At 66.5% G+C, this 57,671-nt stretch carries 50 protein-coding genes, 1 tRNA gene and 1 pseudogene (1 of these 52 running past the window's edge); 26 read left to right on the top strand and 26 right to left on the bottom strand.

Annotated elements, in window-relative coordinates; all coding sequences use genetic code 11:
* The 4 genes from EAH84_RS13395 to EAH84_RS13380 all read left to right on the top strand — a co-directional run.
* Positions 1-313 carry the 3' portion of a TolC family protein gene (locus EAH84_RS13395; RefSeq protein ID WP_140872518.1) on the top strand. 1,085 nt of this gene lie to the left of the window's left edge, so 313 of the gene's 1,398 nt are visible here — the last part of the coding sequence; its start codon lies beyond the left edge, outside the window; it ends in the stop codon at positions 311-313.
* Positions 314-493: 180 nt separating this feature from the next.
* Complete coding sequence (locus EAH84_RS13390; RefSeq protein WP_140872517.1) at positions 494-2,044, top strand: L,D-transpeptidase family protein; 1,551 nt, start codon at positions 494-496, stop codon at positions 2,042-2,044.
* 150 nt (positions 2,045-2,194) lie between these two features.
* Positions 2,195-2,506 carry an autotransporter domain-containing protein gene (locus EAH84_RS13385; RefSeq protein ID WP_206663970.1) on the top strand — a complete coding sequence of 104 codons (312 nt, stop codon included), beginning with the start codon at positions 2,195-2,197 and terminating at the stop codon, positions 2,504-2,506.
* The gene (locus EAH84_RS13380; RefSeq protein ID WP_140872515.1) at positions 2,466-2,678 is read left to right on the top strand and encodes a hypothetical protein; all 213 of its coding nucleotides are present in this window, start codon (positions 2,466-2,468) and stop codon (positions 2,676-2,678) included. Before EAH84_RS13385 ends, EAH84_RS13380 begins: the two co-directional genes overlap by 41 nt.
* 51 nt (positions 2,679-2,729) lie before the next feature.
* Here the strand turns inward: EAH84_RS13380 and EAH84_RS13375 are convergent, their stop codons facing one another.
* The 3 genes from EAH84_RS13375 to EAH84_RS13365 form a co-directional block, all read right to left on the bottom strand.
* A complete protein-coding gene (locus tag EAH84_RS13375; RefSeq protein ID WP_140872514.1) occupies positions 2,730-2,981 on the bottom strand; it encodes a hypothetical protein in 252 nt (83 codons plus the stop codon).
* 93 nt (positions 2,982-3,074) lie between these two features.
* A complete protein-coding gene (gene dapF, locus EAH84_RS13370; protein WP_140872513.1) occupies positions 3,075-4,028 on the bottom strand; it encodes a diaminopimelate epimerase in 954 nt (317 codons plus the stop codon).
* Positions 4,029-4,057: 29 nt separating this feature from the next.
* Positions 4,058-4,492 carry a DUF6456 domain-containing protein gene (locus EAH84_RS13365; RefSeq protein WP_140872512.1) on the bottom strand — a complete coding sequence of 145 codons (435 nt, stop codon included), beginning with the start codon at positions 4,490-4,492 and terminating at the stop codon, positions 4,058-4,060.
* 84 nt (positions 4,493-4,576) lie between these two features.
* Between EAH84_RS13365 and EAH84_RS13360 the strand changes: the two genes are divergently transcribed.
* The gene (locus EAH84_RS13360; RefSeq protein ID WP_140872511.1) at positions 4,577-5,143 is read left to right on the top strand and encodes a helix-turn-helix domain-containing protein; all 567 of its coding nucleotides are present in this window, start codon (positions 4,577-4,579) and stop codon (positions 5,141-5,143) included.
* 3 nt (positions 5,144-5,146) lie between these two features.
* Here the strand turns inward: EAH84_RS13360 and EAH84_RS13355 are convergent.
* From EAH84_RS13355 to EAH84_RS13320, 7 genes are all read right to left on the bottom strand, one after another.
* Positions 5,147-5,222, bottom strand: a tRNA-Val gene (locus tag EAH84_RS13355).
* 75 nt (positions 5,223-5,297) lie between these two features.
* Positions 5,298-6,236, bottom strand: a complete 939-nt coding sequence (locus EAH84_RS13350; RefSeq protein WP_140872510.1) for a hypothetical protein — start codon at positions 6,234-6,236, stop codon at positions 5,298-5,300.
* A 133-nt stretch (positions 6,237-6,369) separates the two neighbouring features.
* The gene (locus tag EAH84_RS13345) at positions 6,370-7,830 is read right to left on the bottom strand and encodes an NAD(P)(+) transhydrogenase (Re/Si-specific) subunit beta (RefSeq protein ID WP_140872509.1); all 1,461 of its coding nucleotides are present in this window, start codon (positions 7,828-7,830) and stop codon (positions 6,370-6,372) included.
* Positions 7,831-7,926: 96 nt separating this feature from the next.
* Entirely contained in the window at positions 7,927-8,238 is a 312-nt protein-coding gene (locus EAH84_RS13340; RefSeq protein WP_140872508.1) for a proton-translocating transhydrogenase family protein, read from the bottom strand.
* Between the two features lie 11 nt (positions 8,239-8,249).
* Positions 8,250-8,465, bottom strand: a complete 216-nt coding sequence (locus tag EAH84_RS13335) for a type II toxin-antitoxin system HicB family antitoxin (RefSeq protein ID WP_140872507.1) — start codon at positions 8,463-8,465, stop codon at positions 8,250-8,252.
* A gap of 245 nt (positions 8,466-8,710) precedes the next feature.
* A complete protein-coding gene (locus EAH84_RS13325; protein WP_140872505.1) occupies positions 8,711-9,847 on the bottom strand; it encodes an NAD(P) transhydrogenase subunit alpha in 1,137 nt (378 codons plus the stop codon).
* Positions 9,848-9,851: 4 nt separating this feature from the next.
* Entirely contained in the window at positions 9,852-9,980 is a 129-nt protein-coding gene (locus EAH84_RS13320) for an aa3-type cytochrome c oxidase subunit IV (protein WP_241656605.1), read from the bottom strand.
* Positions 9,981-10,136: 156 nt separating this feature from the next.
* Here EAH84_RS13320 and EAH84_RS13315 point away from each other — a divergent pair, with 156 nt between their 5' ends.
* Positions 10,137-11,549, top strand: coding sequence for a sigma-54-dependent transcriptional regulator (locus EAH84_RS13315; protein ID WP_140872504.1), 1,413 nt, complete (start codon positions 10,137-10,139; stop codon positions 11,547-11,549).
* A gap of 14 nt (positions 11,550-11,563) precedes the next feature.
* On the opposite strand, the gene EAH84_RS13310 is transcribed toward EAH84_RS13315, so the two are convergent.
* Positions 11,564-13,003 carry a Mur ligase family protein gene (locus EAH84_RS13310; RefSeq protein ID WP_140872503.1) on the bottom strand — a complete coding sequence of 480 codons (1,440 nt, stop codon included), beginning with the start codon at positions 13,001-13,003 and terminating at the stop codon, positions 11,564-11,566.
* A gap of 52 nt (positions 13,004-13,055) precedes the next feature.
* Here EAH84_RS13310 and EAH84_RS13305 point away from each other — a divergent pair, with 52 nt between their 5' ends.
* The 4 genes from EAH84_RS13305 (at position 13,056) to EAH84_RS13290 (ending at position 19,856) form a co-directional block, all read left to right on the top strand.
* The gene (locus EAH84_RS13305) at positions 13,056-13,871 is read left to right on the top strand and encodes an LD-carboxypeptidase (RefSeq protein WP_140872502.1); all 816 of its coding nucleotides are present in this window, start codon (positions 13,056-13,058) and stop codon (positions 13,869-13,871) included.
* A 249-nt stretch (positions 13,872-14,120) separates the two neighbouring features.
* Positions 14,121-16,130 carry a threonine--tRNA ligase gene (thrS, locus tag EAH84_RS13300; RefSeq protein ID WP_140872501.1) on the top strand — a complete coding sequence of 670 codons (2,010 nt, stop codon included), beginning with the start codon at positions 14,121-14,123 and terminating at the stop codon, positions 16,128-16,130.
* Positions 16,131-16,270: 140 nt separating this feature from the next.
* The gene (gene infC / locus EAH84_RS13295) at positions 16,271-16,801 is read left to right on the top strand and encodes a translation initiation factor IF-3 (protein ID WP_140872500.1); all 531 of its coding nucleotides are present in this window, start codon (positions 16,271-16,273) and stop codon (positions 16,799-16,801) included.
* 253 nt (positions 16,802-17,054) lie between these two features.
* Positions 17,055-19,856: a TonB-dependent receptor gene (locus EAH84_RS13290; protein WP_140872499.1), complete on the top strand. Its 2,802-nt coding sequence runs from the start codon at positions 17,055-17,057 to the stop codon at positions 19,854-19,856.
* A gap of 60 nt (positions 19,857-19,916) precedes the next feature.
* Here the strand turns inward: EAH84_RS13290 and EAH84_RS13285 are convergent, their stop codons facing one another.
* Positions 19,917-20,300: a VOC family protein gene (locus tag EAH84_RS13285; protein WP_140872498.1), complete on the bottom strand. Its 384-nt coding sequence runs from the start codon at positions 20,298-20,300 to the stop codon at positions 19,917-19,919.
* 71 nt (positions 20,301-20,371) lie between these two features.
* Between EAH84_RS13285 and EAH84_RS13280 the strand changes: the two genes are divergently transcribed.
* On the top strand, positions 20,372-22,210 hold the full coding sequence (locus EAH84_RS13280) for a cation:proton antiporter (protein ID WP_425326463.1): 1,839 nt from the start codon (positions 20,372-20,374) through the stop codon (positions 22,208-22,210).
* 3 nt (positions 22,211-22,213) lie between these two features.
* Here EAH84_RS13280 and EAH84_RS13275 read toward each other — a convergent pair whose 3' ends face one another.
* From EAH84_RS13275 to rpoB, 4 genes are all read right to left on the bottom strand, one after another.
* On the bottom strand, positions 22,214-24,970 hold the full coding sequence (locus EAH84_RS13275; protein WP_140872496.1) for a [protein-PII] uridylyltransferase: 2,757 nt from the start codon (positions 24,968-24,970) through the stop codon (positions 22,214-22,216).
* 242 nt (positions 24,971-25,212) lie between these two features.
* Positions 25,213-25,890: a hypothetical protein gene (locus tag EAH84_RS13270; RefSeq protein ID WP_140872495.1), complete on the bottom strand. Its 678-nt coding sequence runs from the start codon at positions 25,888-25,890 to the stop codon at positions 25,213-25,215.
* Between the two features lie 129 nt (positions 25,891-26,019).
* Complete coding sequence (gene rpoC, locus EAH84_RS13265; RefSeq protein WP_140872494.1) at positions 26,020-30,339, bottom strand: DNA-directed RNA polymerase subunit beta'; 4,320 nt, start codon at positions 30,337-30,339, stop codon at positions 26,020-26,022.
* A 155-nt stretch (positions 30,340-30,494) separates the two neighbouring features.
* Positions 30,495-34,649 (bottom strand): DNA-directed RNA polymerase subunit beta, encoded by a 4,155-nt coding sequence (gene rpoB / locus EAH84_RS13260; protein ID WP_140872493.1) that lies wholly within the window; start codon positions 34,647-34,649, stop codon positions 30,495-30,497.
* A 319-nt stretch (positions 34,650-34,968) separates the two neighbouring features.
* Here rpoB and EAH84_RS13255 point away from each other — a divergent pair, with 319 nt between their 5' ends.
* Both EAH84_RS13255 and EAH84_RS13250 read left to right on the top strand, forming a co-directional pair.
* Positions 34,969-36,330: a hypothetical protein gene (locus EAH84_RS13255; protein ID WP_140872492.1), complete on the top strand. Its 1,362-nt coding sequence runs from the start codon at positions 34,969-34,971 to the stop codon at positions 36,328-36,330.
* Between the two features lie 158 nt (positions 36,331-36,488).
* Positions 36,489-37,697, top strand: a complete 1,209-nt coding sequence (locus EAH84_RS13250) for a hypothetical protein (RefSeq protein ID WP_140872491.1) — start codon at positions 36,489-36,491, stop codon at positions 37,695-37,697.
* 49 nt (positions 37,698-37,746) lie between these two features.
* On the opposite strand, the gene EAH84_RS13245 is transcribed toward EAH84_RS13250, so the two are convergent.
* Positions 37,747-38,364: a glutathione S-transferase family protein gene (locus EAH84_RS13245; protein WP_140872490.1), complete on the bottom strand. Its 618-nt coding sequence runs from the start codon at positions 38,362-38,364 to the stop codon at positions 37,747-37,749.
* 4 nt (positions 38,365-38,368) lie between these two features.
* On the bottom strand, positions 38,369-39,265 hold the full coding sequence (gene yghU, locus EAH84_RS13240; protein WP_140872489.1) for a glutathione-dependent disulfide-bond oxidoreductase: 897 nt from the start codon (positions 39,263-39,265) through the stop codon (positions 38,369-38,371).
* A gap of 102 nt (positions 39,266-39,367) precedes the next feature.
* On the opposite strand from yghU, the gene rutB reads away from it, so the two are divergent.
* The 11 genes from rutB (at position 39,368) to EAH84_RS13185 (ending at position 48,870) form a co-directional block, all read left to right on the top strand.
* Positions 39,368-40,111 carry a pyrimidine utilization protein B gene (rutB, locus tag EAH84_RS13235; RefSeq protein ID WP_140872488.1) on the top strand — a complete coding sequence of 248 codons (744 nt, stop codon included), beginning with the start codon at positions 39,368-39,370 and terminating at the stop codon, positions 40,109-40,111.
* Positions 40,111-40,491, top strand: a complete 381-nt coding sequence (gene rutC / locus EAH84_RS13230) for a pyrimidine utilization protein C (RefSeq protein ID WP_140872487.1) — start codon at positions 40,111-40,113, stop codon at positions 40,489-40,491. Before rutB ends, rutC begins: the two co-directional genes overlap by 1 nt.
* A gap of 148 nt (positions 40,492-40,639) precedes the next feature.
* Positions 40,640-41,437 (top strand): pyrimidine utilization protein D, encoded by a 798-nt coding sequence (rutD, locus tag EAH84_RS13225; protein ID WP_140872486.1) that lies wholly within the window; start codon positions 40,640-40,642, stop codon positions 41,435-41,437.
* Position 41,438: 1 nt separating this feature from the next.
* The gene (gene rutA, locus EAH84_RS13220) at positions 41,439-42,506 is read left to right on the top strand and encodes a pyrimidine utilization protein A (RefSeq protein ID WP_140872485.1); all 1,068 of its coding nucleotides are present in this window, start codon (positions 41,439-41,441) and stop codon (positions 42,504-42,506) included.
* Between the two features lie 88 nt (positions 42,507-42,594).
* Positions 42,595-43,347: a DUF1223 domain-containing protein gene (locus tag EAH84_RS13215; protein WP_140872484.1), complete on the top strand. Its 753-nt coding sequence runs from the start codon at positions 42,595-42,597 to the stop codon at positions 43,345-43,347.
* A gap of 74 nt (positions 43,348-43,421) precedes the next feature.
* The gene (locus EAH84_RS13210) at positions 43,422-43,688 is read left to right on the top strand and encodes a hypothetical protein (protein ID WP_140872483.1); all 267 of its coding nucleotides are present in this window, start codon (positions 43,422-43,424) and stop codon (positions 43,686-43,688) included.
* A 274-nt stretch (positions 43,689-43,962) separates the two neighbouring features.
* Positions 43,963-44,499 (top strand): sigma-70 family RNA polymerase sigma factor, encoded by a 537-nt coding sequence (locus EAH84_RS13205; RefSeq protein WP_140872482.1) that lies wholly within the window; start codon positions 43,963-43,965, stop codon positions 44,497-44,499.
* Entirely contained in the window at positions 44,496-45,143 is a 648-nt protein-coding gene (locus EAH84_RS13200; protein ID WP_140872481.1) for a DUF1109 domain-containing protein, read from the top strand. The genes EAH84_RS13205 and EAH84_RS13200 overlap by 4 nt, the downstream gene beginning before the upstream one ends.
* 35 nt (positions 45,144-45,178) lie before the next feature.
* Positions 45,179-46,288: a glycosidase gene (locus EAH84_RS13195; RefSeq protein ID WP_140872480.1), complete on the top strand. Its 1,110-nt coding sequence runs from the start codon at positions 45,179-45,181 to the stop codon at positions 46,286-46,288.
* Positions 46,285-47,850, top strand: a complete 1,566-nt coding sequence (locus tag EAH84_RS13190) for an alpha-amylase family glycosyl hydrolase (protein WP_140872479.1) — start codon at positions 46,285-46,287, stop codon at positions 47,848-47,850. Before EAH84_RS13195 ends, EAH84_RS13190 begins: the two co-directional genes overlap by 4 nt.
* Positions 47,851-47,859: 9 nt before the next feature.
* Positions 47,860-48,870: a glycosyltransferase family 4 protein gene (locus EAH84_RS13185; RefSeq protein ID WP_140872478.1), complete on the top strand. Its 1,011-nt coding sequence runs from the start codon at positions 47,860-47,862 to the stop codon at positions 48,868-48,870.
* A 41-nt stretch (positions 48,871-48,911) separates the two neighbouring features.
* Here EAH84_RS13185 and EAH84_RS13180 read toward each other — a convergent pair whose 3' ends face one another.
* The 4 genes from EAH84_RS13180 to EAH84_RS13165 form a co-directional block, all read right to left on the bottom strand.
* Positions 48,912-50,531, bottom strand: coding sequence for a choline dehydrogenase (locus EAH84_RS13180; RefSeq protein WP_140872477.1), 1,620 nt, complete (start codon positions 50,529-50,531; stop codon positions 48,912-48,914).
* 10 nt (positions 50,532-50,541) lie between these two features.
* Entirely contained in the window at positions 50,542-51,510 is a 969-nt protein-coding gene (locus tag EAH84_RS13175; protein WP_140872476.1) for an NADPH:quinone oxidoreductase family protein, read from the bottom strand.
* Entirely contained in the window at positions 51,507-52,076 is a 570-nt protein-coding gene (locus EAH84_RS13170; protein WP_241656603.1) for a TetR/AcrR family transcriptional regulator, read from the bottom strand. Before EAH84_RS13170 ends, EAH84_RS13175 begins: the two co-directional genes overlap by 4 nt.
* 178 nt (positions 52,077-52,254) lie before the next feature.
* On the bottom strand, positions 52,255-53,868 hold the full coding sequence (locus EAH84_RS13165; protein ID WP_140872474.1) for an alpha-D-glucose phosphate-specific phosphoglucomutase: 1,614 nt from the start codon (positions 53,866-53,868) through the stop codon (positions 52,255-52,257).
* 136 nt (positions 53,869-54,004) lie between these two features.
* Between EAH84_RS13165 and EAH84_RS13160 the strand changes: the two genes are divergently transcribed.
* Entirely contained in the window at positions 54,005-54,364 is a 360-nt protein-coding gene (locus EAH84_RS13160; RefSeq protein ID WP_140872473.1) for a PilZ domain-containing protein, read from the top strand.
* A 15-nt stretch (positions 54,365-54,379) separates the two neighbouring features.
* Here EAH84_RS13160 and EAH84_RS13155 read toward each other — a convergent pair whose 3' ends face one another.
* The gene (locus tag EAH84_RS13155; RefSeq protein WP_140872472.1) at positions 54,380-55,009 is read right to left on the bottom strand and encodes a DNA-3-methyladenine glycosylase family protein; all 630 of its coding nucleotides are present in this window, start codon (positions 55,007-55,009) and stop codon (positions 54,380-54,382) included.
* Positions 55,010-55,066: 57 nt separating this feature from the next.
* Here EAH84_RS13155 and EAH84_RS13150 point away from each other — a divergent pair, with 57 nt between their 5' ends.
* Entirely contained in the window at positions 55,067-55,384 is a 318-nt protein-coding gene (locus tag EAH84_RS13150) for a 2Fe-2S iron-sulfur cluster-binding protein (protein ID WP_140872471.1), read from the top strand.
* Between the two features lie 499 nt (positions 55,385-55,883).
* On the opposite strand, the gene EAH84_RS13145 is transcribed toward EAH84_RS13150, so the two are convergent.
* The 3 genes and pseudogenes from EAH84_RS13145 to EAH84_RS16635 all read right to left on the bottom strand — a co-directional run.
* Positions 55,884-56,144, bottom strand: a complete 261-nt coding sequence (locus tag EAH84_RS13145; RefSeq protein WP_241656602.1) for a transposase — start codon at positions 56,142-56,144, stop codon at positions 55,884-55,886.
* 31 nt (positions 56,145-56,175) lie between these two features.
* Positions 56,176-56,739, bottom strand: a complete 564-nt coding sequence (locus EAH84_RS13140) for a transposase (protein WP_425326462.1) — start codon at positions 56,737-56,739, stop codon at positions 56,176-56,178.
* A 736-nt stretch (positions 56,740-57,475) separates the two neighbouring features.
* Positions 57,476-57,671: pseudogene (locus tag EAH84_RS16635) on the bottom strand (transposase); the annotation flags it as partial.

Raw genomic sequence — 57,671 nt, 5'->3', positions numbered from 1 at the left:
GCAATTGTACCGTCAGGCGATCCTCCAGTCGTTCGTCGAGGTCGAGAACGCGCGATCCGCGGTCGATCATGCCCAAGCGCGCGCAGTGTTGCTCGATCGGATGGTCGCTACTGCGGAGCGCACCGTGCGGCTCGATCGCCAACGGTATCTGGAGGGCGATGCCGACCTGCGGGATCTGCTCATCACCCAGGACGAAATCATCGCGGCGCAGGACGCCCGATTGATCAATCTACAAGAGCGGATCGAAGCCCAGATCGACCTCTACCGAGCAAGCGGCTCCTATCAGCGCGATCGATCGGATGCTTTGCGCTGAGCGCGAACCGGGCGATGAGCATCCGCGACATCGGGCGCGAACGCGTGCGCAGCCTTCTCGATGCGGGTGAAGCGCGAAGTGGGTTGACGAGGCCGCAGATTCAGCAGCATTGATAGCAGGTTAGTGCGCGCCTACCTGTAGCCTCCCGCACGTCCCGTTCCCGTCGCAAGGCTGCTTTTCATGAAAATCCGATATTCGAGCGCCTTTGTGGTGCTGATCGCGCTGGCGGGGTGCGCGAAGCAGGCGCCGTCGAACGAGGCGCAGCCCGATCCACAGACCACCGCCGCGGACGAGACAACGCTCGATGCGACGCCGCCGTCGATCGCCGCGGATGCGCTCAAGGCGGCGGCGTCGGATTCGGCGGTCAAGGATTTCTACGCCAAGGTCGGGTGGCACGGTCTGTGGTCCGATGCCGCCACCGCCGCGCTCGACCAGACGATCGGTTCGCGCGTGCTCAACGGGCTCGACCGGATCGATTTCGGCAAGGTCGATGCCTCGATGAGCCCCGCGCAGCGCGATGTGGCGCGGACCAAGGCGGCGCTGGGCTACGCCTCGGCGCTGGCGGGCGGCGCGGTCGATCCGACCACGCTCCATGAGGTATATACGATCCGCGCCGCCAAGACCGACGTGGCGGCTGGTCTTCAGCAGGCGCTGCAACAGAACCAAGTAGCACAGTATTTCGCGGGTCTCGCGCCACAGGATGACGATTATCGGCGGCTGGCGAAGGCGTATGTCGGCTACAGCCGCGCCGCCGCGCAGGCCAAGACGCCGACGATCGCCGACCAGGATACCATCCACGTCGGCGACCATGATTCACGGGTCGACGAGATCGCGACCCAGCTTGCCGCCAACGGCTATCTCGCCCGCGATGCGGTTCCCGCCGCCGGCGATGGCCAAGCGCCGCCATATACGCCCGTGCTGGCGGCAACGGTGAAGCGGTTGCAGGCGGATTATGGCATCAAGACCGATGGCGTGATCGGCGGCGACACGCTGGCGGTGATCAACATCGGCCCGGCGGACAAGGCGCGCGCGCTCGCGGTCGCGCTCGAGCGGCGGCGGTGGTTGTCGCGGACCCCGCCGGCGACGCGGATCGACGTCAACGCCGCGGCGGCGACGCTCGATTATTATCGCGACGGCAAGCTCGTCGATCAGCGTAGGGTCATCGTCGGTCAGCCGGGGCGCGAGACCCCGCCGCTCCAGGCGCCGCTGTACCGGCTGGTTGCGAACCCGACCTGGACGATCCCGAAGTCCATCCCGGTCTCCTCGTCCACGGTGCGCGCGAAGAACATGCATCGGGTCAATGGTTTCTGGGTCCAGCCATCGGGGCCGGATAACGCGCTCGGGCTCGTCAAGTTCGACATGCAGGACGACCAGGCGATCTACCTCCACGATACCAGCAATCGATCGCTGTTCGATCAAACCCAGCGCGACCTCAGCCACGGCTGCATCCGCGTCCAAGACGCGCTGGGGTTCGCCAAGATGATCGCGCAGCAGGAAGGGGTGGAGAGCGAATGGCAGCAGGCGCGCCAGGCGGGCGACCAGAGCTTCGTCCCGCTGCCGCAGCCGATCGCGGTGCGGTTGCTCTATCGTAACGCCTTCGTCGACGCGAAGGGCCAAGTGGCCTTCCGCACCGATCCTTATGGTTGGAACGGTGCGGTCGCCAAGCAATTGGGCTTCGGCAGCGGTTCTTCGCGCAAGGCCAACGCCAAAGACATCGATCTGGGGCCATGACCGCCCGCGCGATCAATAGGCCAGGAGGCTTCGGACACGCTGCGTAATCTGTCCTCCAAATACACCGATGCAATCCGCGTGCCGCTGTCGAACGCCAGCGGCGATTGACGCGCCGGGCGGGATCGCGACAAGGTGGCGGCTGGACGGGGGGTGACGGCATGGAGTTGCAGGATTTCGCCCGCGCCGCGAATCGGCGGGATCGACCGGCAGGGCGGGGCGATCGAGACATCGGCCTATGGGCGGATCGACTATCTCGCCGCGCGGCTCGATCGCTATACCGAAGTGGGGGGCGATATCTATGGGCTCACCTTCGGGCTGCGCGACCTGCAATCGGTGGCTAGCGTGCTCGGGGCGCGGTTTGCCTTCCCGATGGCGGGGTGGACCCCGCGGGTGCGCGGCGAATGGCGGCACGAGTTCGGCGATGCAGACGCCCAGTTGGTCGACCTATGCCGATATCGCTGATCTCCGCTATACCACGCGGGGTGATTACTGGCTGCGCGACACGTTCACAGCCGACCTGGGCGCCGATATCGAGTTGGGGCGTGGTTGGAAATTCGGGGCCGATATTGGTGGCGGCGTGGGATCGGGCGCCAGATTCGGGACGGGCAAGCTGTCGATCCGCAAGGAGTTCTGAACGGCTGGCCGGAAGCGCGCCGAACCGGCGGTAGGCCGGCGTCCTAGAAGTCTAATGCCGTCGCGGCAGCAGTCCCAATATCCGGGCCATCCACGTCGCGCGCACTGGCCCCGCGCCCGCCTCGGCAATGCGCGGCGCGACGGGCGGCTCGACCCGCGCCAGATCGAGCATCAACCCCGTCGCTACCGGATCCAGGCTGTCGTGGTTGTCCGCGTCATAGGTCGCTCGCAACGCCCGACCGACCGTAAACAGCCGGGGGTCCTGCCGCGTCGCCAATTCGTCCTCGGGGGTCTCGCCGGTCATGTTCCACCTCGCAGGGCTCAACGAGCGGGACCGGCGCTGGTTCATCCGGCGATGCGTTTCAGCGTTCCGCCGTCGCGCAAAGGTCACACAAGGTCACGCCACGCGCGCCGCCTCCGCCACTGCCGCCCATGCCGCGATCTCGTCGTTGAAATGCCGCGTCACCGTCAGCGCGCCCGCGATTTCGCGCGCCAGGTCGACCTCGATCGATCCCTGCCATTCCCAGGTCGCGTTGCCGACGATCGTCACCATCGCTTCCGCGCTCGCCGATGCCTTCACCAGTCCGCCACGGTTCAGCACCATCAGCTCGTCGCCGAAGGCCATGCGACCGGACAGGCACGCCGCATAGGTCGACGCCGCCATCGCGCTGCCGCAACTGTCGGTCAGCCCGACCCCGCGCTCGAACGTCCGCACGAACAACCGCCCGGATCCCAGCACCCGGACGAACGACACGTTGGCGCGGCGCGGCAGCCAGGGGGGTGCGGCTTCGCACCGTTCGCCCAGCGCGACCAGTTCGTGCTCGTCGATCGCGTCGACGAACGTCACCAGATGCGGGTTGGGCATCGCCACCGCGGTGAACCGCCGGTCGCTGTGCATCGCCGGAATCACCGCGTCGATCACGGGTGCGTCGGTGCCCAGGTCGGCGGGCCACGCAGCGCTGTCGAGCGACGCCGGCCCCGCGGTCTCGCGCACGCCATAAACACCCGCGGCGACATCGTCGGCGCGCTCGACCCGCGCGATCGATGTCTTCAGCGTGACTACGGCCGCCGCGACCCCGGTCGCCGCGAATCCCATCCGCGCGACGCAGCGCAGCCCGTTGAGGCACGTCTCCGCTTCGGATCCATCGCTGTTGCGCATCGACATCGCGAAGGCCGCGTCGTCGCTACCCGGCAGCAACAGCAACAGGCCATCGCCGCCGACCGGCCCGCGGCGATCGGCGAGCGCGCGCGCGACCGCGGCCCACTCATCGTCGCTCAGCACGATCCCGCGGGCATCGATCAGCGGGAAGTCGTTTCCCGACCCGTGGCATTTTACGATCTCGAACCGCATGACATATCCTCTGGCCGCGATGCCGCTTCCTACCGCAACCGGTAATGATCCGCGAGCCGGTCGAGCGCCAGCGTCAACACCAGCCGCCCCGACCGCGTCGGCCAGCCCAGCCCCTTCTCCGCGACGGGAAGGGCTTCGCCCGCGCACACCACCCGCCATGAAATATCCGACAGCCCCGGCCCGACCGCGGCGATCGCGGCATCGAATCGCCGTTTTGCCGCGATCTGCGCGAGGCCGGGATCGAGCCCGTCACCCCCGCCGCCGTCGACCCGGACGACATCCCAGCGCATCGTCGTTCCCGGCGCGATCTGCGCGGTTTCGTAATCGCCGCGCAGCCGTTCGCCCGCCTCGACCTGCCGCGGGTCGACCAGCCCGCGGGCGGCGAGCCAGCCGAGCGGCGATTCGCGCAGGTTTACCGTCACGCTGCGTCCCAGGCCGACCTGCCGTTCCACCAGTTCGCGCATCGCCTTCTCCTTACCCCGTCGCGGACGTACTTGCCAGGAGCGGATCGTTGTAGGACAGAGAAATAACCAGATAGGAGAATCCGGATGATCACCGCGATCCGCGAAGTCCGCCGCGCCAAGGGGCTGACGCTGGAGCATGTCGCGCGCGCCTGCGATCCGCCGACGACCGCGCAGACCATCGGTCGGCTCGAAACCGGCACCCGCACCGTGTCGGTCGCGTGGCTCAACCGGATCGCGGCGGCGCTCGGGGTCGCGGCGGGCGATCTCGTCACACTGCCCGATCGCACGACGCTGCCCGTCGCGGCGCTGCTCGACGGCGACGGCGCGCACGCCCCCCGCAGCCCGCTTCATGCGACGCCGCCGGTTGCGGCTCCCGGCGCGGTAGCGGTCACCGTCGTCGCGAGTGTCGGCGATTACCGCACGGACGACCGGATCTGGTGCGCGATGCTCGCCCCCGACGCGTTTGCGCGCGCGCTTAACCGTGACGTGCTGGTGCCGCGCCCCGGCGGGCGGTTCGTGTTCGGTCGCCTGATCGGGCGCGAAGCGGGCGACCGGCTCCACCTGTTGCCCCCCGGTCCCGGCGCGCGCCAATTGGTCGTCGCCGATCCGCCCTGGATCGCGGTCGCGACGATGCTGGTCCGCACGCTGTAGAAATGGTGGGCGCTGACGGGTTCGAACCGCCGACCTACTCGGTGTAAACGAGCCGCTCTACCAGCTGAGCTAAGCGCCCGACCCGCCGCGTTGCTCCGCGACGGTCGATGGGATGCCAATGCCCGCAGCGCATGGTTTCTGCAAGCCCGCCGCGTCACCCCAGCTTGAGATCGGCGCGTTGCAATGCGCGCCAATAGCCACGCATCGCTTCGCTCACCGACGGCGCCAGCGTCATGAAGGCCCGGCGGCGATCGACGGTGTCGGCGTGCCGCACCAGCAGGCCGCTGTCGGTCAGCTTGGAAATCCACCGCAGCGCAGTCGTCGGCGCGACCGCGGAGGCGATGCACAGGCTCGACACCGATACCTGGGAGCCCTCGAGTTCGGCGGCATAGAGGTCGAGCAGCATGTCCCACGCCGGGTCTTCGAACAGTCCCTCGCCGAAGAACTGATCGCGCAATCGCCGGCCGCGGATCGCGCGCCGAACATCTTGCGCGGCGATATCACCCGCGTCGATCGGCCCCGCATCGTACCCGCGCCGTCGATCCTCGATGTCGGCCTTGAACGGCTGGTCGATTCGCGTCAGCTGGGTGAGGATTTCCGCGATCCGCGCGACCTCATCATGCAGCCGCCGGAGCCGCGCGGTCTCGGTTTCGCGCCAGCTGTCGTGGAGGACGGTGCCGTGGCTGGCCTCGATCGCAATCGTCAGCGCGACGATGCGATCGGCGACCGTCGGTTCACACAGCATCTGCGCCCGCCCGCCCATGAGATGCGCGGTGACCAAGTCGATTTGCGATGTCGCCAGCGCCACGACGATTTGGAGGTCGAGTGCCTGGACGGACGCGGCGATGGCGGGGAGCGCCGCCTCGACGATGTGGTCGGGCGTGCCCTCGATCTCGAGCAGCAGCACCGGGCGCGCCGCGTGCCGCCCGATCGATCGCGGCGCATCCACCCAGTCGATCCGCTCGAGCAGCCGCGCCCCGACCATGCGGATCGCCGCGATCGGGTCAGCCGCGGTCGCCGCGTCGCCAACCAGCACGACGGGCGGCGCCGCGGTGTCGGCGTAGCTCGTCATCGGGTCCGGTTCGCGCGTCATGACTGCCCCCCATCGAACGATCGCGATGCGCCACCGCCGATCGACGGACGTGCGCAATCAAAATCGATCTACCCGGGTCGCGCGGATAGTCGTCCTACGCCATTATTCCATCATGACGCGGTCGCTGTCCAGTCTAGTCGAGCGACTTGACGATCTCTTCGACCATCTTCTTGGCATCGGAGAGCAGCATCATCGTGTTGTCCATATAGAACACATCATTGTCGACTCCGGCGTAACCGACACCGCCCATGCTGCGTTTGATGAACAGGACGGTCTTCGCCTTTTCGACATCCAGGACGGGCATGCCGTAGATCGGCGAGGTCTTGTCGGTCTTCGCCGCCGGATTGGTGACATCGTTGGCGCCGATGACGAACGCGACGTCGGTCTGCGCGAATTCCGAATTGATGTCCTCCAGTTCGAACACGTCGTCATACGGCACGTTGGCCTCTGCGAGCAGCACGTTCATGTGCCCCGGCATCCGCCCCGCGACCGGGTGGATCGCGTATTTGATGCGGACGCCATGTTCTTTCAGCTTGTCTCCCATTTCGCGCAGCACATGTTGCGCCTGCGCCACCGCCATGCCGTAGCCGGGGACGATGATGACCTGTTCGGCCTGGCTGAGCAGGAATGCCGCATCTTCGGCGGAGCCGCGCTTCCACGGCCGGTCGGTCGCCGCCGCGGCACCGCCGCCGCCGGTATCGGCACCAAAGCCACCCGCGATGACGCTGATGAAGCTGCGGTTCATCGCGCGGCACATGATGTACGACAGGATCGCGCCCGACGATCCGACCAGCGCGCCGGTGATGATCATCGCGCTGTTGTGGAGCGTGAACCCCATCGCGGCGGCCGCCCAGCCCGAATAGCTGTTGAGCATCGAGACGACGACCGGCATATCCGCGCCGCCGATCGGGATGATCAGCAGGAACCCGATCGCGAAACTGAGCGCGGTGATCGTCCAGAATACCCAGGCGCTCTGGTCGGTTGTGAAATAGGCGATCAGCCCTAGGATTCCGGCGAGCACCGCGAGGTTGATGACGTGGCGCCCGGGCAGCATGATCGGCTTGCCGCCCATGTTGCCGTTGAGTTTCAGGAACGCGATTACGCTGCCCGAAAAGGTAATCGCGCCGATCGCGACGCCGAGGCCCATTTCGACGCGGCTAACCTGGTGGATCACCGCGAACGGCTGCCCGATCATCGGGATCACCATGTCGGCGATCCCGAACGCCTGCGGGTTGAGATAGGCGGCGGCGGCGACCAGCACCGCGGCGAGCCCGACCAAGCTGTGGAACGCGGCGACGAGCTGCGGCATGTCGGTCATCGCGATCCGCCGCGCGGTGACGAGACCGATCGCCGCGCCGATGCCGATCGCGGCGAGGATTTCGGCGACGGTGACCCAATCGATCCCCGCGCGGAACGTCGGCACATGCGTCACCAGCGTCGTCACGACCGCGATCGTCATGCCGATAATGCCGAAGCGGTTGCCGCGCTGGCTCGACGCCGGGCTCGACAGCCCGCGCAGCGCGAGGATGAAGCACACCCCCGCGACCAGATACGCGAGCGACGCCCAGGGATTCACCGAAATCGCGTGTTCCATTCCACTCCCCTTGTCGTCACCCCGGCGAAGGCCGGGGCCCATCTTTCCACCAATACCGCAGGCACGATGGATCCCGGTCTGCGCCGGGATGACGAACTATTTGGATACGACCGCCGGTCGTTCCTTTTTCTTGTACATCGCGAGCATCCGCGCGGTAACCGCGAAGCCGCCGAAGATGTTGACGCTCGCCAGCGCGACCGCGACCAGCCCGAGGCCCTTCGACACCGCGCCGCTGCCGCCGAGCCCGACCGCCGCCGCGGCGATCAGCGCGCCGACGATGATGACGCTGGAGATCGCGTTGGTCACCGCCATCAGCGGGGTGTGGAGCGCGGGCGTCACCGCCCAGACGACGAAATAGCCGACGAAACACGCCAGCACAAAAATCGACAGGATCGAGATGAAGTCCATGAATTCCCCTTTCAAGCCGCGGCGCGGCGCGGCGATGGCACGGCCCGACCGAGTTCCTCGGCACCTTCGATCCAGCAGGCGATCGCATCATAGGCGTTGGTGAGCGCCTCGTGCGGGGTCGCGCCGTCGGACCGGCAACCGGGAAGGTCGGGCACGGTCGCGACGAATCCGCCGCCGTCCTTCTCCGCGAGCGGCCGGATATCGACCTCATAGTCCTGCGGGTTCATGCGCTTTGCTCCCGAACGGCATCGACGAACGCGACGAGATCGCGAACATAGACCGGTTTGATCGGACGATGCGCGGGGATCGTCAGGATCATCGGCATCGTTCCATGCGATACCTTGTAATGTGACCCCTTGCGCGGTGGGCTGCAAGTGACGCCAAACGCGTCGCAAAGACGCTTGATATCGCCGATCCGCCAGTCGCGCGGATTCGCGCGCATCGCCTCGAGAAGCTTGTCGGCACCTGCCAACTAACTCAGCAACCGTGGGTTCACGATCTTGCCACCCTGCGTCAGCCGCACCGCGTCGCCGATTTCCTCGTCGAGGACGGGTCGCCCCGCGTCCTTGTCCCAGAAGGTCGACAGGAAATTGAAGAGGTTGCGCGCGAATAGTGCGGAGGTGTCGGCGGCGAGGCGGCTGGGTACGTTGCGGTGGCCGACGATCTTGACGCCGTGGACCGTGATGACCTCGCCCGCGACCGCGCCCTCGACATTGCCGCCCGCTTCGACCGCGAGATCGACGATCACGCTGCCGGCCCGCATCGTCGCGATCTGCGCATCGCTGATGAGGCGCGGGGCGGGGCGGCCGGGGATCAGCGCGGTGGTGATGACGATATCCTGCTTGGCGATATGCGACGACACCAGCTTGGCCTGCGCGGCCTTGTATTCGTCGCTCATCTCGCCGGCGTAGCCGCCCGAGCCTTCGCCCTCGATCCCTGCGACATTCTCGACGAAGATCGGCTTCGCGCCGAGGCTCTGGATCTGTTCCTTGGTCGCCGAGCGGACGTCGGTGGCGGAAACCTGCGCGCCGAGCCGCCGCGCGGTCGCGATCGCCTGGAGCCCGGCCACCCCGACCCCCATCACGAACACCTTGGCGGCGCTGACCGTCCCCGCCGCGGTCATCATCATCGGGAAGGCGCGGCCATATTCGGCCGCGGCGTCGAGCACCGCCTTGTAGCCCGACAGGTTCGACTGCGACGACAATATGTCCATCGACTGCGCGCGGGTGATCCGCGGCATGAATTCCATCGCGAGCGCTTCGTAGCCCGCGTTGGCATAGGCATCGATCGTCGCGCGACCGCCGCCCGGACCGGTACCGAACGGGTTCATCGCCGCGACGATCCACGCCCCCGATGCCGCGCCGCGCAGGTTGGCAGGATCGGGTGCCTGGACCCCCAGCACGATGCCCGCATCCGCGAGCGTCGCCGCGCGATCCGCCACCGTCGCGCCTGCCGCCGCATAGGCCGCATCGTCGATCGACGCGGTCAGCCCCGCGCCGCCCTCGACCCCGATCTCAGCGCCGAGCGCGATGAATTTCTTGACGGTTTCGGGGGTCGCGGCGACGCGCTGTTCGCCGTCCACCTGCTCCTTGAGGACGGCGATCTTCAACGATTTACGCGATCAGCCAGATGACGATCGCTGCAATGAATGCGCAGCCGACCGTACCCCATTTCAGCATCGCCATGACGCGGTCATAGGTCGAGGCATGCGCCTTGATGTTCATGTCGCCGTGTGCAGCCATCGAGATCGATCCCTGAATTGAACGTTTGCGGCGACGATCCTTAACGCTCGCAACCGTCAGCCTCAAGCCCCGCCGCGCGCGGCCGCCGCCGGTTCGCTTAATCCCGCCTTTACCGGCGCGCGCTACATCAGGTCCCGAACCGGGACGGGATGAATAATGACGCGCAACGGACAGCGCCTGCTTCTGTTGATCGACGACGAGCCCGCCCAGCGCCGCCTGGTTGCGGCGCTCGCCGCGCGGGGTGGGTGGCGTTCGATCTTCGCGTCGGACGCCGAAATGGGCATCGCGACGCTGGGGACGCAGGACGGGATGCAGCTCGATGCGATCCTGATCGATCATTGGTCACCGCAGGAGGACGCCACCCGGCTGATCGCGGAATTGCGCGAGCGCCGCCCCGCGCTCCCCATCCTGGTGCTCACCGCCAACGGTTCGGTCGCGCAGGCGGTCGAGGCCATGCGCGCGGGTGCGACCGATTTCCTGGTCAAGCCGCTCGCCCCCGAACGGCTGCTCGCCGCGCTCGATGCGGCGGTGTCGGGCGAGGACCATGGCGAATTGCGCCCGCTGACCGAGAAAATTCCCGCGCTGCTCGCGTTCGACGAGATCGTCGGTTCGTCGCCCGATTTCCGCGCCGCGCTCGCCATCGCAGCCAAGGCCGCGCGCGCGCGCGTGCCGGTGCTGATCGAGGGCGAGAGCGGGGTCGGCAAGGAAGTCGTCGCCGAAGCGATCCTCGCCGCCTCGCCGCGCGCGAAGAAGCCGATGATCACGCTCAACTGCGGTGCGATCCCCGCCAACCTCGTCGAAAGCGAGCTGTTTGGCCACGAGAAGGGCGCATTCACCGGCGCGTTCGAACGCAAGATCGGGAAGTTCCAGGACGCCGACGGCGGCACGCTGTTTCTCGACGAGGTCGGCGAGATGCCGCTCGACGCGCAGGTCAAGCTGCTCCGGGTCCTCCAGTCGGGCGAGGTCCAGCCAATCGGTGCGCGGCATCCCCGCCACGTCGATGTCCGCGTCATCGCGGCGACCAACAAACGCCTGCTCGACGAGGTCGAGGCGGGCAATTTCCGCGAAGACCTCTATTATCGGCTCAACGTCGTCCAGGTGACGATCCCGCCGCTGCGCGAACGCACCGGGGATGTCCCCGCGCTTGCGCGCCATTTGCTCGCGCGGATCGCGCAGCAGCCGGGGCTCACCTCGCTGGGAATCACCGACGACGCGCTCGCGTTGCTCGTAGAATATGACTGGCCGGGCAATGTCCGCCAGCTCCAGAATGCGCTGTTTCGCGCCGCGGTGCTGTGCGAAGGCGCCGCGCTGACCCGCGCCGACTTCCCCCAGATCGCTGCGCTCGGCCATCGCCGCACCGGGCCAGCGGCCAGCGTCAATGGCGGCGGGGTCACGCTGTTCCGCGCCGACGGCAATCTGCGCCCGCTCGAGGATATCGAGGCCGACGTCATCCGCCTCGCGATCGGCCATTACCGCGGGCGCATGACCGAGGTGGCGCGACGGCTGGGGATCGGGCGCTCGACGCTCTACCGCAAGCTCGGCGAACTCGGGATCGACAACGCCGCCTGACGCGAAGCGCTCGATCAACCGGGGGAGGGGAACCGTTCGCCGAGTGCCGTCACCATGTCGGCGGCGAGCAGGCTGAGCGTGTCGTCGCGCGCGCCCATCACGACGATGCGGTCACCGCCACGCGCTTCGGCAATCAGCGTCGCGGCGGCGGCAGACCGGTCGGCGATATGGCGCGCATCATGGCCAAGTGCGGCGATGTCGCCGATCAGGTCCGCGCTCGTCACCTCGCGCGCGACGGTGCCACCGAAATAGGCGGGATCGGCGAGGATCAGTACGTCGCCGGCGCGCATCCGCGCGGCGAAGGCGTCGACGAGTTCGCGGCGCATCTGCTTCAGCGGACCGAACCCGTGCGGCTGGAACAGCATCAGCAACCGGCCCGGAAACGCATGGAGGGTGTCGAGCGTCGCGGCGATCTTGTCGGGGTTGTGCGCGAAATCGTCGATCACCGCGATCGGTTCCGCGCCCTCGCCGACGAGACCGACGAGGTCGAAGCGGCGGCGCAATCCCGTAAAGCCTGCGATGGCGGCGACCGCATCGGCGAGCGACACGCCTGCCGCGACGCTTGCCGCGATCGCCGCCAAGGCATTCGCCACATTATGCCGCCCCGGCACCTGGAGCCTGACGGCAACGCGATTGCCCCCGACGCACAGCGTGAAGCCGCTACTGAACGGCGCTTCCTCGATATCGCGCGCGGCGAAATCGGCGTCGCGGTCGAGCGCGAAGCCATGAACGCGTTCGGGCGGCAACGCGGCGGCGAGCGCGGCGGCCTCGACATTGTCGAGATTGACGATCGCGGTCTCGGCTTTGCCGATGAAACCGGCGAACAGCGTGCGGAGTTCGTCGATCGATTTGTGATCGAGGCTGAGGTTGTTGAGCACCGCGATCCGCGGGACATAGCGCGCGATCGATCCGTCGCTTTCGTCGACCTCGCTGACGAACGCCGCGCCCTGACCGACCAACGAGCTCGCAAACGGCGAATCGGCGCGCGCAAAATTCTTCATGACCGCACCGTTCATGACCGTGGGATCGCGCCCGCAGGTATGGAGGATCCAGCCGATCATCCCGGTCACGGTCGATTTGCCGCTCGTCCCCGCGACGCCGATCGGCAGCGATGCGTCGTTGAACAGGTCGCTCAACATCTCGGCGCGGGTCGCGCGCGGGCATCCGAGGCGGTTCGCTGCGACGATGTCCGCGACCGTCTCCTCGACCGCGGCCGAGGCGATGACGAGCTGGTCGGCGGAGTGGATGCCGCTGCCGTCCTGCTTGAACAGCGCAACGCCCTTGGCGCGAAGATCGTCGAACTTGGCGGGGACGCGGCCCTGGTCGAGGCTGCGATCGGAGCCCGCGACGTGCGCGCCGCGGCCCGCGAGGATCATCGCGAGCGGCATCATCCCCGACCCGCCGATACCAACGAAGAAACAGGAATCGGGGAAACAGGATTTGCCGTGTCGCATCGCGGCGGGCTATCGGCGGTTTGATGGATCGGGGCAAGCGGGGAGACGCGCTATGAAAATCGGCGTTCTCGCGCCCGCAAGTCGCGCGAACGATACCGCGGTGGCGCCGATCACCGCCTATTGCGCGGCGGCGTTTCCCGAGGTCGAGCTGGTGTTTCACCCGCAATGTTTCACCACCGACGGGCATTTTGCCGGATCCGATTTCGCGCGCGCCGCGGCGCTGGTCGAATATGCCAACGATCCCGCGATCGATGCGATCTGGTTCTATCGCGGCGGCTACGGGTCGAACCGCCTTCTCAAGCTTGCGATGCCCGAACTGAAGGAGCCCGCGCGGCGCAAGAAATATTGCGGCTATTCCGACATGGGGTTCCTGCTGGGCGCGCTTTATGCGCGGCGGATCGGGCATCCCGTCCACGGCCCGATGGTCAGCGACATCAATCGCACCGACGGCGACCAGAGCGTCGCGCGCGCGCTGGGCTGGCTGGCGCGCGGTGACCGGGCGGGGTTCGAACCGGGGCTGGACGGCCAGCCGTCGGTGGCGTTCAACCTGGCGATCCTGGGGTCGCTGATCGGCACGCCGTGGATGCCCGACCTGACCGATCATGTGCTGATCGTCGAGGAGGTGTCGGAGCCGATGTACAATATCGATCGGCTGCTGTTCACGCTTGCCAACGCGACGCAACTGAAGGGGATCGCGGGGCTGCGGCTGGGCGCGGTGACCGATGTCCAGGAAAACACGCCCCCTTGGGGCGAGACGCTGGATTATATGATGATCCGGTGGAGCCGCGACATGGGCGTGCCGTATCTCGGCCGCGCGCGGGTCGGGCATACGCAGGACAATCATGTGGTACCGTTCGGGGTGGTCTGAGGCGCGTCGACTGGCGCGACCCGACGTCGATCGCTATATACCGTCCGATGATGCACGCCGTAATCTTGATGACTACCACCACCTCGGTCGCCCGGGGGCTCCGCGCGCGCGTCTAGCCGACGTAGTACCGCGGCGCTCACCCGGATCGGGTGAGAATGAGCGTCCATCACCCCATCCTGCCACCACCGGACGCTCTTTTCTCGGACCGCGCGCTTGTCTAAGCGCGCGCAGACAAGCAGGAACCCGGCCATGAACATGTATTCGATCACGCTTCCCGATGGTTCGGTGCGCGACGTCGCGCCGGGCTCGACTCCAGCGGATGTCGCCGCGGCGATCGGCCCCGGCCTCGCCAAAGCCGCGATCGCCGCGCGGGTCGATGGCGAATTGCGCGACATTATGCGCCCGTTCGAGGGCGATACCCGCCTGGCGCTGGTGACCAATCGCGACGAGGCCGACGCGCTCGAACTTGCGCGCCACGATTATGCGCATGTCCTTGCCGAGGCGGTGCAGAACCTGTTCCCGGGGACGCAGATAACCTTTGGCCCGTCGACCGACGACGGTTTCTACTATGACTTCGCGCCGAGCGCCGACCACGGTCCCTTCACCGAGGAGGACCTGCCCGCGATCGAGGCGGAGATGCGCAAGGTGATCGCCGCCGACCAGCCGCTGATCCGCGAGGTCTGGACGCGCGAACGGTTGATCGAACGGTGGCGCGCGAAGGGTGAGACGTTCAAGGCCGAATGGGCCGCCGAACTCCCCGACGACGAGGAACTGACGGTCTACAAGGCGGGTACGGGGGAGGGCGCATGGCTCGACATGTGTCGCGGGCCACACTTGGCCTCGACGGGCAAACTCGACCCGCAGGCGTTCAAGCTGACGCGGGTGTCGGGCGCCTATTGGCGCGGCGATCAGCAGAATGCGATGCTCAGCCGGATCTACGGGACGGGTTGGCTCAACAAGAAGCAGCTCGACGCGCATCTGTTGATGCTCGAGGAAGCGGGCAAGCGCGACCATCGCAAGATCGGCCAGGAGATGGACCTGTTCCACCTCCAGCCCGAAGCGCAGGGGTCGGTATTCTGGCATCCCAAGGGCTATATTCTGTGGCGGCAGCTCGAGGCGTATATGCGCCGCCGCCTCGACGCGGCTGGCTATGAAGAGGTAAAGACGCCCCAGCTGATGGACGCGCGCCAATGGGAGCAATCGGGCCATTGGGGCAAGTATCGCGAGAACATGTTCGTCGTCCCCGACGAGATTCCCAATGCCGAGGACGAAGGCGAAATATTCTCGGGCACCGCCGATCTGATGGCGCTAAAGCCGATGAACTGCCCCGCGCACGTGCTGATTTTCCGTCAGGGGATCAAATCCTATCGTGACCTGCCGATCCGGATGGCCGAATTCGGCTGCTGCCATCGCAACGAGCCGCATGGCGCGCTCCACGGGATCATGCGCGTGCGCCAGTTCACGCAGGACGACGCACATATCTTCGTGCGCGAGGATCAGTTGACCGACGAAATCAAGGGGTTCTGCGACCTGCTCGACAGCGTCTATCGCGACCTCGGCTTCGAGAGTTACGCAATCAAGCTCGCGTTGCGCCCCGATAAGCGCTTCGGCGACGATGCGATGTGGGACAAGGCCGAACAGACGTTGCGCGACGGGGTGATCGCGAGCGGTCGGGCAACGCCCGAATACGGCTGGGAGGAATTGCCGGGTGAGGGCGCGTTCTACGCTCCCAAGCTTGAATTCCATCTGACCGACGCGATCGGGCGGACGTGGCAGGTCGGCACGATCCAGGCTGATACGGTGCTCCCCGAGCGGCTCGATGCGAGCTATGTCGGCGAGGACGGCAATCGGCACCGCCCGATCATGCTCCACCGCGCGATCCTCGGCACGTTCGAACGCTTCATTGGCATCCTGATCGAACATCACGCGGGGCGTTTTCCGCTGTGGCTCAGCCCGGTCCAGGCGGTGGTCGCGACGATCGTCAGCGATGCCGACGATTATGCCGAACAGGTCGCCGCCGAATTGCGCAAGGCGGGGCTTCGCGTCGACACCGACCTGCGCAACGAAAAGATCAACTACAAGGTCCGCGAACACAGCCTGGCGAAGGTTCCCAACCTGCTCGTCGTCGGTAAGCGCGAGGCGGAGGAGGGCACGATCGCGCTGCGGCGGCTCGGCAGCCAGGGCCAGGACATCCTGACCCTCGCCGCCGCGATCGAGATGCTGAGCGCGGAGGCAACTCCGCCCGATCTCGTCGCGTGACGCTGCGCTGCTTGTCGCAAAGGCGGAGCACGAGGGTCGGGCGACGCACCGTCGTGCGCAACGACGCCTTTAAATCGCCGCGCAAATCGCCTACATTGGATCACTGTCAGTATTAAGGAGCAATACCCATACGTCCTCCCATGATGCGCCGGCCGATGCAGCCCGCAATGAACGGCCCGCGCTACAACGAATTCATCCAGAGCCAGAAAGTTCGCGTGATCGATCACGAGGGCGAGAATCTCGGTGTGATGTTCACCCGCGAAGCGATGGAGCAGGCGCAGGAGCTGGGCCTCGATCTGGTCGAGGTATCCCCCAACGCGGATCCGCCCGTCGCCAAGTTCCTCGATGTCGGCAAGTTCAAGTACGAGGCGCAAAAAAAGGCGAACCTCGCACGCAAGAGCCAGAAGACGCAGGAGATCAAAGAGATCAAGATGCGTCCCAACATCGACGACCACGATTATGACACCAAGATGAAGAAGGTCGTCGAGTTCATCGGCGACGGCGACAAGGTCAAGGTGACGATGCGATTCCGCGGTCGCGAGCTCAGCCACGGCCAGCTCGGCATGGCGGTACTCCAGCGCGTCGCCGAGGAAACCAACGAGGTCGCCAAGGTCGAGGCGTATCCCCGGATGGAAGGGCGCCAGATGCTGATGGTCCTCTCCCCTAAATAAGGCGATGTCGGCGCGAGACTTTCGCGCGACCCGTCGTTCGCCCTATCTGATGTGCGGCTGCGGTGATGGCGTGGACACGGCCACGCCGTAGCGTCACGCCGTTACAAGAGACATGGCCGGGTCGGCCAAGGTGTGGCGTGCGGGCGACACCGGGTTCGAAAACGCGAGTCGCGCGGATAATTTCCTAGACGCTCTCACCTAAGGGAGACTAGGCGGCGCCAAACCGCATATTCGAATCAGGAGAGAATGTCCCATGCGCACCACCGCGTATCTGCTGTCTGCCGCTGTTATCGCGATCGCCGCCCCCGCCGCGGCGCAGAACAACTCCCCTGACACCGCCGCGACCCAGCAGAGCGGTCAGACCCCGACCCCGGACACCGATGCGGCAGCGGTAACGCAAGCCCCGGCCCCCGCGGTCGACGACGGCTATGCGGGTGACATCGTCATCACCGCACAGGGCCGCGCGCAACAGCTGTCCGACGTGCCGGTCGCGGTTTCGGCGATCAGCGCCGCGACGCTCCAGAATTCGGGTGCCAACGACATCCGCCAGCTCAACCAGCTCGCGCCGTCACTGTTGGTGTCGTCGACTGGCTCGGAAGCCAACGGCTCGGCACGCATCCGCGGCATCGGTACCGTCGGCGACAATCCCGGCCTCGAAAGCTCGGTCGCGGTGTTCATCGATGGCGTCTATCGTTCGCGCTCGGGCATCGGGCTCAACGAACTCGGCGAGATCGATCGGGTCGAGGTGTTGCGCGGGCCACAGGGCACGCTCGGCGGGCGCAATTCGTCGGCCGGCCTCATCAGCATCATCAGCAAGGCCCCGAGCCTCGACCGGATCAGCGCGGGCGGCGAAGTGACCTATGGCAATTACGATTACTGGCGCCTCGCCGGGAACGTGAACGTGCCGCTAACCTCCACGATCGCGGCGCGCGTCGACGGTGTGTACGTCAAGCGCGACGGTTTCTATTATGACCCCACCAACAAGACCGACGTCAACAATCGCGATCGCTATTTCGTCCGCGGCTCGGTGCTGTTCGAACCGTCGAGCGACCTGTCGGTCCGGTTGATCGCGGATTACACCTATCGCGACGAGAATTGCTGCGGCGCCATCTACGTCGGGCGGACGACCAACCCGTCGGTCGGCAACCTCAACAACCCGGTCACCTCGGTCAACGCCGGGCTCGGCGCGGGCGACAATGGCAACAACATCGTCAACGTGCTGCGCGATCTCGGCCAGCCGCTCGGCCGCGTGACCAACCCCGGTTACGACCGTACGCTGTCGGTCAGCCCCGGGCGCAGCTACGAAGGCGTGACCAAGGATTACGGCTTCTCGGGCCAGATCGACTATAATCTGGGGGGGGTGAAGCTCACCTCGATCACCGGGTATCGCGAATACCGGTCGGACCAGGGGTCGGACACCGATTACAGCACGGTCGACATCCTGTACCGTGCAGCCGACGGCAATTCGGCGCGCCAATTCCACACCTTCACGCAGGAAGTGCGGCTGAACGGCACGTTGTTCAACGGCAAGCTGGACTGGCTGGTTGGCGGGTTCTTCGCCAACGAGGATTTGAGGGTCACCGACAATCTGCGCTTCGGCAACCAATATGGCCGGTTCGCGACGTGCCGCCTGATTTCGGGCACCGCGCTCGCCGGTCTGTACAATCCCGCGGCGGCGGGTTGCGTTGCCTCGCAGGCCGCATTTTCGGGCGCGTTCGGGCCGGTCGGGCCGACCGTTCTCGCATCGCTGCTGCGTCTCGACGGAATCAACGACAAGGGATCGACGCTCGACGTCTACAACCAGAACAGCCGCAACTATGCGATCTTCACCCACAATATCTTCCACGTCACTTCGACGGTCGATCTGACGCTGGGCGTGCGCTACACCAACGAACGCAAGAGGTTCGACGCGAGGTTTGGGAACGACAACACCGCCTGCGTCGCCAACCAGAATGCGCTCGTGCCGCTGCTGGCCAACCCCGGGCTCGCCGCGGTCGCTGGCGGACTCATCGGGTTGTCGTGCCAGGGCAATTCGACGTCGGAGCTGAACGGCGTCAGCATCAACGATCGTCGTAACGAGGATCAGTTCACCGGCACCGCGATCCTGTCCTGGAAGCCGATCGACGACCTGCTCCTCTACGGCAGCTATTCGCGTGGTTATAAGGCGGGCGGGTTCAACCTCGATCGGTCGGCGCTGAAATCTCCGATCCTGCCGTTCGCGGCGGCGGGTGGTGCGCAGGCGCTGGTGAAGGGGCTGCAGTTCACCCCGGAAACCGTGAACGCGTATGAAGTCGGCGCGAAATACGCGACCGGGCCGTTCTCGCTCAGCGCGACCGCGTTCGTCCAGGATTTCAAGAATTTCCAGCTGAACACCTTCAACGGCAGTGTCTTCCTGGTCCAGAATATCAACGGCTGTTCATCCAACTTGAACGGCGGCGATCGCGATCTGAGCGCAACGACGGGCCGCTGCCCGGCGGGCGATGTCGGCTACGGCGTCCGCGCCAAGGGTATCGAACTCGAAGCGGCGATCGTCCCGGTGCGCGATTTCCGCGTGGCGCTCGGCATGACGCTGACCGACACGCGCTATCGTGATCAGCTCGCCGGCAACCTGAACGGCGGGCCGCTCGATCCCGCGCTCCGCGTCCTGCCGGGCAGCACGCTGTCGAATTCGGCGGACATCGTCGCGACGACGTCGGTATCGTGGACTCCACAGATCGGCGACAGCGGCTATTCGGCGCTGTTCTATGTCGATAGTCGCACGACCAGCGACTATAACACCGGCTCCGATCTCTTCCCGCAAAAGGGCCAGGATGGCTACACGCTGGTTAACGCGCGGATCGGCATCCGAGCGCCGGACGACCGCTTTGCGATCGAGCTGTGGGGCCAGAACCTGACCAACCAGAATTATGCGCAGGTCGCGTTCAACTCGCCGTTCCAGGCGGGCGGCACCAGCGCGGCGTTCCAGGACCCGCAGTATCCGGGTGGTCGCCAGATCTTCTCGCAGTTCCTTTCGGAGCCGCGCACCTACGGCGTGACGCTTCGCGGCAAGTTCTGATCTAGTCGTACCGACCAGTGAGGGCCGGTCCGCGTATCGCGCGGATCGGCCCTTGCCATGTCAGGCGTCGGCGGGGGGTTCCCACAGCTCGATCGCGTTGCCGTCGGGATCGTGGAGGCGTGCGAAGCGTCCCGTCTCTGGTGAATCCCATTCCGCGCGGCGTTCGGTCGCGACGCCCTTGGTGGCGAGGCTATCGACCAGCGCGTCGAGCCCGCTGACCCGCAAATTCAGCATCCATTGCTTGTCGGCGGCGAAATAGTCGGTGTCCGCCTTGAACGGCGCGAAGACGACGGGGCCGCCCTCGGTCCGCCAGCTCCACGGGTCGCTGTCACCGCCATCGGGCGTGCAGCCAGCGCCGATGCCGAGATGATCGCGATACCAGGTACTGAGCGCGTCGGGGTCGCGCGCGCGAAAGAACAAGCCACCGATGCCGTGTACGGGCATATCCACGCTCCTTTGCGCCGCGATCATGGCGTGGAACCGCCGATCCGGCAAATGGTTGATCGCGACACGCCATCGGGGGACGGCCGCTGCTATTCGATTCGCTTATCGTCAAACTCGCGCTCATCGGCATCCTGGGAATCGGGGCGCAGTGGATCGCGTGGCGAATCAACCGGCCCGCCATCGCGTTGATGCTGATCGCGGGAATCATCGCCGGGCCGGTGACGGGGCTGATCGATCCGCAGCGCGACTTCGGGGCGCTTCAGCAGCCGATCATCAAGCTGGCGGTCGCGGTGATCCTGTTCGAAGGCGGGCTCAGCCTCAATTTTCGTGAACTGCGCCATGCGGGCGGTGCGGTGCTGCGGCTGGTGCTGGTCGGCGTGCCGATCGGCTGGGGGCTCGGCACGATGGCGGCGCATTACGCCGCGGGGCTGCCGCTCGGCATCTCTGCGCTGTTCGGCGGGATTCTGGTCGTCACCGGGCCGACCGTGATCGGGCCGATGCTGCGCACGCTGCGCGTGCCCAACACGGTGCGCGACACGCTGAAATGGGAAGGCATCGTCAACGACCCGATCGGCGCGCTGCTCGCGGTCGCGATTTTCGCGTATATTTCGTACATCGGGCCGGATCGCGATGCGGTCGCGATCGGGTTCGATGTCGCCGCCGCGACGCTGGCCGCGGGCGGGCTGGGGGCGCTGCTGGGGTTCGCGATGACCAGCGCGTTCCGGCGTGGCTATATTCCGGAATATCTCAAGGTTCCGGTCGTGCTGGTCGCCGTGATCGCGGGCTTCGTCGCGGCGGATCTGATCAAGCACGAGACCGGACTGATCACCGTCACGATCATGGGGGTCGTAATGGCGAACCGCCCGACCCAGTCGACCGCCGCACTGAAGCATTTCAAGGAGGATCTCGCGGTCCTGCTGATCTCGGGCGTCTTCATCATCCTGTCGGCGACGCTCGACTGGAGCGTGATCGAGCGGTTCCAGGCGCGGTTCGTGATCTTCCTGCTGCTCATCCTGTTCGTCGTCCGGCCCGTGACCGTGCTCGTCAGCCTGATGTTCAGCGCGATGCCGTGGCGCGAGCGGTTGTTCATCGCCTGGATCGCGCCGCGCGGGATCGTGGCGATCGCGGTGACCGGGCTGTTCGCGCTCCGGCTCGAGGATTTCGGGATGCGCGATGCCGATACGCTGGTGCCGCTGGTGTTCGCGGTCGTGATCACGACGATCTTCGCGCACGGGTTTTCGGCGACCTGGCTCGCGCGGTGGCTGGGGATCGACAAGGGCAAGGGCGATGGCGTGCTGCTGGTCGGCGCGAATTCGTTCACCACCGCGCTCGGCGTCGCGCTGCGCGACCTGGGGCTGAGCGTTACCGTCGCGGACACCGCCAAATTCGCGTTGCGCGCGGTGCGCAAGAAGGAGCTGGAGGTCCATCACGGCGATATCCTCGACGAGGCGATGCAAGACAGCATCGACATGCTTCAGTTCCAGCAGGTGATCGCGGCGACCGACAGCGATTCGTACAACGCGCTGGTGTGTGCCGACCTGGGACCGGAGATGGGGACCGACAAGCTGACCCAGACCGGGCTGGACGAGGTGCGGTTGAGCCGGGGCAGGGGCCATGTCCTGTTCAACGACGGGCCGACGATCGACGAACTACAGACCCGCGTCGCGGCGGGTTGGACCTTCGCCAAGACCAAGCTGTCCGACGTCTATGGATACGAGCAATATCGCGAGCGGCTGTCCGACGGCGGCACCCCGCTGGGCGTGCTGAAACCCGGCAACCGGCTGTTGTTGTTCTCGGTCACCTCGCGGCCCACCGCCGAGGCGGGGGACACGATCCTGAGCTTTCTGCCGCCCGAGCCCCCGCCGGTTACAGCGCCGAAGGCAGCCGACCCGGCGCCGCAACCCGCCTGACGCTCAGGCGGCGAGGTCGATCTTCTTCCCCGCCGCCGCCGCGAGCAACCGTTTCTCGAGCGCCTTGAGACGCGTCGCCGACAGGATGCGGTCGCCGGTCAGGTCGGTGAGGTAGAAGGTGTCGACCGCGCGCTCGCCATAGGTGGCGACATGCGCCGAATGGAGCATCACCTTCGACTGGAACAGCGCCTGCGCAAGCTGGTTGAGCAGCGCGGGGCGATCGCGCGCGTTGACCTCGACCACGGTGAAGCGGTTCGACGCGCGATTGTCGATCAGCACATTGGGTTCGACGGTAAAGGCGTCGGCGCGGGTCCGCGGCGCGGGTTTGTCACGGAGCCGGTCGTCGAGTTTGCCGCGGTTGGCGAGCGCATCCTCGATCGCGACGCGCAGCCGCTGGAGCTGGGCGGCCTCGTCGAAGGTCCCGCCGAACGGATCCTGGACGAGGAAATTGTCGATTGCCATGCCGTCGCGCGTGGTGTGGATGCGCGCGTCGATGATGTTGCCGCCCGCGACGTGGATCGCGCCCGCGATGCGATAGAACAGCCCCGGGTGATCGGTCGCGTAGATCGTGACCAGTGTCGCGCCGCGTTCGGGATAGACCTGCGCATCGATCGCCAGCGGCGCGTGCCCGTTGCGCGCGACGAACCGCGCGTTGTGGAGCAGCACGTCGTCAGGCTCGGCGATCCAATAGGCTTCAGGAAAACGTTGGACATAAACGACCAGCGCGGCGGGGCTCCAATCGAGCGCGTCGGCGAGCGCGGCCTGTTTGGCGGTGATCCGCTCCTCGCGCCCGCGCTCCTTGTGGCCGAGCCGCAACACTTCCTCGGCGGCTTCGTACAGGTCGGACAGCAATTGCCGCTTCCAGCCGTTCCACGTGGTCGGGCCGACCGCGCGGATGTCGACGACCGTCAGCAGCAGCAACAGGCGCAGTCGTTCGTGGCTCTGGACGATATCGGTGAAATCGAGAATCGTCTTGAAATCGCTGAGGTCGCGCTTGAACGCGGTCGCCGACATCAGCAAATGGTAACGGACCAGCCATTGCACCGTCTCGGTCTCCGCCGCGCTCAGCCCCAGCCGCGGGCACAGCTTTTTCGCGACCCCAGCGCCCAGGATCGAATGATCGCCGCCGCGGCCCTTGGCGATGTCGTGGAGCAGGACCGCGACATACAGCACCCGCCGCGACACGATCTGGTCGAAGATCGCGGTGCTGATCGGGTGATCCGCCTTCAACTCGCCGCGCTCGATCCGCGCGAGCAGCCCGATCGCGCGGATGGTGTGTTCGTCGACGGTGTAATGGTGGTACATGTCGAACTGCATCTGCGCGACGACGCGGCCGAAATCGGGAATGAAGCGCCCGAATACCCCCGCCTCGTTCATCCAGCGCAGCACCAGCGCGGGGTCGCGCGGCGAGGTCAGCACGTCGAGGAACAGCGCGTTGGCGCGCGCATCCTTGCGGTGATCGTCGATCAGCTTCGCATCGCGCGACGCGGCGCGCATCGCGAGCGGGTGGATTTCGAGCCCGTGGAGGTCGGCGAGCTGGAAAATCTCGACCAGCCGGACCGGGTCCTGCGCGAAAAAATCGTCCGACGGCAGCGCGAGGCGCCCGCGATCGAGCACGAAACCGTTGAGCTTGCCCGGTCGCCGCCGGATCCCCGTCAGCATTTGGGGCAGCCCGAAGCGGCGGCCACGCGCCGCGAACCGTTCGTCGAGATGCGCCAGGAATACGCCGGTCAGATCGCCGACCGCTTTTGCCTGGATGAAGTAGTAATGCATGAACCGTTCGACTGCGGATTTGCCGGGCCGGTCCGAAAACCGCATCCGCGCGGCGATTTCGCTCTGGACGTCGAAGGTCAGCCGGTCCTCGGCGCGCCCGGTGATCATGTGGAGATGGCAACGGACCGCGATCAGCCAGCTGTCGGCGCGGTGGAACTGGCGATATTCCTGCGGCGTGAACAGGCCGACCTCGACGAGATCGGCGGCGCGCTGGACGTTGTAGACGTATTTACCGATCCAGAAGAGCGCGTGGAGATCGCGCATCCCGCCCTTGCCCTCCTTGACATTAGGTTCGACGACGTAGCGGCTGTCGCCCATCTTGACGTGGCGCGCGTCGCGTTCAGCGAGCTTGTCGGCGATGAACTGGCGTTCGGTACCGCGCTGGACCTCGGCGGCGAAGCGGCGCCCGGCCTCGTCGTACAGATCATGATCGCCGCCGATATAGCGTGCCTCGAGCAGCGCGGTGCGGATCGTGACGTCGGCCTTCGCCTGGCGGACCATCTCGGTCAGGCTGCGGCTCGAATGGCCGACTTTCACTCCCATGTCCCACAATACGTAGAGCATCGATTCGATGACCTGTTCGGCCCAGGGCGTCTGCGGGCCGGGGGTCAGGAACCCGATGTCGACGTCGGAATAGGGCGCCATTTCGCCGCGGCCATAGCCGCCGACCGCGATCAGCGTCAGCCGTTCGCCGGTGGTGCGGTTGGCGAGCGGGTGGAGCCGATCGGTCACCGTGTCGAACGCGACGTGGATGATCTGGTCCATCAGGTACGCGCCCGCGTTCCCGGCCTCGAGCCCGCGCGAGGGATGGGCGAGCAGCCGCCGGTCGATCTCTTCGCGCCCCGCGATCAGCGCATCCTTCAACACCATGGTCAGCGCCTGGCGAAACGCGGCGTCGCGCCCGTCGAGCGCCGCGACTCGGTCGGCCAGCACGCGTCGGTCGACGATCGCGCGGCGATGGGGCAGGTGATCGAACCGCCCGATCATGCCCGCTGCGCCTCGCCGACATTGACGACATTTACACGGAATCGGGTTTTTGCGCGGCCCTCGCGCAAGCGGGGACGGCGCGCGGATTCGTGAAGGGCGAGACGGCGATTCATGCGCCCAGGTTCGCTGCGCTGTTGGGGGGTGAAACGACGGCAGTCATTCCGGGTGCATAAGCATAAACGCGGCGTGTAGGACAGCGGGGCGAAGCGTTGCCGCTGGGCTATCCCCGTTCCAGCATCGCCTCAACGCGCGGCGCAGTTGGTTCCCGCCCACATGTCGGTGATCTTCGACGCGGCCGTCGATCCGTCGATCACGCCTGAAAAGCCGCCCGCGGTAAATTCATTCCCCAACGATGTCCGGTTCACGTCGACATTGGCATATGTCGATTCGAGTTCAGCGCGCGTGGACCCCGGACCGATGCCGCTAGCGGTAGCGATCGTCCCCGCAGCGCGATGATCCAGACCCCAGCCAACGAACCGATGCTGCTGGAACACCAGGCTGAGCCCGTCGGACCAGCTGGCGTAGTCGACTGGGCCCGCCCCGCAATCCTGGTTGACGCCCTGGTCGGATGGGCCGCGGAACCGTTCGATCGCCGCGATCACCGCCGCTTGCGGACGACCGAAGGGGATCGGTGAGGCGGAGGTTGTCGTCGGGTCGAACAGCCGGAGGCCTTCGCCATCGACCGCAAGGCGCGGGGCGAGCTTGGCGAGCTGCGGCGAGGTCGAATGCTGCGGTTCCCCGGCGGGCTTCGGTACGGGCGCGCTGGCTGATGGACCCGGTTCGATTCGGTTGGTGTGCGTAGCGACGGCAATCGCGTCGCCAGAAGCCAAGTTGGTGGTCGATGATTCGCGGTTACAACCCGCCGTTGCCAAGCCAAGCGTCAGCGTCATCGCGGTCAAAACGGGGTGGCGGTGGAACATTGATCGATCCGATTACTGTCTCTGCTGGTGGGCTAACCGTCGACCGGCAGAAGAGTTGCAGAAAAGCCGCCGCCCGGCATCCCGGACGGCGGCGTTCCTGTAGCTTCGAGCGCGAGCCCGAACGAGGGCTTATTCGGCCTCGTTCAGATACTCGCCCGCGTCGGCATCGGTGCCGGTGCCCGACGGCACGACCGCAGCCAGCGCGTCGTCGCCGGTCCCTGCCGCGTCGCGCGGGGTGCGCGCGAGTTCGGCGTCGTGCTCCTCTTCCGCGCTGTCGGGGGCGACAATCACCGCCGCCGCCTTCGCCGCTTCCATCGCCGCGGTCAGCTTCTTCTGCTGCGCACGGAGCGCCGCATCCTTGCTGGTGGCCGCGACGCGCAGGCGGTTCATCCCCGCGCCGGTACCCGCCGGGATCAAGCGCCCGACGATGACGTTCTCCTTCAGGCCCATCAGCGTATCCTGCTTCCCCTCGACCGCCGCCTGCGTGAGCACGCGGGTGGTTTCCTGGAACGACGCCGCCGAGATGAAGCTGCGAGTCTGCAAGCTTGCCTTGGTGATGCCGAGCAGGACGGGCTTGCCCTGCGCATGGGTCTGCTTCTTGGTCAGCTTGGCGTTGGTCGCGTCCATCTCCTCGCGATCGACCTGTTCGCCCTTCAGCAGCGTGGTGTCGCCGCCGTCGGTGATCTCGACCTTTTGCAGCATCTGACGAACGATCGTCTCGATGTGCTTGTCGTTGATCTTCACGCCCTGGAGTCGATAGACTTCCTGGATTTCCGAGACGAGATATTCCGCGAGCGGCTCGATCCCCATCGTTTCCAAGATGTCGTGCGGATCGGGCGACCCGCCGATCAGGTTATCGCCGCGCTTGACGTAATCGCCTTCCTGGACGTCGATGACCTTCGACTTGGGCACCAGATACTCGACGACCTCGCCGCCATCCTCGGGCTGGATGCCGATCTTGCGCTTCGCCTTGTAATCCTTGCCGAACACGACCCGGCCGGAGACCTTGGCGATGATCGCCGAATCCTTGGGGATGCGTGCTTCGAACAATTCGGCGACGCGTGGCAGACCACCGGTGATGTCGCGGGTCTTGGCGCTCTCACGCGAAACACGCGCGATCACGTCGCCGCCCTGGACCTGCTGGCCGTCCTCGACCGACAGCGTCGCACCGGCCGCGAGCATGTAACGTCCCGCTTCGCCGCTGCTGTCGTCGAGCAGGGTCAGGCGCGGACGCAGATCCTCCTTCGACTTGGCCGAGGTGCGGTATTCGATGACGACGCGCTGGGCGATGCCGGTCGCTTCGTCGGTCTGTTCGACCAGCGTCTTGCCCTCGATCAAGTCCTGGAACTTGATGACGCCGGGGTTCTCGGTGATCATCGGCATGGTGAACGGGTCCCATTCGGCCATCCGATCGCCCTTGGTCAGGATATGACCGTCGTCGAACAGGACGTACGCGCCGTACGGGATCCGGTGGGTCGACAACTCACGACCGTCCATGTCGACGATCGCCATCTCGCCCGAGCGGCTGAGCGTGACCCGACGGCCACGCTGATCGGTGATCACGCGCAGGTCGCGATATTCGATTTTGCCGTCGACCGGGGCTTCCAGATTCGACTGTTCGTTGAGCTGCGCCGCGCCGCCGATGTGGAAGGTCCGCATCGTCAGCTGGGTGCCGGGCTCGCCGATCGATTGCGCCGCGATGACGCCGACCGCTTCGCCGATGTTGACCGGCGTGCCGCGGGCGAGATCGCGCCCGTAGCATTTGCCGCAGACGCCGATCTTCGATTCGCAGACCAGCGGCGAACGAATCTTCATCCCCTGCAGCCCGATCGCCTCGATCTGGACGATCATCGCCTCGTCGAGCAGCGTCCCCGACGGGATGACGACCTCACCGGTCTTCGCATCGACCACGTCCTCCGCGGTCGTGCGACCGAGGATCCGTTCGCCGAGCGAGGCGATGGTGCTGCCGCCCTGAACGATCGCCTTCATCTCAAGCGCGCGTTCGGTGCCGCAATCCTCCTCGACGATCGTGCAATCCTGGCTGACGTCGACCAGGCGCCGCGTCAGATAGCCCGAGTTTGCAGTCTTCAACGCGGTATCCGCGAGGCCCTTGCGCGCGCCGTGGGTGGAGTTGAAATATTCGAGGACGGTCAGGCCTTCCTTGAAGTTCGAGATGATCGGGGTCTCGATGATCTCGCCCGACGGCTTGGCCATCAGCCCGCGCATCCCGGCGAGCTGCTTGATCTGCGCCTGCGAACCACGCGCACCGGAGTGCGCCATCATGTAGATCGAGTTGATGTCGCGCTCGCGGCCCTTCATCGGCCCGTCTTCGTAATGACGGACCGCCTTGATCTCGTTCATCATCGAATTGGCGACCTGGTCACCGCAGCGTGACCACGCGTCGATCACCTTGTTGTACTTCTCCTGCTGCGTGATCAGGCCGTCCTGATACTGCTGCTCGAAATCCTTCACCTGATCGCGCGCCTCGTCGACCAGCTTGTCCTTGTCGGGTGCGACGAGCATGTCGTCCTTGCCGAACGAGATGCCCGCGCGAAACGCGTGACGGAAACCGAGCGTCATGATCGCGTCGGCGAACAGCACGGTCTCCTTCTGGCCGGTGTGGCGATAGACTTCGTCGATCACGTCGCCGACGTCCTTCTTGGTCAGCAGGCGGTTTACGGTGTCGAACGGCACCTTGTGGCTATGCGGCAGACATTCGCCGAGCAGCATCCGGCCGGGCGTCGTCTCGTAGCGCTTGAGGTAGCTATTACCCTGTTCGTCGGTCTGCGGCACGCGGCTGGTGATCTTGGTATGCAGCGTCACCGCCTTCGCCTCGAGCGCCTGGTGCACCTCGGCCATGTCGCCGAGCAGCATGCCCTCGCCGGGCTCCTTTTCTTTCATCATCGACAGGTAATAGAGGCCGAGCACCATGTCCTGCGACGGTACGATGATCGGCTTGCCGCTCGCGGGCGAGAGGATGTTGTTGGTCGACATCATCAGCACGCGCGCTTCGAGCTGCGCCTCGAGCGACAAGGGGACGTGGACCGCCATCTGATCGCCGTCGAAATCGGCGTTGAAGGCCGAGCAGACGAGCGGATGGAGCTGGATTGCCTTGCCCTCGATCAGAACCGGCTCGAACGCCTGGATGCCCAGACGGTGAAGCGTCGGCGCGCGGTTGAGCATCACGGGATGTTCGCGGATCACCTCGTCGAGGATGTCCCAGACTTCCTTGCGCTCCTTCTCGACCCACTTCTTCGCCTGCTTCAGCGTCATGCTGAGGCCCTTGGCGTCGAGGCGGGCGTAGATGAACGGCTTGAACAGCTCGAGCGCCATCTTCTTCGGCAGGCCGCACTGATGCAGCTTGAGTTCAGGACCGGTCACGATGACCGAACGGCCCGAATAATCGACGCGCTTGCCGAGCAGATTCTGACGGAAACGGCCCTGCTTGCCCTTGAGCATGTCGGACAGCGACTTCAGCGGACGCTTGTTGGCGCCCGTGATCGTGCGGCCGCGGCGGCCGTTGTCGAACAGTGCGTCGACCGCTTCCTGAAGCATGCGCTTTTCGTTGCGGACGATGATGTCCGGCGCGCGCAGCTCCATCAGCCGCTTGAGGCGGTTGTTGCGGTTGATCACGCGGCGATACAGGTCGTTGAGATCCGACGTCGCGAAGCGGCCGCCGTCGAGCGGCACCAGCGGGCGCAGCTCGGGCGGGATGACCGGCACGACATCGAGGATCATCCATTCGGGGCGATTGCCCGATTCGATGAAGCTTTCGACGACCTTGAGCCGCTTGATGATCTTCTTGGGCTTCAGTTCCGACTTGGTGGTCGCGAGCTCTTCCAGCAGCTGGACCTTCTCGCCTTCGAGATCGAGATCGCGCAGCATGTCCTGAACCGCTTCGGCACCGATCTTTGCGGTGAACGCGTCCTCGCCATATTCATCCTGCGCCTCGAGCAGCTCATCCTCGGTCAACAGGCCGTATTTCTCGAGCGGGGTGATGCCCGGCTCGATCACGATATACGCCTCGAAATACAGCACACGCTCGAGCTGCTTCAACTGCATGTCGAGCAGCAGGCCGATGCGGCTCGGCAGCGACTTCAGGAACCAGATGTGCGCGACCGGCGCGGCGAGCTCGATATGGCCCATCCGCTCACGGCGGACCTTCGAGACGGTGACCTCGACGCCGCACTTCTCGCAGACGATGCCCTTGTACTTCATCCGCTTGTACTTGCCGCACAGGCATTCGTAATCCTTGATCGGACCGAAGATGCGCGCGCAGAACAGGCCGTCACGCTCGGGCTTGAACGTGCGATAGTTGATGGTTTCGGGCTTCTTGATCTCGCCGAACGACCACGACCGGATCTTGTCCGGGGACGCGATGCCGATCTGGATCTGGTCGAAGGTCTCCGGCTTGGCGACGGGATTGGCGAAGGGGGTCATCTCGTTCATGAGCTGTCCTTGTAAAACTTTTGGCCTTCTCCCCTTGTGGAAGAAGGAGGGGACCCGCCCGCGTCAGCGGAAGGGGAGGATGAGGGGGACGGTTGCGACCGTCACTCCCCCCCATCCCAAACCCTTCTCCCACAAGGGGAGAAGGGCTTCAGAAGCTATTCCGCGGCGATCGCGATGCCGTCCTCGTCGACCTCGTCGGACTTCAACTCGACGTTGAGGCCCAGCGAGCGCATTTCCTTGACGAGCACGTTGAAGCTCTCGGGGATGCCGGCCTCGAAGGTGTCGTCACCCTTGACGATCGCCTCATAGACCTTGGTACGCCCGACGACGTCATCGGACTTCACCGTCAGCATCTCCTGCAGCGTATAAGCGGCGCCGTAGGCCTGGAGCGCCCAGACCTCCATTTCACCGAACCGCTGCCCGCCGAACTGCGCCTTGCCGCCCAACGGCTGTTGGGTGACCAACGAGTACGGCCCGATCGAGCGTGCGTGGATCTTGTCGTCGACCAGATGGTGGAGCTTGAGCATGTAGATGATGCCCACCGTCACCTGGCGATCGAACTTGTCGCCGGTACGCCCGTCGAACAGGTCCGACTGGCCCGACGAATCGAACCCCGCCAGTTCGAGCATGTCGGACACGTCCTTTTCGACCGCGCCGTCGAACACCGGGGTGCCCATCGGGACGCCGGGCTTCAGGTTCTGCGCCAGCTCCATGATCTCGTCGGCTGACCGCGCCTCGATCTCTGTGGCATAATGATCGCCGTAGATCGTGAGCAGCCGCTGCTTCACCGCTTCGGGCATCGTGCCCGATTTGACATCGGGATTGGCCTCGCGCCAATCCTCGAGCTGCTGCGCGATCTGCTGACCCAGCCCGCGCGCGGCCCAGCCCAGATGCGTTTCGAAGATCTGCCCGACGTTCATCCGGCTCGGCACGCCCAATGGGTTGAGCACGAGGTCGACCGGCGTCCCGTCGGCGAGGAACGGCATGTCCTCCGCTGGCAGAATGCGGCTGATCACGCCCTTGTTGCCGTGGCGCCCGGCCATCTTGTCGCCCGGCTGCAGCTTGCGCTTCACCGCGACGAACACCTTGACCATCTTGAGCACGCCCGGCGGCAGCTCGTCGCCCCGTTCCAGCTTCTCACGGCGATCGTGGAACTTGTCGGTGATCAGCTTGGCGGCATCGTCATACTGCTGCTTGACCGCTTCCAGATTGGCCTGGATCGCATCGTCGGCCACCGCGAACTTCCACCATTCGTGGCGGTCGACGCTGTCGAGCATGTCCATATCGACGGTCGCGCCCTTCTTCGGCCCGCCCTTCGGCACCGCGGTGGCGGTCTGGTCGAGCAGCATCTCGCGCAACCGGCTCCACGTCGCGCGGTTGAGGATCGAACGCTCGTCGTCGCTGTCCTTCTTCAGCCGCTCGATCTCCTCGCGCTCGATCGCCATCGCGCGCTCGTCCTTGTCGATGCCATGGCGGTTGAACACGCGCACGTCGACGACGGTGCCCGCGACGCCCGGGGGCAAGCGGAGCGAGGTGTCGCGGACGTCGGACGCCTTTTCGCCGAAGATCGCGCGGAGCAGCTTCTCTTCCGGCGTCATCGGCGATTCACCCTTGGGGGTGATCTTGCCCGCCAGGATGTCACCCGGCTCCACTTCGGCACCGATGTAGACGATCCCTGCTTCGTCGAGGTTGCGGAGCGCTTCCTCGCCGACGTTGGGGATGTCGCGGGTGATGTCCTCCGGCCCCAGCTTGGTGTCGCGGGCCATCACCTCGAACTCGTCGATATGGATCGACGTGAATACGTCGTCCTTCACGATCCGTTCGCTGATGAGGATCGAATCCTCGTAGTTGTAGCCGTTCCACGGCATGAACGCGACGAGCGCGTTGCGCCCCAGCGCCAGCTCGCCGAACTCGGTCGACGGGCCGTCGGCGATGATGTCGCCCTGGTCGACGACATCGCCCACCTTCACCAGCGGCCGCTGGTTGATGCAGGTCGACTGGTTCGAGCGCTGGAACTTCATCAGCGTGTAGATGTCGACGCCCGACTTGCCCGCATCGACTTCGCCCGTGGCACGAACCACGATGCGCGCGGCGTCGACCTGGTCGACGATCCCCGCACGCTTGGCGGAAATCGCCGCACCGGAGTCACGCGCGACGGTTTCTTCCATGCCGGTGCCGACGAACGGCGCTTCGGCCTGAACCAGCGGCACCGCCTGGCGCTGCATGTTCGAGCCCATCAGCGCGCGGTTGGCGTCATCGTTTTCCAGGAACGGAATGAGCGACGCCGCGACCGACACCAGCTGCTTGGGGCTGACGTCCATCAACGTGATCGTCTCGCGCAGCGCCATCAGGAACTCGCCGGCCTGACGCGCCGAGACCAGTTCCTCGGCGAAGCTGCCGTTCTCGGTCAGCTGCGCCGACGCCTGTGCGATCGTGTGCTTGGCCTCTTCCATCGCCGACAGATAGACGACGTCGTCGGTGACCTTGCCGTCGACGATCTTGCGATACGGGGTTTCGATGAAGCCGTATTTGTTGACCCGGCTGAAGCTCGCGAGGCTGTTGATCAGGCCGATGTTCGGGCCTTCCGGCGTCTCGATCGGGCAGATCCGGCCGTAGTGGGTCGGGTGAACGTCGCGGACTTCGAAGCCCGCGCGTTCGCGCGTCAGGCCGCCTGGCCCGAGCGCCGACACGCGACGCTTGTGCGTCACTTCGGACAGCGGATTGGTCTGATCCATGAACTGCGACAGCTGCGAGCTGCCGAAGAATTCGCGCACCGCGGCGACCGCTGGCTTGGCGTTGATCAGGTCGTTCGGCATCACCGTCGACACATCGACCGACGACATGCGCTCCTTGACCGCGCGCTCCATGCGCAACAGCCCGACGCGATACTGGTTTTCGAGCAGCTCGCCGACCGATCGAACGCGGCGGTTGCCGAGATTGTCGATATCGTCGATTTCGCCGCGGCCGTCCTTCAGGTCGACCAGCGTCTTGATCACCGCGAGGATATCCTCGGTGCGCAGCGTCGTGACGGTGTCCTCGGCATCGAGGTCGAGGCGCATGTTGAGCTTGACGCGACCGACCGCCGACAGGTCGTAGCGGTCGGGATCGAAGAACAAGCCGCTGAACAGCGATTCGGCGGTTTCGAGCGTCGGCGGTTCACCGGGGCGCATCACGCGATAGATGTCGCTCAAGGCCTGCTCGCGCTCTTCGGCCTTGTCGGCCTTCAGCGTGTTGCGGATCCACGGACCGACCGAGACATGATCGATGTCGAGCAGTTCGACGCGGTCGATCCCCGCCTTGTCGAGCAGTTCGAGATTCTCCGCGCCGATCTCGTCACCCGCCTCGATATAGATCTGGCCGGTGGTTTCGTTGATCAGGTCGTACGCCGAATAGCGGCCGTAGATTTCCTCGGTCGGGATCAGCAGGCTGGTGAGCCCGTCCTTGGCCGACTTGTTCGCGGCGCGCGGGGAAATCTTCTGCTGCGCGGCGAACACGACCTCGCCCGACTTCGCATCGACGATGTCGAACAGCGGCTTCACGCCGCGCCAGTTGGCGGGATCGAACGGGATTTCCCAGCCGCCCTGGCCGCGGACATAGGTGACGCGGTTGTAGAAGTGATTGAGGATGTCCTCGCTCGTCATGCCCAGCGCATAAAGCAGCGCGGTGACCGGCAGCTTGCGCTTGCGATCGATCCGGACGTTGACGATGTCCTTGGCGTCGAATTCGAAATCGAGCCACGACCCGCGATACGGGATGACGCGCGCGGCGAAAAGATACTTGCCCGATGCGTGGGTCTTGCCGCGATCATGGTCGAACAGCACGCCCGGGCTGCGGTGCATCTGGCTGACGATCACGCGCTCGGTGCCGTTGATGAAGAAGGTGCCGTTGCCCGTCATCAGGGGCATGTCGCCCATATAGACGTCCTGCTCCTTGATATCGATGACCGACTTGGCCTCGGTATCGGGATCGACCTCGAACGCGGTCAGGCGGAGGGTAACGCGCATCGGCGCGGCATAGGTGATCCCGCGCTGGCGGCATTCCTCGACGTCGAACTTGGGCGGTTCGAGGACGTAATCGTCGAAATCGAGATAGGCGGTCCCTGCGAAATCCTGGATCGGGAACACGCTGCGCAGCGTCTTCTCGAGCCCCGAGATATGGCCGATCGACTTGTCGGAGCGCAGGAACTGTTCGTAGCTCTCGCGCTGAACCTCGATCAGGTTCGGCATCTGCACGACTTCGTGGATGTTGCCGAACACCTTGCGGATGCGCCGCTTGGCGGTGCTGCCGGTCTCGATCGCTTTGGTTGCCATGGGTGGATTTCGCCTCAATCAGCCAGAATATTGACACGCAAACGGACGCAAAAAAGCCGATCGCAAACCTTGCGTCGGCTTTCAGCGTCCATTAAACCGCCCCGTTCCTATTCGTCCGATGCGCTGCGCGACGGCGCATCATGTCCCGGAAAAGGGGGTAGACAGCGGATATAGGAGGCCACCGCCAGCAAGTCAAACCGGCGCGATATTTCGGCTTGGCGACGCGTCGCCACGGTTCGTCCACAAATTTCGGTCGTTTCGGGTCCGAATCCACGCGTGGGATCGTTGTAGCCCCGTTATGAGAGAGGACAAATGCCCCATGAAACAGCATGATCTCCGTACGCGCGCGCTCGTCGCCTCGCTGATGGCCGCCAGCGCGGTCGTCGCGTCCCCCGCAGTGGCGCAGGACATGGCGCCCGCCCCGACGGCGCAGGCGGTCCCGGCTCAATCAGCCCCGGCGCAGACGCCGCCGGTGATCGCCGCGCCGCGCTTCCCGCAGAACGACAGCGTCGCCACCCCCGCGGCGGCTCGGTCGACGCCGCGCGGCGCGTCGGCGATCGGCGATCCCGCCAGCGCCACTCCGGTCAACCCCGCCGCGATCGCCGCCGCGCAGGAGGAGGCAGCGCAGCGCCGCGGCGTCGCCGCGCGCCCCGCGCCGCGCGCGGCGACGCCGCGGCCCGAACCCCGCCGCGCCGCACCCGTCGCGCGTCGCACGGCGGTCGCTCCACCGGCGACGGCCCGGATCGCCGCCCCAGCGCCAGCGGCGGTCGCGCCTGCGCCGACGCCGGTCGAGCCCGCGCCGGTTGCGGTGACGCCCGGACCCGCGCCGTCGGCTGCCGCGCCCGCACCCATCGCCGATCCGCCCCCCGCGGCACCGGTCGAGACCGCCAACCGCGGCGGCATCCCGACGTGGCCGCTCGCGATTCTGGCGTTACTCGTCCTCGCCGCGGGCGCGTTCTTCCTGATGCGGCGTCGCACAGTCGACGATGTGGTCTATGATGAGCCGGTCGACGCGTCTGCGTTGCCGATCGAGCCGGTCCCGGTCGATCCGGTGATCGCCCCCGCAGCGGCGGTTGCCGCGCCCGTGTTCTTCGCTGCCGCCGCCGATGACGATGCGCCTGCAGCCCCCGCGGTTCCCGACGATGTGAACCACATCGCCGTCGAGGAAGGCGAACTCGCCGCGCTGACCGCCGCCGCGCCGGTCGGCGATCGCCCGTGGCTCGAATTCGCGCTGCGTCCGGTGCGCGCGGGCAGCAACGTCGACGAGGCGCTGGTCGAGATCGACTTGACCGTCGGCAACGCCGGGCAGGTCGCCGCGCATGACGTGCGGATCGCCACCTTCATGCTCGCGACGCGCCAGGATGACGAACTGCGGCGGCTGCTCGCCGATCCGCCCACCAACGCCGAGATCGAGCCGGTCACGATCGAGCCCGGCGCAGGAACCCGGGTCGCGGCGACGCTCGCGGTGCTCAAGGCGGACCTAGCGGGGCGGTTCGATCCGATCGTCGTGGTCGACGCGCGCTACACGCTCGCCGACGGCAGCGAGGGGCGGACCAGCGCGGCTTTCACGGTCGGGGTCGTCGATCCGGCCACGGGTGCGACGGGCGCGATCGATATCGCGCGTCCCGAATTGTTCGACGATGTCGAGGCCACGCTGTATCGCGAGCCCGAGCACGCCTGACCAAGTCGCGGGATCGCGATTTCCGCGGCTGCGATCGTCGGTCCGCCATCGCCGTTTGCGGCATGGCGGGCCGATTGCGTTCGGTCCGCCGACGGGGCAGGGCGGTTCGCCGCACGCCGGTTTGCGGCGCGGCGGCGTTCACCAACGGCACCCCGGACATGACCATGACCCGTCCTTCCCCGCGCGCGATGCGCCACACCGTCGCGGCGCTGCTGTCGCTGGCGATGGCCGCCCCGGTCGCGGCGCAGAATCAGGCGACCCCGGCGTCGACGCCCACCCCCACGCCACTTCAGCGCCTCAACGGGTACAGCTTGCCGCCATCGTCGGGCGCCACGCCGAGGCCGACGCCGGGCGCGACCCCGGTGCCGGTTCCCGCACCCCCGGTCGTCGCGCTGCCAACCGTGCAGTCGACCCCGACGCCCGCGCCGACCCCGATCGCCACCCCGGTTCCTCGCGTCGCGCCGTCGCGACGCCCCGCGGTGGTCGCGACCCCGGCCCCGTCACCAACGCCCGCGCCGACCCCGGGCGCTACGGCGAATCCCGCCGTGGAACCCGCACCTGCACCCGTCGCCCCCGAAACGACGGTGGCGGCGCCGCCGACTCCTGTCGCCACGCCCGCGGCGCAGCCCGATCTCGCCGCCGCCGATCAGGGCAGCGCGTGGCGCTGGTGGCTGGCGGCGCTGATCGTCGCGGCGCTGGCGTTTGCCGCGATCATGGTGGGGCATCGTCGTCGCGCTGCGACCCGGATCGAGGCGGAGCCGCCGGTATTGGTGGAGCCTGCGCCCATGCCCGTGAACGAGCCCGCGCCGATCGCCCCCATGCCGCTGCCGCCCGCGGTCACGCCGGTCGGCCCCGCCACCCGCGCGTCCCCCGCGATCGACATGGTGTTGCGCCCCGGTCGCGCCGGGCTGAACCTGCTCAGCGCGCTCGTCGAGGGCGAGCTTGTCGTCACCAACCATGGCCCCGACGCGATCGACCAGGTCCAGATCGGGGTTGGGCTGCTGAGCGCGCACCGGGGTCAGGACGCCGATCTCGCCGCGTTCTTCGCGGCACCCCCCAGCCGTCCCGCGGTCCCCGCCTTCTCGCTGGCACCCGGCGAATCGCGCGCAGTGCGGGTCGTCGCCGCGACGTCGCGCACCGCGGTCCAGGTCATGCATGCAGGCAACCGGCCGATCTTCGTCCCGATCGTCGCGTGCCTGTGCCGCTTCGTTACGCAGGGCGATCCTTATCGCGCCGCCCGCGCGTTCGCGGTCGGGATCGAGCGCGTCGATTCCGCCAAGCTCGCGCCGATCTGGCTCGATGTGCCCGCCCGGATGTACGACACCGTCGCGGCCCGCCCCCACGCGCTGCCCGCGGGGGTCGTCTGATCAGCCTGATTGAGACGCCGCACCGCGAATGAGGGCGACGGGCGTCCGGTCAGGTTCCCGCGGTGGCGGCGGGCCGGGCACGCATCGCGTCGATCCAGCGGCCAAGATGCGCGAGATCGTCGGCGGGGGCGAACTTCACCATCCGCGCGAAATCGATTGCGGTGAACGCGATGATGTCGGCCATCGTCACGCGATCGGCGGCGATGAACGCGCTCTCGCCGAGGCGGCGATCGAGGACTTTCAAGCCACGCTCGGCGGTGGCGCGCTGGGTGGTCGCGATCTCGGGCACCTGCTTCTCCAGCGCGGCGAGCGCGGGGTGGCCATGGCGGACGGTGAGCATCAGCGGGGTCGCGACCATCATTTCCGCGCGGCGGGTCCACATTTCGATGATCGCGGTTTCGCGCGGGTCGGTGCCGAACAGATTGGGTTCGGGATAGAGGCTTTCGAGATAGCGGCAGATCGCGATCGATTCAGTGATCCCGGTGCCGTCGTCGAGTTCGAGCGCGGGGACGTTGGGGAGCCCCGCCATGCTCAGATAACCGGGCTGGCGATGATCGCCGCCGAAGATATCGACCTCGACGATCTCGATATCCTCGATGCCCTTCTCGGCCATGAACCAGCGGACCCGGCGCGGATTGGGCGCGCGCTTGCTGTCGTAGAGCTTCACCCGCTCAGGCTTCTGCGGTCGCGGGTTCGAGCTTGTCCTGCGTCTTCGTCTCGAAATCGCTCGCGTCGTGGCGCTCGTGGAGCTGGCTGGCGGGATCGCCCATGACGCGATTGACCATCCGCCCGCGCTTCACCGCGGCGCGCGCGCCGATCTGGTCGGTCCAGCGCATCACGTTTTTGTAGTCTTGGACCTGGAGGAATTCGCCCGCCTCATAGACGATGCCCTTCACCAGCGCGCCGTACCAGGGCCACACCGCCATGTCGGCGATCGTATACTCGTCGCCGCCGAGATATTCACTGTCGGCGAGGCGCCGATCGAGCACGTCGAGCTGACGCTTCACCTCCATCGCGAATCGGTCGATCGCATATTCGATCTTGGTCGGCGCATAGGCGTAGAAATGGCCGAAGCCGCCGCCGAGCATCGGGCCGGCACCCATCTGCCAGAACAGCCACGACATCGCCTCGGCGCGCTTGGCGGGGTCGGTCGGCAGGAACGCGCCGAACTTCTCGGCGAGGTAAACCAGGATCGATCCCGATTCGAACACGCGTACCGGCTTGGGGCCGCTATGATCGACGAGCGCGGGGATTTTCGAATTGGGGTTGGCGGCGACGAAGCCGCTACCGAACTGGTCACCGTCCATGATCTTGATCAGCCATGCGTCATATTCGGCGCCGGTGTGGCCCGCGGCAAGCAGTTCCTCGAGCATCACGGTCACCTTCACCCCGTTGGGGGTGGCGAGCGAATAGAGCTGGAGCGGGTGCTTGCCGACCGGCAGATCCTTGTCGTGGGTCGCGCCCGCGATCGGGCGGTTGATGCTGGCGAAGCGCCCGCCGCTCTCCTTGTCCCAGGTCCAGACCTTGGGGGGCGTGTAGTCGCCGGTGTCGGTCGCGGTGTCGGTCATGCGGGCGCTCCAGTGATAGGGACTGACCCAGAAGCTGGGCGTTCGGACCGCCGGGTGCAAGGGCGGCTTGCGCGCGTGCCGCAACTGCACAATGATGCGGCGATGACCGAGCCCGCCGTCGTCGACCATCGCCCCGAGAACGCCCCCGGCACGATCGTGCTATCCGCGCGCCCCGAACCGATCCGGGTGTCGCCGCACGACACCGCAGTGGTCGTGATCGACATGCAGAATGCGTATGCGACCGAGGGTGGCTACGTCGATCTCGCCGGGTTCGATATCGCGGGATCGGCGGGCGTGATCGGGCGGATCGGGCAGGTGCTGGAGACCGCACGCGGCGCGGGGATGCCGGTGATCTTCCTCCAGAACGGGTGGGACCCCGATTATGTCGAGGCGGGGACGCGCGCGTCGCCGAACTGGCACAAATCGAACGCGTTGAAGACGATGCGCGACCGGCCCGAGCTCGACGGACAACTGCTGGCCCGCGGCGGATGGGACTACGAACTGGTCGACGCGCTGACGCCGAAGCCCGGCGACATCCGCGTCCACAAAACGCGCTATTCGGCGTTCTTCAATTCGCAACTCGACAGCATCCTGCGCAGTCGCGGGATCCGGACGATCGTGTTCGTCGGGATCGCGAGCAACGTATGCGTCGAATCGACGCTGCGCGACGGCTTTCACCTCGAATATTTCGGGGTGATGCTCGAGGATGCGACGCATCACCTCGGCCCCGATTTCATCCAGGCGGCGACGGTCTACAATGTCGAGAAATTCTTCGGCTGGGTCTCCACCGTCGCCGATTTCTGCGGCGCGGTCGGCCAGCTGCCACACCCCGAAAAGGAAGCGTGATGCCGTTCGAACCGATCAACCCGCCGCAATTTCCGACCCCGATCGCGCCCTATTCGGCGGGCGCGAAGGCGGGGAATACGGTTTATGTCTCCGGCGTGCTGGCGCTCGGTGAGGGCGGCGCCGTACTCCATGTCGGCGATGCCGCGGCGCAGACCCGGCATGTGCTCGAGGTAATCAAGACCACACTCGCCGCGGCAGGGGCGACGATGGCGGATGTCGCGATGAACCACATTTTCCTCAAGGACCTGGGCGATTACGCCGCGTTCAACACGGTGTACGCCGAGTATTTTCCGGGCGCGAAGCCCGCGCGCTATTGCATCAAGTGCGAGCTGGTGAAGCCCGATTGCCTCGTCGAGATCGCCAGCGTGGCGCATGTTTGATGCGTTAAATCCTCCCCGGGACGGGGAGGGGGACCGCTCGCTGCAAGCGAGTGGTGGAGGGGGTGCGCCTCATCATGGACATTCGCTTGTGGAGATCCCCCTCCACCAGCTTCGCTGGTCCCCCTCCCCGTGCCGGGGAGGAATGTAGATGTCGGTCGCCGCTGGGCTCTATCACGAACTCCACGGACCGGACGGCGCGCCGCCGCTGATCCTGTCGGCGGGGCTGGGTGGATCGGCGCAGTATTGGCAGCCCAACCTGGCCGCGCTGGCCGCGCATTTCCGGGTGCTGGTCTATGATCATCGCGGCACCGGACGCAGCGACCGGGCGCTGCCCGACACCGTCACCGTCGATGATTTCGCGGACGACATGCTGGCGTTGATGGACGCGGTCGGCTGGCCGCGCGCGCGCATCGTCGGCCACGCCGCGGGGGGTGTCGCGGCGCTGGCGCTCGCGCTCAAGGCGCCCGAGCGCGTCGAGCGGCTTGTCGTCGTCAACGGCTGGGCCAAGGCCGAACCGCATTTCTTGCGCTGTTTCGCGGCGCGGCTTGCGCTGCTGCAGGCGAGCGGTGCGGAAGCCTATGTCCGCGCGCAACCGATCTTCCTCTATCCGGCCAATTGGAGTTCGGCGCACGATGCCGAGATCGAGGCCGACATCCCCGCGCAGCTTGCGCATTTTCCCGGTGCGGAGACGATGGAAAAGCGGATCGCGGCGCTCGCGGGCTTCGATATCGTCGCGCGGCTGAGCGAGATCGTCGCGCCGGTGCTGATGGTCGCGGCGAGCGACGACGTGCTGGTGCCGTCGCGCGCGTCGGAGCGGCTTGCGGCGGGCCTGCCCCACGGCGAACTCGCGCTCGCCGAGAGCGGCGGCCACGCCTACAACATCACCGAGGCGGACGATTTCAACGACTTCGTGCTCGGCTGGCTGTCCGGGGATCAGGAGAAATAACATGCAGGTCGGCGTCTTCGTCCCCATCAACAACAACGGCTGGCTGATCAGCGAAAACGCGCCGCAGTACATGCCCTCGTTCGACCTCAACAAGGCGATCGCGCAGAAGGCGGAGGCGCATGGGCTCGATTTCCTGCTGTCGATGATCAAGCTGCGCGGGTTCGGCGGCAAGACCGAATTCTGGGAATATGGCCTCGAAAGCTTCACGCTGATGGCGGGGCTCGCCGCCGTCACCGAGAAGATCAAGATCTACGCGACCTGCCCGACATTGGTGATCCCGCCCGCGTTCGCGGCGCGGATGTGCAACACGATCGATTCGATCAGCCACGGGCGGTTCGGGTTGAACCTCATCACCGGATGGCAGAAGCCCGAATACAGCCAGATGGGGCTGTGGCCGGGTGAGGAGCATTTCCGCGACCGCTACCAGATGCTCGACGAATATGCCCACATCCTGCGCGACCTGTGGGAGACGGGGCGGTCGGACCTGAAGGGCGATTACTACCAGATGGACGATTGCCGGGTCCGCCCGCAGCCGACCGGCGACATGAAGATCATCTGTGCGGGCTCGTCGGACGAGGGCCTCGCCTTCTCCGCCAAATGGGCGGATTACGCCTTCTGCCTCGGCAAGGGCGTCAATACTCCGACCGCGTTTGCGTTCAACAACGAACGGCTCGCGGTCGCGACCGAAAAATCGGGTCGCGACGTCAGCATGTTCGTCCTCGTCATGATCATCGCCGCCGACACCGACGAGGCGGCGATGGCGAAGTGGAAACACTATAACGCCGGGGTCGATGTCGACGCGATCGCGTGGCTCAAGGACCAGGGCGCCGCCGACAAGGTCAACGCGACGACCAACGTCCGCCAACTCGCCGCGCCCGAAGGCGCGGTCAACATCAATATGGGAACGCTGGTCGGCAGCTACGCAAGCGTCGCGCGGATGCTCGATGAGATGGCGGCGGTGCCCAACACGGGCGGGGTGCTGCTGACGTTCGACGATTTTCTCGAAGGGGTCGAGGCGTTCGGGACGAAGATCCAGCCGCTGATGAAAAGCCGCGCGCATATCGGGTAGCACGTAACCAATCGGCGGGGGGCAGCGAATAACCCGGTATGAAGCGTCGGCGTCATCCCCGCCGGCACGCGCCGAGGAAGCCATTGTCATGCCGATCCAATTCGCCATCCCCGCCCATCTCGCCACGCTCGCGGGCGCGATCCTGATCGCCGGATGCGGCAGTTCGCAGGCCACCAGCAGCGCCGCCGAGGCCCCCGCTGCCGCCACCGGCGCGACCGCCGCGCAGCCGACCGTGGTCGAGCTGTTCCAGAGCCAGGGCTGTTCGTCGTGCCCGCCCGCCAACGCCGCGGTCAATGCGATCACGGATCGCCCCGACGTGCTCGCGCTGTCGTTCGGAGTCACCTATTGGGATCAGCTCGGGTGGAAGGATACCTTTGCCTCGCCGCGATATACCGCGCGCCAGTGGGATTACGCGCATCACGCCGGCCGCGCGCAGGTCGCAACACCCCAGGTCATCGTCAACGGGGGCACCGCGATCGTCGGCAGCAACCGCCAGCAACTCGCGCAGACGATCGCCAGCGCGGGTTCGCCCAAGGGTGGCCCCGCGCTCGAGGCGGCGGGCGATGCGGTCAAGGTCGGCGCGCTGACCAATGCCAAGCCGTCGACGGTGTGGCTGGTCCGCTACGATCCCAAATCGCGCGAAGTGCCGATCCGCGCGGGCGAGAATGGCGGCAAGACGCTGCCGCATCGCGACATCGTGCGCCAGCTCGTCAAGCTGGGCGACTGGCGCGGCGCGGCGGTACGCTATCCGCTGCCCGCGCCGAGCGAATCGGGACTGCGCACCGCGGTGCTCGTCCAGCAAGGCACCGGCGGCGCGATCACCGCGGCCCGCCGCCTGTAATCCGGATACCGCCCGCCGAGGCGCCGCGGCGGGCGGATGTACCAACTGGCGCCGATCACCCAAGGAGAATTGCCATGCGTGTTACCACGCTCTTATCATGCTGTGCCCTGTCGTTCGCCGTTGCCGCCCCCGCGCCCGCGCAGGATGCGATGGCGTCGCACGACATGATGACGTCCAAAATGTCGGCCGCCGAGATGAAGACAATGAAGGCGTGCCACGCGATGTCGCCCGCCAAGGCCGCGAAGAACACACGCTGCAAGAAGATGATGGCGATGCATCCCGACATGATGAAGCACGACGATATGATGAAGCACGACGCCATGATGAAGAAGGGCGGCTGATGACGGCGGTGGCGGGCGCGGACATCGTGGCGCGCCCGCCGTCGCGCGGGTGCCGCGCCGCGCCGTCGTGCAGGGCCGTGACGCGCGGCGACCGAAGGGGAGTTATGCCGCCGCGCGGTGACGACAGATCCGGATGGATCGGATCACCCACGCTATTCGTGGGGCCGCAATCGGCGGTTACATCGTTGCGTCATGCTTTTTCGGATGACGCCGGGCGGTTCGTCGCGGTAACCAGCAATGCCGTCACGACGAATGACGAGCCGGGAGTGCATGGGTGCGGGCGAGCGAACAGGAACTGCGGGCGTGGATGCTCGGCGGTCTCGATGGAGACGCGGGCGCCTATCGCTGCCTGCTCGACGCGCTGGCCACGCTGTTACGGACATTTTTCGGCCGCCGCCTGCGCGGGGCCGATGCTGCGGTCGAGGATCTCGTGCAGGACAGTTTGATCGCCATCCACACGCGCCGGGCGAGCTACGACACCGAGCGGCCGTTCACCGCGTGGGCCTATGCGATCGCGCGCTACAAGCTGATCGATCATTTCCGGCGGCAGCGGATCACCGTACCCGTCGAAGGGCTCGAGGATCTGCTCGCGGTCGAGGGGTTCGAGGATGCGGTGGCGGCGAAGATGGATGTCGCCGACCTGCTCGCGACCTTGCCCCCCAAACAGGCTGCGGCGATCCATGACACCCGGATTGCGGGGCTGAGCATCGCCGAGGCAGCCGTACGCCACGGGATCAGCGAATCCGACGTCAAGATATCGGTTCACCGCGGGCTGAAGACGCTCGCGGCGCGGTTGGAGGGCGAGCGATGACCGGATCGACCGACCTGCTGATCGCCTCGCTGAGCGCCAACCCCGCGCGGGTCGGGCGGCGCGATGTGCCACGCCGCCTTGCGATCACGGTCGCGGTCGCGGGGGTCGTGACGTTCGCGATCATCGTCGCGTGGCTGGGGTTCCGCCCCGACCTGGCCGGGGCGATCCATCGCCCGACGATCTGGATGAAATGGGCCTATACCGGCTCGATCGCCGCGGTCGCGCTGATCGTGCTGAGGCAGCTCGCGCGGCCCGAGGCGGCGCGCGCGCGGGGCATCAGACTGGCGGCGGTGCCGCTGGCGCTGCTCGCCGCGGTCGCGCTCATTCAGCTGGCGCTGACGCCGCCGGGCGAGATGATGCCCACGTGGCTTGGCCATAGCTGGCGCGATTGCGGGATGCGGATCGTAGCGTTGTCGCTGCCGATCTTTGCGGGGCTGATGATCGCGTTCCGCCGGTTCGCGCCGACCCGGCCACGGCTGACCGGGGCGGTCGCGGGGCTCGCGGCGGGTGGGGTCGGGGCGACGCTGTACGGCTTCGCGTGTCCCGAAACCTCGGCGATGTTCGTCGTCACTTTCTATACGTTGGGATTGGCGATGGCGACGCTGGTCGGGCTGATCGTCGGCCCGCGGTTCCTGCGCTGGTAGGGCATCGAATCGCATCGTCGAGGGTTGGGGGAGCGATGGACCGGCTGATCTTCACCCCCGACGATGTCGACCTGACCCGGTCGCCGCTGCGCCGCGGGATCGCCGAGCCGACCTATGTGCTGGGTGCGTTCAATCCCGGCTTCACGCGGCTGGCGAACGGCAATTTGCTGCTGATGGTGCGCATCGCCGAGGCGTTGGCGGAACCGGTGCGCGGCGATGCGGTGCGCGCGATCCGCTGGACCGCCGACGGCTATGTGCTCGACGCCTACCCGTTGGCCGCGGTCGATCTGCGTGACCCGCGACAGTTCGCGATGAAGGCGCGGCACCATCGCATCCTCGCGCTCACTTCGCTGTCGTGGCTGCTGCCGGTCGAGCTCGACGCGGCGGGAGAGGCGATCGTCGCGGTGCATTACGACCATGCGATCGAGCCGGTCGCGACGTATCAGGACTATGGCGTCGAGGATGCGCGGATCAGCCGCATCGGCGACGACTGGTATATGACCACCTGCTCGGTAAGCGCGGAGCGGCACGGCACGACGCTCCACCGCTCGCGCGACGGGCTGCGGTATGAGTTGCTCGGGATCGTGCTCGATCACCAGAACAAGGACATGCTGTTGTTCGAGGGGCTGGTCGGCGGGCGGTTCATGGCGATGACGCGCCCGCTGGGCGAATGCTATTTTGCCTATCCGCCCGACAGCCCGTTCGTCGGCGGGCCGTCGATCAACTTCGCGGTGTCGCCCGATGCGCTCCACTGGCGCCCGCTCGAGGCGCTTGGGCTGAGAGCGCGGAAGGGGTCGGTGTCGGCGATGAAAATGGGGGGCGGATCGCCGCCGATCCTGACCGAGGCGGGATGGCTGACGATCTGGCACGGGGTCGAGGCGCGCAAGAGCGTCGGCATCTATCGCAGCTTCTGGGCGCTGATGGACGCGCATGACCCGACGCACTTCCTGCGGGTCGAGGACGCGGTGCCGCTGATCGAGGCGGACCCCGCGCTGACCGCGGCCATCGCGCACCAGATGTACCTGCCGACCCCGGTGGTGTTCACGACCGGGATGATCGACCTGGGCGATCATTATCTGGTCGCGAGTGGTGAGGCGGATCTGGCGTGCCGGCTGACCCGGATCGACAAGGCGCGGTTCGCATGACGACATGGTGGCAATCGGGGACGATTTATCAGGTCTATCCGCGGTCATTCCAGGACAGCGACGGCGACGGGGTCGGCGACCTCAAGGGGATCGCGGCGCGGCTCGATCATCTCGTCGCGCTGGGGGTCGATGCGGTATGGCTATCGCCGATCTTCCCATCGCCGATGGCCGATTTCGGTTATGACGTCGCCGATTATTGCGATGTCGACCCGCGGTTCGGGACGCTCGCCGATTTCGATGCGCTGCTCGCCGCGGCGCATGATCGCGGCCTCAAGCTGCTGCTCGATTTCGTGCCGAATCATTCGTCGGACCAGCACCCGTGGTTCGTCGAGAGCCGGTCGTCGCGGACCAATCCCAAGCGCGACTGGTATATCTGGCGTGACGCCAGGCCCGACGGGTCGCCGCCCAACAACTGGATCAGCGATTTCGGTGGATCGGCATGGCAATGGGAAGAAGCCACCGGTCAATATTATTACCACGCGTTCCTGAAGGAGCAGCCCGACCTCAACTGGCGCAACCCCGACGTGCGGCAGGCGATGATGGACGTGCTGCGATTCTGGCTCGATCGCGGCGTCGACGGGTTTCGGATCGATGTGCTATGGCACATGATCAAGCACGCCGATTTCCCCGACAACCCCGCGAATCCGGCGTATGCGCCTGCGATGGGCGAGATGCACCGCGTCCTCCAGCATCATTCGACCGACCAGCCCGAGGTTCACGGCATCGCCGCCGAGATGCGCGGAATTGCCGACGGCTATGCGGGCGACCGGGTGCTGATCGGCGAGATCTACCTGCCGGTCGAGCGACTGATGGATTATTACGGGCTTGGCGCGCCGGGTGTGCATTTGCCGTTCAATTTCCAACTGATCGACGCAGCGTGGGATGCGCGCAGTTTGGCGACGATGATCGCCGAGTATGAGGCGGCATTGCCAGCGGGCGGGTGGCCGAATTGGGTGCTCGGCAACCACGATCGCCCGCGGATCGCGACGCGGGTAGGGGAGGCACAGGCGCGGGTCGCAGCGGTGCTGTTGCTGACGCTGCGCGGTACGCCGACGATTTATTATGGCGACGAAATCGGGATGACCGATGGTGCGATCCCCGCGAACCGCGCGGTTGACCCGCGCGAATTGCGCGAACCGGGATTGGGGCTCGGGCGCGATCCGGTGCGGACCCCGATGCCGTGGAATGCGAGCGCGCACGCCGGGTTCTCCACCGCCGAACCGTGGTTGCCGATGGGCGAGGACTGGCCGACGCGGAATGTGGCAGCGCAGGCGGCGGACGCGGCGTCGATGCTGGCGCTGAATCGCGACCTGCTGGCGTTGCGGCGCAAACATGCGGCGCTGGCGGTGGGGAATTTCGTGCTGATCGCGACTGTAGGCGACGTGCTGGCGTATGAGCGGCGACTGGGGGACGAGCGGATCGTGGTGGCGCTCAATCTGGGGACCAGCGAGCAGCAGGTTGCGCTGCCGACCGGAGAGGTGATGCTGTCGAGCGTGGTCGGTCCTGCGTCGATCGGCACGCTGCGCGCCAACGAAGCTATCATCCTGCGTGTGACCGGCTAAGCGGTCGCCATGAAAATCGCGATGCTCGCCCCGATCGCGTGGCACACCCCGCCGCGCCACTACGGTCCCTGGGAACTGGTGACGAGCCTGCTCACCGAGGCGCTGGTCGCGCGCGGGGTCGATGTCACGCTGTTCGCGACGCTCGACAGCCACACCAGCGGGACGCTGGCAGGCGTGGTGCCCGCGCCCTATTCGGAAGACCCGTCGATCGATGCGAAGGTGTGGGAGTTTCGCCATCTGGCGCACCTGTTCGAGCGCGCAGGCGAGTTCGACCTGATCCACAACCAGGCCGATTTCCCCGCGCACGCGTTTTCGCGGCTGGTCGATACCCCGATGGTGACGACGATCCACGGCTTCTCGTCGGACCGGATCATGCCGATGTACCAGCCCTATGAGGATCGCGTGCACTATGTCGCGATCAGCGAGGCCGATCGCGCCGCGGGGCTGCGCTACGCCGCGACGATCCATCACGGCATCGTCCTCGACGATTTTCCGTTCGATGCGGGCGGCAGTGACGACCTGCTGTTCTTCGGGCGGATCCACCCCGACAAGGGCGCGGCTGAAGCGATCGCGGTGGCGCAGGCGACCGGGCGGCGGCTCCACATGGCCGGGATCGTCCAGGACCAGGGCTATCACGAGCGCGCGGTCGCGCCGCATGTCGATGGGGAACGCGTGGTCTACGACGGCGCGGTCGGCGGCGTGGCGCGGACGCGGATGCTGGGGCAGGCGGCGGCGTTGCTCCACCTGATCAATTTCGACGAGCCGTTCGGCCTGTCGGTGATCGAGGCGATGGCGTGCGGGACGCCGGTAATCGCGGTTCGCCGCGGATCGATGCCCGAGCTGATCGACGACGGCGTCACCGGCTTTCTGGTCGACAGCGTCGACGAGGCGATCGCCGCGGTCGCGCGGATCGGCGAGATCGACCGCGCCGCGTGCCGCGCGGCGGTCGCGGCGCGGTTCACGGTCGAGCGGATGGCGGACCGGTATCTGGCACTGTATCGCGGAATTCTCGGCGAATAGCGCGGACCGCAACCTCGTCCGCCGGTGCCTGCTCTGGCGGGTTACGCCGCCTTCGCCAGCGTCTTTCCCTTGATCAGGTCGGCGGCGCGTTCGGCGATCATGATCGTCGGGGCATTGGTGTTCGACGAGACCAGCGTCGGCATCACCGATGCGTCGATCACCCGCAGCCCCGCAATCCCGCGCACACGCAGATCGGGGTCGACCACCGCGCCGGGGTCGTCGGCGGTGCCCATCTTGCAGGTGCCGATCGGGTGGTAGATCGTTTCCGCGGTCGCACGGACCCAGGCGTCGATCTGGGCGTCGGTCCTGACGTCCGGCCCCGGCGCGAGCTCGGCGTCGCGATAGGGGTCGAGCGCAGCCTGCGCGGCGACGTCGCGCCCCACCTTGACGCATTCGCGCATCACCCGGCGATCCTCCGCGGTGGCGAGATAGTTCGCCTCGATCAGCGGGTCGGCGAACGGGTCCGCGCTGGCGATGCCGATCCGCCCGCGGCTTTCGGGGCGAAGCTGGCACAGGTGGAGCGAGAAGCCGTCTTCGGTCGCCGCTTCGCGGCCATGGTCGCGCATCAGCGCCAGCACCGCGTGGATCTGGATATCGGGGCGCGACAGCCCTTCGCGCGATGACACGAACGCGCCCGATTCGAGGAATTGCTGGCGACCGAGGCCGGTGCCGCGCAGCATATATTCGACGCCGACCGCCAGTTGGCGCAGTCCCTTGGTCGTCGAAAAGGCGGTGACGAGGTTCCTGGTGCGCCAGTTCATCAGCACGTCGAGGTGATCCTGGAGGTTCTCGCCGACCCCGGGGAGTGCGTGCACCGTCTTCACGCCGGCGGTGGCGAGCCGGTCGGGATCGCCGACCCCCGACAATTGCAGGATCTGCGGCGACTGGACCGCGCCCGCGCACAGCAGCACTTCGCGATCCGCGACGACGCTGGCGGGCTGCGCCTTCTTGCCGGTGACATAATCGACCCCGGTGGCGCGACCGTTGGCGATCGCGATCCGCGTCGTGCGTGCGCCGGTGACGACGGTGAGGTTCGCGCGCCCCCGCGCCATCGACAGATACGCCGCCGCGGCGCTCCAGCGCTGGCCGTTCGAGACGGTGAGGTCGTAGGGGCCGAAGCCTTCCTGGCGCTCACCGTTGAAGTCGGTCGTGACCGGATAACCCGCCTGTCGCCCCGCCTCGATCAACGCGGCGTTGAACGGGGTGTCGTTCTCGCCGGGTGAGATGTGGAGCGGACCATCGCTGCCGTGGAGGTCGCCACCGCGGTGATGGCGCTCGAGCCGCTTGAAATAGGGCAGCACGCTGTCCCACGACCAGCCGGGCAGCCCGCGCTGCGCCCAGTCGTCGTAATCGCCGGGGTTGCCGCGCGCGTAGATCATGCCGTTGATCGCCGAGCTGCCGCCGAGACCCTTGCCGCGCGGCCACCACAGGCGGCGGTTGTCGAGATGCGACTCGGGCTCGGTCCAGAACCCCCAGTTGTGGACGCTCTTTTGCTTGATGAGCGTGCCGACTCCGGCGGGCATCCGGACGAGGACGTTGTCGTTGCGCCCCCCGGCTTCGAGCAGACACACGGTGACCGATGGGTCTTCGCTCAGCCGCGCCGCCAGCGTGCACCCTGCCGATCCACCACCGACGATCACGTAATCATAAGCCTGGGTCATATTCTCTCCTTCAAGGTTCGATCACCAGTTTGCCGATCATGTCGCTCGCGGCCATTGCCACGAACGCGCTGCGCCAGTCGGCCAAGGGATAGCGTCGATCGACCCGCGGACGGATCCGGCGATCCGCCGCCAGCGCCCAGACCGCGTCGAGATTTTCTGCGCCGCGATCGGGGAATTGCCGCGCGTATTCGCCCGCGCGGACGCCGATGATCGAGAAGCCCTTGATCAGCGGGATGTTGGTTGGGATGCTTGCGATCCGCCCCGAGGTGAAGCCGACGACCAGCAACCGCCCGCCGAACGCGATGCAGCGCGTGCTTTCGTCGAATATGTCGCCGCCGACCGGATCGACGATCACGTCCGCGCCGCCGCCGGTGATGTCCTTCACCGCCTCGCGAAAGCCGGGTGCGGTCAACGTCGCGTCGAGCGCGTAGTTGTCGGCGACGACCGTGAGTTTGTCGGCCGACCGCGAGGTCGCGATGACGCGCGCGCCGAGCGTCCTGGCCAGATCGACCGCGGCGAGCCCGACCCCGCCGGTCGCGCCGTGAACGACGACCCATTCGCCGGGTTCGACCCGCGCAAGGCGGACGAGCGCGACATAGGCGGTGAGATAGGCGGTGCCGATCGACGCGGCCTCGGCGAAATCGAGATGATCGGGAATCGCGCGCGCCGCCCGCGCCTCGCACGCCACGAGCTCGGCGAAGGCACCGAGCCGCGTTCCGCACACGACGCGGTCGCCGGGTGCGAAACCGCTGTCGGAGTCGGCTTCGACGACCTCCCCGGCCATTTCCATGCCTGGCGTGAAGGGGAGGGGTGGCTTGAGCTGATACGCGCCGCGGGTCATCAGCAGGTCGGGATAGTTGAGCGAGGCGGCGCGGACCCGGACGAGGAACTGCCCCGCGCGGCGCACCGGATCGGGCCGCTCCTCGACGCCGCATCCCGACAGGTCGGTCGACAGCGCGGAGACCATCAGCGCCTTCATGCCGGGATACAGAGGATGCGGATCATATCCTCCATGAGTGTTTCGGGGTCGAGTTCGGGCGCGTGGATCTTGCTGAGTCCAAGCGAGATCAGCGCATAGCCGCGGACCATCGCATCATGGTGCGAGAAACCGACGGTCTCGAGGCAATCGGTCAGGAAGCCGAGCACGATCTCGTCGTGGCGCTCGACCGAGGCACGCGCGCGCGGATCGCTCTCCGCCCAGGCGCGCATCGCGATCGACAGCCGTGACATCCCGCGCCGCCGGACGATCTGTGCGAGCAGCCTGATCCGCGCGACCGGTTCGGATTCGCTGCGCCGGATCGCCGCGACCATGTCGCCGATCTGCTGTTCGGCGAAATAGGTCGCGAGCCGTCCCTGATACGCGTCGAAATCGGTGAAGTGATGGTAGAAGCTGCCGGTCGATACGCGCAGCTCGTCGGCGAGCGGGCGGAGTTTCAGCGCGCGCAGGCCGCCGCGGCGAAGCAGCGACTGCCCCGCCTCGAGCCAGTCGCGCGGCGTCAGGTCGGTCGCTCGCGGTGCGGGGACGGGCGGTGGGGTGACTGGCAAGGGGGGACCCATAACGAATGTTATGTCGCAATCGGCCGGGGGTAAAGGCCGATGGCGGTCGACCACGGCGACGTTGATCGAGACGCTTTGAACCGTTCGCCCTGAGCTTGTCGAAGGGCTTGAGCCTCACCGTGCTTCGACAAGCTCAGCACGAACGGTTCTAGGTGGAGTCATCGCCTTAGGTTACGACGTCGGGCGCGGCGCGGCCGGTATGGCGTTCGATTCGGGCGATCGCGTCCGCCGCGGCGACGATGGTCGCGAGCATCGCGCCGGTTTCGCCGTCGATCGTGTCCGGCTCGAAGCGTTCGAGGTACACGCGTAACGTCGCGCCGCTGGTGCCGGTCCCCGACAGGCGGAAGACGACGCGGCTGCCGCCGACGAACAGGATGCGGATGCCCTGGTGCTCGCTGACCGATCCGTCGGTGGGGTCGGTATAGGCGAAATCGTCGGCGGTCTCGACGACGAGATCGCCGAAGCGCTGGCCGGGCAAGGCGGCGAGCTTGGCGCGCAGGTCGGCCACCAGCGCGTCGGTCTTGGCGCTGTCGACGCCCTCGTAATCGTGGCGCGCGTAATAGTTGCGGCCATAGGTCGCCCAGTGGCCGCGCGCGATGGCCGCGAGCGATTGGCGGCGCCGCGCGAGGATGGTGAGCCACAGCAGCACCGCCCACACGCCGTCCTTTTCGCGGACATGATCGGAGCCGGTGCCCGCGCTTTCCTCGCCGCAGATCGTCGCCATCCCCGCATCGAGCAAGTTGCCGAAGAATTTCCACCCGGTCGGCGTCTCGTAGAGCGGCACGCCGAGCCGCGCCGCAACCCGGTCGGCAGCCGCGCTGGTCGGCATCGAGCGCGCGATGCCCTTCAGGCCTTCGGCATAGCCCGGCGCGAGATGCGCGTTGGCGGCTAGCATCGCGAGGCTGTCCGACGGCGTTACGAACAGCCCGCGCCCTATGATCAGGTTTCGATCACCATCGCCATCGGACGCCGCGCCGAAATCGGGGGCGTCGGGGGCCATCATCGTGGCGTGGAGCGCGTGGGCATGAACCAAATTGGGATCGGGATGGTGGCCACCGAAATCGGGCAGGGGGGTGCCGTTGCGGACCGTGCCCGGCGCGAAACCCAGCCGATTCTCGAAAATCTCGATCGCATAGGGCCCGGTGACCGCGTGCATCGCATCGAACGCCATCGTCAGTCCGGCGGCGCGGATCGCGGCGAAGTCGAACAGCGTCTCCATCAGCGCGGCATAGTCGGCGACGGGATCGACCACCTCGACCGGCATGCCGCCGACGCTGGCCTCGTCGTTCGAGTCGAGATCGATGTCCGCCGCCTCAACGGTCAGCCACCGGTCGATCGTCGTGGTCCGCGCATAGATCGCGTCGGTGACCTGTTCGGGCGCGGAGCCGCCATTGGCGATGTTGTATTTGATCCCGAAATCCTCGGTCGGGCCGCCGGGATTGTGGCTTGCCGAGAGGATCAGCCCGCCGATCGCGCCGCGCTGGCGGATCAGATGGCTCGCGGCGGGGGTCGAGAGGATGCCACCGCGTCCGACGACGACGCGCCCGACACCGTTCGCCGCCGCCATCCGGATCGCGATCTGGATCACCTCACGGTTGAGGAACCGCCCGTCGCCGCCGATCACCAGCGTCGCGCCAACCTTGTCCGCCACGACATCGAACACCGACTGGATGAAATTTTCGACGTAATGCGGCTGTTGGAAGATCACGACCTTCTTGCGGAGCCCCGACGTGCCCGGCTTCTGACCGGTAAAGGCTTGGGTAGGGACGGTGAGGATCATGCGGTGTTCCGTGAGGTTGGACAGCGATCGGCGCGGTTGTGGGCGGGGTGGTATGCGATCCTATGCGGGGGTCGGCAAAGCGCCGATGGGTCCCGTTAGCCAAGCGTTAAATCTTGTCGTCCATTATTCCCTTATCATGAATGCACCCGTCGACATCGCCCGCTCGCCTCGCACCAGCGTGATGCTGCGTGCCAGCATCTTTCGCAACGGCGATTCCGACGCCAGCGACCACCGTGTCGTCAACGTGTCGGAAACCGGGCTGTGTGTCGCGCAGGTGTTGAACCTGGCGGTCAATACGATCGTCGTGGTCACGATCGGTCTGGTCGAACATGCCCCTGCGGACGTGGTCTGGGTCGAAGCGGGACTGGCGGGCCTGAGCTTTCACGCGCCGATCGATCTGGCCGCCGCGCGGAGGCGCAACGCCCGATCGGGCACGCCCGCCGCGCCCGCTTCGGGATGGATGGCCGAACTCAGCAGCCCCTATCGTCACGACTAGGCGATCGGCGGCGGGTCAGACCGGCGCCGCGTCCGCCCCCGCGCCATAGTGATGCCAGGCGAAGATCGCTGCCGCGCCGCGGTGCGGGCGCCATGCTTCGGCGAGCTCGCGCGTCAGCTTCTCGGACGGGCGCGCGTCATGCCCCAGGATCCGCCCGACCTCGATCTGCACCGCGAGATCGCCCGCGGGCCAGATGTCGGCGCGCCCCTCCGCGAACAACAGGTAGATTTCCGCCGACCAGCGCCCGATTCCCTTGACCCGGGTCAGCGCTGCGATCGCCTCCTCGTCGTCGCACGGCAGGTTGGCGAGGTCGAGCCGCCCGCTCGTCACCTCGTCGGCGAGGCTCTTCGCATAGCCCGATTTCTGGCGTGAAAAGCCGCAGGCGCGCAGCGCCTCGTCGCTCGCCGCGGTGATCGCGTGCGGGTCGGTCGGGTCGCCGACCGCGGCCTCGAGCTTGCGCCACACCGAATCCGCCGCCTTCACGCTGACCTGCTGGCCAACGATGGTGCGCAGCAGCGTCGCATAGCCGCGGTCGCGCAGGCGCGGCGCGGGATAGCCGACGCGCGCCAGCGCCGCGGCGAACGCGGGTTCGAGGATCGCCAGCGCGTCGATCGCGGGGTTTAGCCGTTCGGCGGTCAGCCCCATGCTTGATCGCGGCGAAGAGGCGCGGCATGGCCGGCGCGACACTGGATGGAGAATGACATGCCCAAGCTTATCGTCGTGACGCGCGAAGGGGAAGAACGCGAGATCATCGGCGAGGCGGGCCTTTCGGTGATGGAAGTGATCCGCGACAACGGCATCGACGAGATTCTAGCGCTGTGCGGTGGCTGCTGCAGTTGCGCCACCTGCCACGTCCATGTCGACCCGGAATTTGCGGCCAAACTGCCGCCGATGGGCGAAGACGAGAACGACCTGCTCGATTCGACCAGCGACCGCGACGAATTTTCGCGGCTATCGTGCCAGATCGAATTCGGCGACGCGCTCGACGGGCTGAAGGTGCGGATCGCCGAAGAGGATTGAGCGGCGGCGGTCGATCGCTGCGCCGCGGACGTTCACAGAGGGTCACGCCACGGCGCTGCCGAACGCGGTCGGGCGAACCCGCCAGGCGATCGTAGTTGACCCGGCAAAGGTAACGAAGTTCACGCGACGTCAGGCGAAAAATGCGACGAACCGAGTGCGAGCGTTCGATCGCGCAGGCTGGCGGCGGGGGTGGGGAGTCGAATGTGCGAAAGAGCGAGTAGGCGGAATATGCCAGCCCGGTCGCCTGTAGGACAGCGGTCGATTGCATGAGAGACCGCGGCAATGGTGGGGCACGTCCAGTGCCGGTCATCAAGGACCGGTTCCCACGAACCTAATAGCTGCCGGATATGACACGCGATTTCGACATCTGCGGACGCGCGGAAAACCGGGCTTCGAACATCTGGGTCAAAACCGACCGAGGCTGTTGAAAAAGGCCGTGCAGTTGGCGGCTGACGCCACGACCGGCATTGGCAGCGAGCGGGCGAGCGACCTTCGCTGCTCAGGCTGGTGCGGCCCGATTGGCGAGCAGCTGGAGGTTGTAGGCGGCGGCTGCCATGGTAAACTCTTCGGCGGCTCCGTTCAGGCCTCTCAGCTTCAAAGATCTGAGGTTAAGGTTGCGTTTTAGGTGGCCGAACACGCGCTCGATCCGCTTTCGTCGCTGACGCGCGCGGATTGAGGCTTCGGTGCCGCTGAGGGCACGGACCTGATCGAGGCTGTTGAAAAAGGCCGTGCAGTTGGCGGCTGACGCCACGACCGGCATTGGCAGCGAGCGGGCGAGCGACCTTCGCTGCTCAGGCTGGTGCGGCCCGATTGGCGAGCAGCTGGAGGTTGTAGGCGGCGGCTGCCATGGTAAACTCTTCGGCGGCTCCGTTCAGGCCTCTCAGCTTCAAAGATCTGAGGTTAAGGTTGCGTTTTAGGTGGCCGAACACGCGCTCGATCCGCTTTCGTCGCTGACGCGCGCGGATTGAGGCTTCGGTGCCGCTGAGGGCACGGACCTGATCACGTGCATCTTCGGTGACGAGGCGGGTAACGGCGCGCTGCCTGGCCGTCGTGCACTGCGGCTTGAGCGCGCACGCGGCGCAGTCGGCGGGACGGCTGCGATAAGCGCGGACCTGGCTTGCCTGCACGGTGCCCCGGTACGTCAGGAGCTTGTCGTTCGGGCAGTGGTAGACGTTGGCGTTGCGATCGTACCGGAAGGCGTCGCGGGTGAAGAAGTCGTCACGCTGTCGCGTTCGGTCGATCACCGGCACATGCGGCGTGATGTCCTGATCGATCAGCCACCCGAGCAACGGACCGTTGCCATAGGCTTTGTCAGCCGCAAGNGGGTAACGGCGCGCTGCCTGGCCGTCGTGCACTGCGGCTTGAGCGCGCACGCGGCGCAGTCGGCGGGACGGCTGCGATAAGCGCGGACCTGGCTTGCCTGCACGGTGCCCCGGTACGTCAGGAGCTTGTCGTTCGGGCAGTGGTAGACGTTGGCGTTGCGATCGTACCGGAAGGCGTCGCGGGTGAAGAAGTCGTCACGCTGTCGCGTTCGGTCGATCACCGGCACATGCGGCGTGATGTCCTGATCGATCAGCCACCCGAGCAACGGACCGTTGCCATAGGCTTTGTCAGCCGCAAGCTGGACGGGTGCGATACCGAGCTTCGCCTTGGCTCGCGTGATGAGGGTTCGGGCTGCCGCGACCTCCGCTGAGAAGCGCGCGGGCGTGGCCTCGACATCGAGGATGCAGTCGGTATCGAGGTCGAGCAGCGGGTTGATCGCATAGGCATAGCGCGCCGGACCGTGCTTGCGCGTCAATGCCGCCTGCGGGTCGGTCGGCGAGATATGCTTTGGCTCGATCGGCTCCGGCTCGTTGGACGCGACCGGAAGCGCGGCATCGAGCGCGGCGAGGTATTCGGCAACGGGTCGGGACACCGTATCGCGCGCGCGCAGCTCGTCAGCGGCGGTCGCCCCTGACAGCTTCTTCTCCCAGCTGGCGTCCGCCATGATCGTGCTGCCATCCACGGCAAGCTCGCGGCCCGCGACCAGTCCGACTTCGGCGCATCGCGCGACCACCTGCTCGAACAGCAGGCGATACAGATCGCACGCGCGGAAGCGACCATGACGATTCTTCGAGAAGGTCGAGTGGTCGGGGACTGCGTCGCCGAGATCGAGGCGACAGAACCAGCGATAGGCAAGGTTGAGGTGCACCTCCTGGCACAGCCGACGCTCGGACCGAATGCCGAACAGGTAACCGACCAGCAGCATCCGCAGCATCAGCTCGGGGTCGATCGACGGCCGCCCGGC

Origin of the sequence: Sphingomonas oligophenolica (genome assembly GCF_006438955.1) — a bacterium.
In the GTDB taxonomy this organism is placed as follows: domain Bacteria; phylum Pseudomonadota; class Alphaproteobacteria; order Sphingomonadales; family Sphingomonadaceae; genus Sphingomonas; species Sphingomonas oligophenolica_A.
The sequence above is the reverse complement of the archived record's forward strand: the minus strand, read 5'-3'. Positions and strand labels throughout refer to the sequence as shown.

Excerpts from the sequence above, each read along its gene's own strand:
- EAH84_RS13165 (WP_140872474.1), bottom strand. The coding sequence starts at position 53,868 with ATGATCCTCACCGTCCCTACCCAAGCCTTTACCGGTCAGAAGCCGGGC.
- EAH84_RS13350 (WP_140872510.1), bottom strand. The coding sequence starts at position 6,236 with ATGACGCGCGAACCGGACCCGATGACGAGCTACGCCGACACCGCGGCG.
- EAH84_RS13375 (WP_140872514.1), bottom strand. The coding sequence starts at position 2,981 with ATGACCGGCGAGACCCCCGAGGACGAATTGGCGACGCGGCAGGACCCC.
- EAH84_RS13250 (WP_140872491.1), top strand. The coding sequence starts at position 36,489 with ATGACCATGACCCGTCCTTCCCCGCGCGCGATGCGCCACACCGTCGCG.
- EAH84_RS13180 (WP_140872477.1), bottom strand. The coding sequence starts at position 50,531 with ATGACCCAGGCTTATGATTACGTGATCGTCGGTGGTGGATCGGCAGGG.
- EAH84_RS13215 (WP_140872484.1), top strand. The coding sequence starts at position 42,595 with ATGCCGATCCAATTCGCCATCCCCGCCCATCTCGCCACGCTCGCGGGC.
- EAH84_RS13390 (WP_140872517.1), top strand. The coding sequence starts at position 494 with ATGAAAATCCGATATTCGAGCGCCTTTGTGGTGCTGATCGCGCTGGCG.
- infC (WP_140872500.1), top strand. The coding sequence starts at position 16,271 with ATGATGCGCCGGCCGATGCAGCCCGCAATGAACGGCCCGCGCTACAAC.
- EAH84_RS13315 (WP_140872504.1), top strand. The coding sequence starts at position 10,137 with ATGACGCGCAACGGACAGCGCCTGCTTCTGTTGATCGACGACGAGCCC.
- EAH84_RS13190 (WP_140872479.1), top strand. The coding sequence starts at position 46,285 with ATGACGACATGGTGGCAATCGGGGACGATTTATCAGGTCTATCCGCGG.
- EAH84_RS13175 (WP_140872476.1), bottom strand. The coding sequence starts at position 51,510 with ATGAAGGCGCTGATGGTCTCCGCGCTGTCGACCGACCTGTCGGGATGC.
- EAH84_RS13200 (WP_140872481.1), top strand. The coding sequence starts at position 44,496 with ATGACCGGATCGACCGACCTGCTGATCGCCTCGCTGAGCGCCAACCCC.
- EAH84_RS13270 (WP_140872495.1), bottom strand. The coding sequence starts at position 25,890 with ATGTTCCACCGCCACCCCGTTTTGACCGCGATGACGCTGACGCTTGGC.
- EAH84_RS13210 (WP_140872483.1), top strand. The coding sequence starts at position 43,422 with ATGCGTGTTACCACGCTCTTATCATGCTGTGCCCTGTCGTTCGCCGTT.
- EAH84_RS13160 (WP_140872473.1), top strand. The coding sequence starts at position 54,005 with ATGAATGCACCCGTCGACATCGCCCGCTCGCCTCGCACCAGCGTGATG.
- rutB (WP_140872488.1), top strand. The coding sequence starts at position 39,368 with ATGACCGAGCCCGCCGTCGTCGACCATCGCCCCGAGAACGCCCCCGGC.
- EAH84_RS13145 (WP_241656602.1), bottom strand. The coding sequence starts at position 56,144 with ATGCCGGTCGTGGCGTCAGCCGCCAACTGCACGGCCTTTTTCAACAGC.
- thrS (WP_140872501.1), top strand. The coding sequence starts at position 14,121 with ATGAACATGTATTCGATCACGCTTCCCGATGGTTCGGTGCGCGACGTC.
- rpoB (WP_140872493.1), bottom strand. The coding sequence starts at position 34,649 with ATGGCAACCAAAGCGATCGAGACCGGCAGCACCGCCAAGCGGCGCATC.
- EAH84_RS13380 (WP_140872515.1), top strand. The coding sequence starts at position 2,466 with ATGCAGACGCCCAGTTGGTCGACCTATGCCGATATCGCTGATCTCCGC.
- EAH84_RS13310 (WP_140872503.1), bottom strand. The coding sequence starts at position 13,003 with ATGCGACACGGCAAATCCTGTTTCCCCGATTCCTGTTTCTTCGTTGGT.
- EAH84_RS13360 (WP_140872511.1), top strand. The coding sequence starts at position 4,577 with ATGATCACCGCGATCCGCGAAGTCCGCCGCGCCAAGGGGCTGACGCTG.
- dapF (WP_140872513.1), bottom strand. The coding sequence starts at position 4,028 with ATGCGGTTCGAGATCGTAAAATGCCACGGGTCGGGAAACGACTTCCCG.
- EAH84_RS13365 (WP_140872512.1), bottom strand. The coding sequence starts at position 4,492 with ATGCGCGAACTGGTGGAACGGCAGGTCGGCCTGGGACGCAGCGTGACG.
- EAH84_RS13320 (WP_241656605.1), bottom strand. The coding sequence starts at position 9,980 with ATGGCTGCACACGGCGACATGAACATCAAGGCGCATGCCTCGACCTAT.
- EAH84_RS13255 (WP_140872492.1), top strand. The coding sequence starts at position 34,969 with ATGAAACAGCATGATCTCCGTACGCGCGCGCTCGTCGCCTCGCTGATG.
- EAH84_RS13150 (WP_140872471.1), top strand. The coding sequence starts at position 55,067 with ATGCCCAAGCTTATCGTCGTGACGCGCGAAGGGGAAGAACGCGAGATC.
- rutC (WP_140872487.1), top strand. The coding sequence starts at position 40,111 with ATGCCGTTCGAACCGATCAACCCGCCGCAATTTCCGACCCCGATCGCG.
- yghU (WP_140872489.1), bottom strand. The coding sequence starts at position 39,265 with ATGACCGACACCGCGACCGACACCGGCGACTACACGCCCCCCAAGGTC.
- EAH84_RS13195 (WP_140872480.1), top strand. The coding sequence starts at position 45,179 with ATGGACCGGCTGATCTTCACCCCCGACGATGTCGACCTGACCCGGTCG.
- EAH84_RS13345 (WP_140872509.1), bottom strand. The coding sequence starts at position 7,830 with ATGGAACACGCGATTTCGGTGAATCCCTGGGCGTCGCTCGCGTATCTG.
- EAH84_RS13305 (WP_140872502.1), top strand. The coding sequence starts at position 13,056 with ATGAAAATCGGCGTTCTCGCGCCCGCAAGTCGCGCGAACGATACCGCG.
- rutA (WP_140872485.1), top strand. The coding sequence starts at position 41,439 with ATGCAGGTCGGCGTCTTCGTCCCCATCAACAACAACGGCTGGCTGATC.
- EAH84_RS13185 (WP_140872478.1), top strand. The coding sequence starts at position 47,860 with ATGAAAATCGCGATGCTCGCCCCGATCGCGTGGCACACCCCGCCGCGC.
- rpoC (WP_140872494.1), bottom strand. The coding sequence starts at position 30,339 with ATGAACGAGATGACCCCCTTCGCCAATCCCGTCGCCAAGCCGGAGACC.
- EAH84_RS13155 (WP_140872472.1), bottom strand. The coding sequence starts at position 55,009 with ATGGGGCTGACCGCCGAACGGCTAAACCCCGCGATCGACGCGCTGGCG.
- EAH84_RS13335 (WP_140872507.1), bottom strand. The coding sequence starts at position 8,465 with ATGAACCCGCAGGACTATGAGGTCGATATCCGGCCGCTCGCGGAGAAG.
- EAH84_RS13285 (WP_140872498.1), bottom strand. The coding sequence starts at position 20,300 with ATGCCCGTACACGGCATCGGTGGCTTGTTCTTTCGCGCGCGCGACCCC.
- EAH84_RS13290 (WP_140872499.1), top strand. The coding sequence starts at position 17,055 with ATGCGCACCACCGCGTATCTGCTGTCTGCCGCTGTTATCGCGATCGCC.
- EAH84_RS13275 (WP_140872496.1), bottom strand. The coding sequence starts at position 24,970 with ATGATCGGGCGGTTCGATCACCTGCCCCATCGCCGCGCGATCGTCGAC.
- rutD (WP_140872486.1), top strand. The coding sequence starts at position 40,640 with ATGTCGGTCGCCGCTGGGCTCTATCACGAACTCCACGGACCGGACGGC.
- EAH84_RS13340 (WP_140872508.1), bottom strand. The coding sequence starts at position 8,238 with ATGGACTTCATCTCGATCCTGTCGATTTTTGTGCTGGCGTGTTTCGTC.